The organism is Paramicrobacterium fandaimingii (assembly GCF_011751745.2).
In the GTDB taxonomy this organism is placed as follows: Bacteria; Actinomycetota; Actinomycetes; order Actinomycetales; family Microbacteriaceae; genus Paramicrobacterium; species Paramicrobacterium fandaimingii.
This window is the reverse complement of the sequence record NZ_CP061170.1, coordinates 1195610-1253280: the sequence shown is the minus strand read 5'-3', so window position 1 is coordinate 1253280 and position 57671 is coordinate 1195610. Positions and strand designations below refer to the sequence as shown.

The window sequence follows — 57671 nt, the reverse complement described above, 5'->3', positions numbered from 1 at the left end:
GATGCCTGCGACGAGCGTTCCGCCCGTGACGACAAGCACGACGCCGAGGGGATGCACCTTCACAGCAGTGCCCATGAGCAGGGGCTGCAGAACATGCCCCTCGACCTGCTGCACGAGAAGCACGACGCCGAGCATGATGAGCGCGATGATCGGCCCGTTGTACACAAGCGCGATCAACACGGCGACGGCACCGGTCAGAATAGCTCCCACGATCGGCACGAAGGCACCGAGAAATACGAGCACACCGATGGGGATGGCGAGCGGCAGACCGAGAATGAACGCGCCAACCCCGATGCCGACCGCATCGATCGAGGCGACGAGAATCTGCGTGCGCGTGTAGTTCTCCAAAGTCGTCCAGCCGGCTTGCCCGGCACCGTCGACGGCCGCGCGTGCCCGCCTCGGCACAAACAGAATCAGCCATTTCCAGATGTTCTTGCCGTCAATCAGAATGAACAAAAGTGAGAACAGTGCGAGAAGAATGCCGGCGGCAAGATGGCCGAACGTGGTTCCGATCGAGAGCGCGCCCGAGAGGATCGCACTCGTGTCTTCTTGGATGCTTGCCCAGACGTCGTCGAAGATCACGCTGAGCTTGTTGTCTGTCAGGTGAAGCGGCGAGTGCAGCAGAAAGTCTCTGAAAGCCTCGACGGACTCCATGGTTCGCGTGCGCACTTCGCTGGCCTGCGACCCGATCTGCCACACAACGAGCCACACGAGGGCACCCACAGCGCCGATCGCTGTGATCATTGCGACCGCGACGGCGAGCCCCCGGTTCCACCGGTGTGAGACAAGAAAGGTCACGAGCGGAAGCACAAGTGCCGAGAGCAGCACGGCAACGAGCACCGGAATGACGATCAGCCGCAACTGAACGATGATGAAGACGAGAACGGCAGTCGCAATGGCAATGACGATCAGACGCCAGCTCCAGGCAGCGGCGATGCGAATTCCGGGCGGAACGGTGTCGACGATCTCTTCAGACGGCACGTGTCGTTCCGGCTCGGGCTGTGAGGGAACGCGTTGGGGCGCGGGGCGGGCGAAAAGGCGTTTCCACCACCGGGGACTGCGTGATTCCGACACGCGTCACAGTCTACGATGCCGCGGTTCGGCGACACGGAATATGAGCGGTGTCTGGCACCGTCGGTGCCCGTTGGTACCGTGACCTCATGTCACAGAAGATTACGGCGGATGCTGCTCGACGAATCGCGCTTTCCGCGCACGGTTTCGCTCGCCGACGCACTGCCACGCCAGGGCCGCGCCAATTCGCCTCAGTGATCGATTCCCTCGGAGCGCTCCAGATCGATTCGGTTAACGTCTTCGAGCGCAGCCATTACCTTCCCGTTTTCGCTCGGCTCGGCGCCTACGACAAATCGGCACTCGATGCTCTGACGCATCGCAGCCCCGCTCGCGTCACCGAATGGTGGGCACACGAAGCGACGTTTCTGCGCACGGGTGATCTGCCGCTCTGGGGCTGGAAGATGCGGATGCTGCGTGAGCGCGACCTGGCAGATGACTCGTCGTGGGCGAATGCGCACGCGGCGGAGCTCGACTGGGTGCGTCGTGAGCTCGCCGCTCGCGGGCCGTCGCTGGCACGCGAGATCGAGACAGACGTCGACCGCGCGCGGGGTTCGTGGTGGGACTGGTCTACCGTGAAGCACGCGCTCGAAATGCTGTTCCGGTGGGGTGAAGTGGCGATCGCCGGGCGCACCTCGACGTTTGAGCGGCGCTATGCGCTGGCCGAACAGGTGCTGCCCGACCACGTTCGCGCGACAGAGATCAGTCGTGACGATGCCGTTCGCGAGCTTGTCCGACGTGCCGCGCGTGCAACGGGAATCGCGACAGCATCCGATCTGTCTGATTACTATCGTCTCCCCGTTGAATTCACGACGCAGGCCATCAGGGAGCTGCACGATGAAGGCGAACTCACCCACGTGCATGTTGATGGCTGGACGCGAGGATCTCGGGCGCTGGACGTCTGGATGCCGACAGGCCAGGTACGGCCACGTGCCGTCAGCGCCGACGCTCTGCTTTCGCCGTTCGATCCTGTTGTGTGGTCACGGCCGCGCGCTGAGCGTCTCTTCGATTTTCGCTACAGAATCGAGATTTACACTCCGCGCCACAAGCGTGTGTACGGGTACTACGTTCTGCCCGTGCTGATCGGCGACCGCCTTGCGGCCCGTGTCGATTTGAAGAGCGATAGAAAGGCTGGCGTGCTGCGAGTGCAGTCGGCGTGGGCGGAGCCGCACGCTCCTGCTGATACGGTTGAACGACTCTCACAGGTAGTGCGCGCTGCGGCGCAGTGGCAAGAACACGATTCGATCAGTGTCGGCTCACGAGGAGACCTGTCGAATGCGGTGGCGCACACCTTAGGAGCGTCACGTCACGAGACGCCGTGACGGCGACGCGGCGCTATGGGCAGTTCTCCCCAGTGCTGCGCGCTGCCTGCGCTGGTAACTTTTACTGATATCACATTCGTTTTGAAGGGGAAGTGACACATCATGGCTACGGACGAAAACGCACCGGGCGCTCAGGGGGGCAACCCGGCAGACAACTCGGGGGGCGCCCAGCCGCCTCAGGGCGACCAGGGTGCATCGTACGCGCCGCAGGGTGGACAGTATTCGCCGCAGGGTGGACAGTACACACCTCAGGGACAGCCCGACGCAAACGCGCAGCAGCCCCAGGGACAGTACTCACCGCAGGGCGGTCAGTATTCACCGCAAGGGCAGCCAGAAGCTGGCGCGCAGCAGCCGCAGGGCCAGTACACACCGCAGGGTCAGTACACGCCGCAGGGCGGCCAGTACGGCCCGCAGGGTCAGTACGCGCAGCAGCCGCAGGGACAGTACCCGCAGCAAGGCGCGTACCCCGCTGGCGGCTATGCGGCTCCTGCACCCACGAAGATGGACCCGAACAAGAAGAAGAAGATCATTCTTCTCTCGTCGATCGCGGGAGCGGTCGTCGTCATTCTGATCATCGCGACAGTCGTGATCAACGTGATCAACGGCTCGCAGTACGGCCCCCAGGCTGTCGTCGAGAAGTACCTCACGACGATCTCGGCTGGCAAGGCAAGCGAGGCGAACAAGCTCGTCAAGCCGGGCCTCAAGAAAGAGCAGGCCGTTCTGCTGAGCGACAAGGTGCTCAAAGAGAAGAACACGCGCATCTCAGACACGAAGGTCTCAAAGACGCAGAAGGAAGGCGACAGCGCTCGGGTCGCTTTCAGCTACAAGCTCGACGGAACGACGTACGACGGCACTCTCACGCTCAGCAACCAGGGCAAGCAGGCTGTCTTCTTCGATGACTGGAAGATCGACAAGCCTCTGCTCGTCGACGTTGCTGTCTACGTCTCGCAGGGAACCGAGGCTACGGTCAACGGCGTGAACGTCGACTTCGGCGAAGAGGGTGTGCTTCAGGCATACCCCGGCGTCTACACGGTCAGCGCCCCAGACAGCAAGTGGTTCGCCGCTGACGACCAGCAGTTCGTCGCCGGAACCGGCTCCAAGGCGAGCTACAGCGCGGTTGAGTTGAACCTGAAGCCGACTGATGCCCTGACCGAAGAGGTGCAGAGCCAGCTCGATGGAATGATCGACGAATGTGCAAAGGAGACCTCGAAAGAGGTCGACGAGAACTGCGACATGGACGTCGACTACGTGTCGGGCCTCTCCGAAGTGTCGAAGGTCGTTCGCAAGGTCGTTGAGTACCCGACGGTTACCGTCGACGACACGGGCCGCAGCTTCGAGACCGAGGGCGGCGAAATCAAGTACACCGTCACCGGTAAGGACTACTCAGGCAAGTCAGTGACAGGCGACCTCGAGGCTCGCTCGTACTGGACCTTCTACGGTGACATCACCGTCGACGGCGACAAGGTCGTCCTCGAGTTCTGGTAAACCGAGAACAGTCTGAACACACACGAAAGCGGGAGTCGATCCTCTGGATCGGCTCCCGCTTTCGTGTGTAATGCGTAGGTCTGGGCTCATCTGTGGCGACGTCCCGAGGTTCCGCAACGCGGACGTAGCGTTGGTTCATCCGCCCTGGAGTATCGCCCGGCCGACGTCGATCCCGCGATCGCGACCTCTCGGAATTTCGGATCAATGGTAGAACGTGCCACAAATAGGCAGAAACTCAGAGCCCGAAATACTCACTTTCCCAGCTTCTCACGGGACGTACTGTGAGCTCAGGTGAGCTCAGAAGCTGCCCCCCATGTCTCGCAGGCGCTGCACGCGGTCGGCAATGGGCGGGTGCGAGCTCATGAGCCGCTTGGCAACACCGGGCTTCTTCTGTGGATCATTGATCCACAGGTGCGCCGTCGAGGTGTTCTGCCGCTTCATGGGGCGGGCATGCTCGTCAAGCTTGAGCAATGCACTCGCGAGTGCATCGGGATGCCGTGTCGTGAGTGCCCCGGTTGCGTCAGCGAGGTACTCGCGCTGCCGCGAGATGGCGAGCTGAACAAGCATGGCGACAAGGGGCGCGATCAGCATGGCCACGATGCCGAAGATCATGATGATGGGGTTTCCCCCACCGCCACGATTGCCGCCGCGCCCACCGCCGAACCACATCATGCGAAGGAAGATATCGGCGATGAACCCGATCGCAACCACAAGGCCGAAGACGATCATCGATACGCGAATGTCATAGTTGCGAACGTGGCCGAGCTCGTGTGCCATGACGCCCTCAAGCTCGGAGTCGGTCATGATGTCGAGCAACCCCGTCGTAGCGGCGACAGAGGCGTGCTCGGGATCCCTGCCTGTCGCGAAAGCGTTCGGGGCCGGGTCGTTGATGATGTATACCTTTGGCATCGGCGTTCCCGTTGCAATGCTCAGGTTTTCGACAACCCGATAAAGACGCGGGTTGTCTGCCTTGCGAATCTGCTTGCCACCGCTGATCGCGAGCGCCTGCGACGACGCCATGAAGTACTGCAGAAGGGCGTAGCCGATCGCAACGGCGAGCACGACGATCGTGATCGTCCAGCTGTTATACGCGTATCCGGCAAGGGCACCGAGCGCACCGATCAGCAGGAGAAACCCGATGATGATCACGACGGTGTTGATCTTGTTCTTGCGGATTGCGCGATACATCAGTGTCCCTTCACAGGCGACGTGTGCAGCAGGCGAAGCCGCCGACAGCTGCGCAAACAAGCTGCCGGCAGGGAATTAAAACTGAATGCGAGGAGGCTCCGCAATCGCTGCGCTGTCGGTGACTTCGAAGAACTCACGAAGCTCGAATCCGAGCTTCTTCGCGAAAAGGTTGTTCGGGAACACCCGGATCTTCGTGTTCAGCTCGCGCACGCCACCGTTGTAGAAACGACGTGATGCCTGAATCTTGTCTTCCGTGTCAACAAGCTCGCTCTGCAGCTGGAGGAAGTTGTTGCTCGCCTGAAGCTGCGGGTAAGCCTCGGCTACCGCGAAGATTGACTTGAGCGCCTGCTGCATGTGGTTTTCTGCAGTAGATGCGTCGGCGGGGCCTTGCGCATTCAAGGTTTCTGCGCGCGCTTCGGTGACGTTCTCAAATACGGACTTCTCGTGTGCGGCGTAGCCCTTGACCGCCTCGATGAGGTTCGGAATGAGGTCAGCACGGCGTTTGAGCTGAACCGTGATGTCGCTCCATGCCTCGTTAACGCGAACACCGAGCGTGACGAGCGAGTTGTATGTCACCCACAGGTAAATGCCGATGATGACGACGAGCGCCACAACGATGAGAACTGGAATAAGCCATTCCATGCTTTGCATACTCCCTCTGTGCTGTGTGCGACCCGGTCGAAGCCGCGTTCCCTCAGTCTACGGGCAGCTTTCTGAGCTTCACCGGCGAATTCAGTGTGCTCAGGGCGATGCACGCGGCATTCTCAGGGTCCAAGTACGCGGTCAAGGTACGGGTTGCGAAACAGCCGTGACGGGTCGAGGCGGTCACGCACGGCGACGAAATCATCGAACCGCGCATAACTGTCGCGCAGGGTCGAGGCGTCACGCCAGTGCATCTTTCCCCAGTGCGGACGCCCGCCCCTCTCGCGCATGATCTCTTCGACGGCACGGAAGTACTCGACCGGATTCTCGCGGGCATAGCGGTGCACAGCGATGTATCCGGTCTCGCGACCGGTCGCCGTCGACAGCCACAGATCATCGGATGCCGCGAAGCGAACTTCGACGGGAAAGGAGATCGACCAGCCCGACCTTTCGATGAGCTTCTTCACCTCGCGCAGCGCATCGGCAACGTTCTCTGCCGGAAGCGCGTACTCCATCTCGGCGAAGCGCACCGTGCGCTTCGTCGTGAAGACACGGTGGGAGGCATCAGTGAACGCGCGGTTGCCCGTGAGCTTGTCCGCGAGGCGGTTCACGGTTGGCGTGATCGCAGGAACGGCAGAGCCAAGCCGGCACGTCACCTCGTAGAGGCCATTCGAGACGAGGGTGTCGTCGAGCCAGCGCCTCGCAGGCGAGAGCGGCCGCCGCGCGGTGCCCGAGGGCATCCTCGTATTTGTCTTGGTCAGGGCCGTTTCGGTGTGGGGAAACCAGTAGAACTCGAAGTGGTCGCTCTCGGCCACACGCTGCGACAGCGCCTCGAGCACGTCGTCGAGCGGCTCCGGCTTCTCCACCGCGGCGAGGTCGAATGCCGGCACGCAGCGCACCGTGACATCGACGAGAATGCCGAGAGAACCAAGCCCGAGCGCAACGGCAGGAAGAAGCTCAGAGTTGGTGTCGGTGTCAACGTGCAGCAGCTCGCCCGTCCCCGTAACCAGGGTCACTCCGGCGACCTGCGCGGCAAGACCGCGGAACGATGCGCCCGTCCCGTGCGTGCCCGTCGAGATGGCTCCGGCAAGCGACTGGCTGTCGATGTCTCCGAGATTCTCCATAGCCAAACCGTGACGCGCAAGCAGTCGCGGAACGTCACGCAGCCGTGTTCCGGCAGAGAACGTGGCGAGCCCGTGACGCTCATCAACGTCGATGAGCCCCGTCAGATCGTCGAGTTCGAGAAGCACACCGACAGGGGCTGCAATGCCGCTGAAGCTGTGGCTGGCTCCGACTGCCTTGATCGGAATTCCGCTGCCCGCGGCAGCAACGACAGCCCGCTGAACGGCGCTTGCCGTTCGGGGACGCTCCACTCTGATGGGCTTTGCTTTCTCTGTGCGGCCCCAATTTCGCCAGGCTCCGCCCGTTGCTGTCACAGAAATGCCTTTCCTTCGCCGCGATACGTCGGCACACGGTCCACGATGCTGTCGTCGTCGACAACGAGAAACTCGGTGAGGCGCTCACTCAGCTCGCCCGACTTGTTGTGCCGCAGCCACACGCGGTCACCAATCGACAGTCGAGCCGCCGACGCACCCTCCACGGGAGTCTGCACTTCGCCGGCCATCTCGCGAGGCATCATGCGTAGGCCCTCGGGCCAGACCGGTTTGGGCAGCCGCTCGATTCCGGGTGGGCCCGATGCGATCCAGCCGCCGCCGAGAATTGTGGCCATGTCGCCGCGAGGCTTGCGCACGACAGATAGGGCGAAGGATGCCGCTGGGGCTGGGCTGAACGCACGGAAGCCGTCGAACAGATGCCCGGCGAAGAGTCCGCTGCCCGCGGCGATCTCGGTCACGGAGTCATCCTGCGATGTGCTCTCAAGCGAGCCCGTGCCTCCCCCGTTCACGAAACGAAGATCAGCGACGTCTTTGACAAGCGCGACGGCTTCACCTCTCCGCTCGGCAAGCTCGGCGCGCGACTGAGTCTTGACCCAGCCGACGAGGGCATTCATCGCGGCCTTGCGCGGCTCGTGATCGGGCACTCCAGCGATCTGCCCTTCGTACGCCATCATGCCGACAAGCTCGAAGCCGGGGCGGCTGACAATGTACTCCGCGAGCGACCGCGCCGCCTGTGGCGAGTGAATCGGAGACCGCCATGTGCCGAGACGTCCGAGAGGCGGCGGCGCGTTCCACGACGCGTCGAGTTCGAGGCACACGCGGATCACCGCGCGTTTGCGAGCGGGAACGACGGCATCGATCACGTCAAGATGCTCCGCGCTGTCGACCATGAGGGTCACGCGCGAGGCGAGGGTCTCTGAGGCTGCGAGTTGGGCGATGGCTGCGCGATCTGCCGTCGGGTAGCCGACAACGACGTCGTCGATGCTCTCAGCGAGCCACAGTGCTTCGGGAAGGGTGTAGGCGAGAACGCCCTCGAATCCGGGCAGCGCGAGCGCAGCATCCAGAACCGACCTGACGCGAACTGACTTGCTCGCGATGCGAATGGGCGTTCCCGCGGCCCGTCGGATCATGTCGTGGGCGTTGAACCGCAAGGCGTCAAGGTGGAGTACTCCGAACGGCGGATCTTCACCTGCCGTCGCATTGTCGATTGACGGCCAGTATCTCTCGGGTGAGCGCCAGGGGGCGGGGTGCGCACTCGCCTGCTCGTGCGCGGTCAGGGAAATCGCCATTGAGTTCCTTTCGTCTTACTGACACGATAACGACCTTCCACGAGGGCACAAAGAGAGCTATGCTCACGTTATTCGTCCTCCACCCTGGGGTAGCGCTGAGAAGCGCGCCTTAAAGCGCCGTGCCGCCTTGACTTCACGCCTGTTATCGCCGTGAATGGATGGTGAAGTGGGGCGGACTTTCTCTGACACAGCACAGCAAATCTCTCCGGACGTGCCGGTGAGATCGCGTGGCCGATGGCACTTTTTCGCCCTCGCGGTTGTCGCCGCGGCCGCCCTGTCGCTTCCGCTCCTGTTTGTGAGCCCGGCAGCCGCCTCCTCCGCTGGCTCCCTGGTCTCGACAGAGACCGATGATGGCACGGAAACACCGTCTCCGCCCAACACCGGCGACAACGCAACGACGCCGCCTCCCACGTCGGAACAGCCAAAGATCGATCTCGTCGAACCGGGCGATTTCTGGGGCACGCCGAAGATGCCGGTTACGGGAACAGTCAGCGACATTCCGGAAAATTCGGTAATCCAAATCACGTCGCCACGAGGCGACACCAGCACAAAGGTAGGTGCCGACGGCTCGTTCTCGACGTCAGTTCCGGTAGGCCAAGGCGCGGACCAAGAAATAACCGCGACATGGTCAGGTTCAAGCGGCGAAGTCAGCGCCGAAGCGACAGTAGACGTGTTCTTCACACTGTCGATAGACGCCCCCTCGAAGCCGATCGGGAAGAACGGCTCCCTCAGCGGCGGAAACGCCGCAGACGGCGCAACAGTGACGGTGAGGATCGACGGACATAGATACACAACCTCCGCCGATGCCAAAGGCAGATGGGCAGTCTCCATCACCGACGAGTTCTCAAAGGCTTCGGCGACGGCAACGCAGACAATGAAAGGGGCGGGACGCGCGTCAAACCCGAGCGCCGCCGTTCCCGTCACCGTCGATCTGAGCGCGCCATCGAAGCCCAGGATCACCGCGCCGGCAGCCGGCGCGACGGTTCCGACATCGGGCGCGACGATCTCCGGAACAGGTGAACCCGGCTCCACGGTGACCGTGTTCGTCGGTGCGCAGTCCGTCTGCAAGGTCGACGTTTCGTCGTCGGGAACCTGGTCGTGCACGGCAGCTGAGGTCGCGACTTCAGGTGCACAGAAGATCGTCGCCAAAGCTGACGACACGGCTGGCAACTCCAGCGGTGATGGCCCAGCCGTGACGGTCTTGTTCGGAAGCTCGTCTTCGCCGTCGGACCCTCCGGCGACCTCGCCATCAGACAAGCCGACCGATGAGAAAACGACGCCGGGCGACAGCGACAAGACTCCGGGTGAAAAAGAGCCAGAGCCCTCGAAGAGCGACGACAACGATTCGAGAAACGAAGCCGCTCCCCCGGCCGCGCCGCCGAACGGCCCGGGCCCCTGGAACCACGCAACCCCGTTTACCGAGTCGCTTCCGCCCGCAATCGGGCTCGACGCGGTCGCGGGCTGGGCAAGGGCGCTTCTGCTCGCTGTCTTGACGATCGCGCTCATTCTGATTCCCGCGAGGATGCTGGCCGGTACGCTCGCACGGCGGCGGGTCGCGGCATCCGGAGTCGTCTTCACCGGGCGCAATCGATCGGAGTCGGAGTTCGAGAGGGCGCCGATGCTTGCCGTTCCGGGGCGCATAGCCATGATCGTGCTCGGCATCGCCGCGACCGGGGCCCTCACGATCTTCGCGAACCCGGTCGATGGCAGGCCCGCGTACCTGAGGCTTCTCTTGGCCGCGATCGTGGCTGCCGCCATCATCAACGCGGCAGCGGCATGGCTGCCGCGCATCCTCTCGCACGTGTGGCAATGCGGTTTCACCGAGGTTCGGTTCAACCCGCGTTGGCTGCTCGTCGTTGCGGCCGCGGTGCTCGCGTCACGCGTCTTCGATCTGCACCCCGCGCTGCTCTTCGCACTCGTCACGACCGTGCGCGTGCCGACTGTGTTGAATAGCGCTGTGCTCGCACGCCTGGCGCTCTCGCGCATCAGCGGCGTCTTCGTCGTGGGCGTGATTGCGTGGCTGCTTGCCTCGTTCGTGCCGCAGGGCGGGGGCTTCTTCACTCAGCTGGTGATCGAGACGGCGAACATCACAGCGCTCGTCGGCATCGGCTCCGCGGCGATCATGATGGTGCCGCTTGGCCGGTTGAGCGGACGAGCGATCTTCGCTTGGTCGCGACCGCTGTGGCTTGCGGCCGTGCTGGCGATTCTGACGGCACTGTTTGTGATGCTCGGGCCGAGCATCGAAAACTGGCGTGCGACAGGAAATGTGCTTGCGGCGCTCGCTCTCGTGCTCGCCTTCGCAGCGCTCGGCATTTCGGTGTGGCTGTGGAAGCGCTACGTTCAGCCGATGCTCGCGAGCTCGTAGCCTCAGCCGCTGACGACGGGGAGCCCCGCGCCTGTCCATGCGACGATGCCGCCGTCGACGTTTGCGGCGTTGAAGCCCTTCTGCTCAAGGTACTGCGCGACGCGCGAGCTGCGGGCGCCCGAATGGCACATGATGTGCAGCTCGTCTGAGTCGGGAAGCTCACCCTCGCGTTCCATGAACTGCGACATAGGAATGTGCACGGCACCCTCGACGTGAGCGTTCGCCCACTCGTCTGGCTCACGAACGTCGACAATGGCGGCGGTTCCCTGCTGTTCGCGGGCGGCGAGCTCGGTCACGGTGATCTCTTTCATCTTTCCATCCTCACACGCTCCGCTGTTGTCGGAGGCAGCCGCGAGAATAGAGTCGTGTACGTCGTCATCGAACCTTCCTCACACCCGCCAGGTCTTCGGCTGATCGACGCCGATGAGAACGGTGCCGCCACAGGTGAGTCCGTCGTGAGCTGGGACGACGCCGCCGAGGTCATCTCTCAACGTGATCTCGCGGGCGTTCGGTGGGTGTTCGCCCGCACCGCCGAGCTGTACCCGCAGCTCGTCGAGCGGGGCATCCGACTCGGGCGAAGCCACGATCTTGCGTTGTGTCGCGCCATACTTCGCCGGTCAACGAGAACGGCCGCAGACGGGCTCTCGCAACGCCCACAAGATTCGTGGGATGCCCCGTGGACGCCCTCGGCCGACGAAGGCTCGCTTGCCGGGTTCGCGGAGCTCACGGGTGCTGAGGCACGCCCTGACGCCGTTGCCGAACTCCAGCGTCAGTGCGAGGCCGTCACCGGTTCGTCGGCTCCGTGGGGGCTGAAGCGCCTGTTGGCGGCGGAGTCATGCGGCGCTCTGATCGCGTGCGAGATTCGCCACGACGGTCTGCCCTGGAGGCGAGATATTCACGAGAGAATTCTCACCGACGCGCTCGGGCCCCGCCCGATCTTCGGCGGCAGACCCGCCGTTCTCGAGCAGCTTGCTGCCAAAATTCGCACCGAGCTCGGCTCGTCGTCACTCAATCCTGACTCCCACATCGAGTTGCTGCGAGCTTTGAGGTTGGCAGGCGTCACCGTGGATTCGACGAGCAAGTGGGAACTGCAACGACACGAACACGCCGTGATCGAGCCGCTGCTGCAGTACAAGTCGCTCTCTCGGCTGATGACGGCGAACGGCTGGGCCTGGCTCGACGAGTGGGTGCATGGCGATCGTTTTCGCCCCGAATACGTCGTCGCCGGGGTCGTGACCGGCAGGTGGGCGACAGATGGAGGCGGCGCACTGCAGCTGCCCGCGCAGGTGCGCCCAGCGGTCGTCGCCGATGACGGCTGGACGTTTGTGGTTGCCGATGCGGCTCAGCTTGAACCACGGATCGTCGCGGCGATGGCGGGCGACGTCGCCATGGCGGCGGCCGGCCACGGAACAGATCTCTACCAGGGCCTCGTCGACGCGGGCACCGTCGACACACGCGCGCACGCGAAGCTCGCAATGCTCGGTGCGCTCTATGGAGCAACGACGGGCGAAAGTGCACGTCTCATGCCCAAGCTGCTCCGCACGTATCCACGAGCAACCGGTCTCGTCGAGAACGCGGCACGGTCGGGTGAGAAAGGCGACCAGGTGACGACGTGGCTCGGACGAAGCTCTCCGTTGCCCTCAGATGCGTGGGCGGCGGTCACACGCGCGGGAGCCCAGGTGACCGCGACGCCGGCCCAGGAGCGCGCGGGGCGCAGCGCAGCGCGAGATTGGGGCCGCTTCACGCGCAACTTCGTCGCCCAGGGGACCGCCGCCGAATGGGCGCTCTGCTGGATGGCCGAGCTGCGGCACCGCCTCTTCGCGCTCGACAGCGGCGAGCAGCATCCGCATATCGTCTATTTTCTGCACGACGAACTCGTCATCCATGCACCGGAACAGTCAGCAGAGCTCGTCGCAGACGCCGTTCGCGAGGCAGCGGATGCCGCAGGGCGCGGGCTCTTCGGGGACTTTCCCATCGATTTTCCGCTCGATGTGGCGATCGCTCGCTGCTACGCCGACGCATGACCGCCGTCGGGTAGAGTGGCCGTCACAAGTGACACGGGGTGCCCGCGAGGGCTGAGAGAACACCCGTTGAACCTGATCTAGCTCGTACTAGCGAAGGGATGTCGCGCATGACGCGTACGCCAGAAACACCTGCCTCCACGTCCGTTCCGCCGCGCGCAGCGGCCACACACGCCTCCGCGGGTGGCACTGGGCTTGCAGCGCAGATTCCGCGGGTACTCAGTATCGCGGGCACTGACCCGACAGGCGGCGCGGGCATTCAGGCCGATCTGAAGTCCATTGCAGCAAACGGCGGATACGGCATGGCCGTCGTCACCGCACTCGTCGCGCAGAACACTCGAGGGGTGCGATCGGTGCACACTCCCCCGGCCGACTTTCTCGCCGAACAGCTCGACGCGGTGAGCGACGATGTGGTCATTGACGCCGTGAAGATCGGCATGCTTGCAAACGCCGAATACATCGACGTTGTCGACCGCTGGCTCGAGCGCACGCGGGTGCCGGCTGTTGTCGTCGATCCGGTCATGGTGGCAACGAGCGGTGACAGGCTTATCGATTCGTCGGCCGAAGAAGCGCTCGGCCGGATGCTGCGTCACGCCGACCTCGTGACGCCCAACGTTCCGGAGCTTGCCGTTCTCGCCAAAGAGGCTCCCGTTCGCGCCTGGCCCGAAGTCATTGCGCAGGCCCGCCGCGTCGCCGAGCGCTACGACGTTCTCGTGCTCGCCAAGGGCGGTCATTCCGCAGGCGACGTCGTGCGCGACGCACTCGTCTCTGCGTCGGGGGTCGTCGCGGAGTTCACATCGGCCCGCATCCATACGGCAAACACCCACGGAACCGGATGCTCGCTCTCGTCGTCGATCGCCACGCTGCACGCGCAGACGGGCGAGTGGGCGAGCGCCCTCGAGCGGGCGAAGCACTGGCTCGCTGACAGCATCCGCCTCGGCTCCCGCCTGAACGTGGGCACAGGCAACGGTCCCGTCGATCACTTCGCCTCGCTGCGGCGGCGCGCCGCAACGCCGCCGGCGCCAGCCGAGATCGCCGAGCAATGGTGGACCGGCATCGCCGACGTGCGCACCGACATCGACGATCTGGCGTTCATCACCGGGCTCGTCGACGGCAGTCTCGAAATGGACGCCTTCCGCCATTATCTGGTGCAAGACACTCTGTATCTGCGTGACTACTCCCGCATGCTCGCAACGGCAAGCGCGCTCGCACCGACCACGAGCGAGCAGGAGTTCTGGGCGTCGGGAGCACAGGGCGCACTTGCGGGCGAATCGGCGGTTCACGCGCACTTCCTCGGCGACCTGTCGATTGTGGATGCCGCATCAAAGGCTCCCGCGACGGTCGGCTACACAGATCATCTCGCCGCCACGGCCGCCCGCGATTCCTACGCCGTGCTCATCGCCGCACTGCTTCCCTGCTACTGGATTTACATTGATGTGGGAACCCGGATGCTGCCGAGCGCCGTTGCCGATACGCCGTACATGCCGTGGCTGAGCACCTACGAGGATCCGACGTTTTCTGACGCGAGCACGCGGGCAATCGAGATCGTCACGCGCTGCGCCGCAGAAACGGATGCCGCAACCCGCGAGCGGATGTGGCGGGCGTTCCGGCTCTCGGCCGAGCACGAACTGCGGTTCTTCGCCGAGCCTCTTGAGGTGACCGCCTCGCTATCTCGGTAACGTCCCGTCAACTCGCACCGGCACCACCGTCGACGGGGAGAATCGCACCGGTGACAATGGAGGCGCGGTCGCTGAGCAACCACGCGGCAGCTTCAGCAATCTCGCGGGGTTCAGCCATACGCCCCATCGGAGTAGCAGCGTTGTTCGCGTCGATCACGCCCGGGGTAGCTTTGTCCCACTCGAGCATCATGTCGGTTGCCGTACCGCCTGGGGCGATGCCGTTGATGCGGATGCCCTCCGGTGCCCAGGTAACTGCGGCGGTCTCAGTAATGCTGTTCAACGCTCGCTTCATGGCCCCGTAGGCAGGGAGAGCCGGGTTGGCACGCCATGAGCCAATGCTCGACGTATTCACGATCGACCCGCCGCCACTGTGGCGCATGAGTGCAACTTCGGCGTTCATCGCTGTCCAGTGGGCCAGAAAGTTCACCCTGAATTGAGCCTGGATGTCATCAACGGTGGTGGTATCCAGCGGCCCCGGCTCCTGGACCATGGCACCGTTATTGAAGGCGCCGTCCAGACGACCGTGCAGCTGCTGCACGTGGTTCACGGCAGCAATGATGCTGTCGGACTCAGCGAGGTCCACCGTCACTGCATCAGCGGTGCCACCGAAAGCACGGATGTCAGCGACAATTCGAGCCAGAGCGTCGGTGTCGCGCGCTGCGAGCACGACCTTGGCACGCTCAGCAGCAAAGAGTCGGGCCGCGGCCGCCCCGATTCCACGGCTTGCGCCGGTGACGAAGATGATTTTGTCGGTCAGCAGGCCGACCCCTGTGTGGTTGCCATTAGTGGTTGTCATGATTTCAGCATCCGCCGGACACGTGTGCGGAGCCAGGCACAAGTTGTACCAGGCTTAGCGGCACCCGACCGCGCATACTGAAGAGTATGGACAAGCATGAGTTGGCCGCATTTCTCCGCAACAGACGCGACCGATTGCAGCCGGAAGATGTCGGGTTGACCTCGGGGCCTCGGCGCCGCACAGCGGGATTGCGTCGCGAAGAGGTCGCGGTCCTTGCTCATATCTCCACTGAATATTACGTACGTCTGGAGCAGGGTCGCGCTCCGCGTCCATCAGCCGAGGTTCTTGCCGGGATCGTGGGCGCCCTCCGGCTCACCGATGCCGAAGCCGATCACGTGCATCTGCTCGCCGGGACACCGCTCAACCACACCGGGTGGCACCGCCGCGATGTGCGCCCCAGCGTCCTGGCGCTGCTGGAGAGGTTGCCGCAGACCGCCGGCTTCGTTATGTCCGCCGCGTTCGAAGTGCTCGCCTGGAACGACCTGGCTGTTGCACTCATGGAAGACTTCGCCGCGCGCGACCCGGAAGCCCGCAATCTCGCCCGTCGGGCTTTCCTCACCGACTCGCCAGAGGAGGGGCCACTGTACGGGATCTCCGACGTCACCGAGTTCCGGCAGAACGTCGTCAGGGAATTGCGCTCCGCTGTCGCCCGCTATCCCTCCGATCCCGCTATGACCAACCTTATAGACGACTTACGTGACGGCAGCGCCGAATTCGCCCGGTTGTGGGAACGCAACGACGTGCAACCGGCCCGAATGCTTACCAAGACCTTCCGACATCCAATCGTCCGGGAGATCACGCTGAACTGCGACGAACTTCATATCGATGACGGCGATCAACATCTGGTGTTGTACAGTGCTGCCAAAGGGTCACCTGCCGCAGAGTCGCTCGCGTTCCTCGACGCCCTCGGTACCGAAAGCCTCAACTCGAGACGCCGCTGAACAGACATCGTCCCCGCACCGACAATCTCGCATCAGGTTGTGGCGAGTACGTCCAACCACGGATGCCGAGTGTCCTCGCGCGTGAGAGCGTCAGCCAGCCAGGCTCGCCGCTCCCTGTCCAGTCGCGGAAGCACGTTCTCGAGGTCTGCGCGGTCCTTGGCCCTGTCGCCCTTCGCCTTGTAAAGCAACTGGATCTCTGGGCGCAGATACGGAATCCCATCGAGCTGCCACAGCGCATCGCCCAGCGGCATGCTCACGCTCGGATCCCGCTTGTACACCCAGGTGCGTTCGTCTCCGGGAGAGAGCAGAATGTCGAATTCCCAGACGGATGCCGCGTCAGCGCGGGTCCACAACTGGGTGCACCCCTCGGGCAGCACATCGCCGGCTGCGGAGTCGGGTCGATCACCGGGCAGGAGCGGGGCGAGCACGCCAGATGTCGGGATCCACGCGTCGAGACGGCCGTCAAGAAACCGTCTGAGCAGGGGCAGCTCGTTCGCCAGAACCGAGACATCGATGTCATCGTGCGGGCGCGAGACGCCGGTGAATGCCTCGATCGCCCAGCCTCCGGCCACCCACCAGGTGCCGTCATACGCGGCAAACGCCTCGGCGGCGTCTCTCGGTGTGTGCTCAGCCCACGCGCCGTACAGCCTCGTGAATTCTTCGTCGCTGAGTTCGTTCATTCGCCCAGCGTACTGCAGCGGATGCCGGTGCCCCCACTGGGATTCGAACCCAGACTGTAGCGATTTTAAGTCGCCTGCCTCTGCCGGTTGGGCTATAGGGGCCACTCCCATACATTACGGGAATCACAGGCCTCACATGCACGAGAACCCACCCCGACGCGGGGTGGGTTCTCGTGTCTGACGATGATTACGCGACAGTGTCGGCAGAATCCTTCTCACGCGCTTTCGACGCAGCGGGCTTCTTCGCCGTCGCCTTCTTTGCTGGAGCCTTCTTGGCATCCTTCGTCGCAGGCTTGTCTGCCTTCTTCGTCTCAGCCTTTTCTGGCGCCGAGGTATCTGCAGGCTTCTCTTCGGCCGGAGCCGGCGGCTTCGGCCGAGCTGCGAATTCCTCAAAGGCAGCGCGCGGCTGCTGAACGGCCGACAGCGAAACGATGTCGCGACCGAGGAAGAAGTTGTTCCACCAGCCCCAGAAGACGCGGAACTTGCGCTCCCATGTCGGCATGGCGAGACCGTGGTAGCCGCGGTGCATCACCCACGCGGGGAAGCCCTTGATCGCGAGCTTGCCCGACTGAAATACACCGGTTCCAATCCCGAGGCCAGCAACAGCGCCAAGGTTCTTGTGGATGTAGTCCTTCGGCTGCTCACCGCGCAACACGGCAATGAGGTTCGTCGCAAGGAGCTTGCCCTGACGCACTGCGTGCTGTGCGTTCGGAACGCAGTAGCCACCGACGCCTCCGCCCGTGAGGTCAGGAACGCGCGAGACGTCTCCGGCAGCCCAGGCGCCCTCGATGGGCTCCTCATCGGTTCCGACGCGAAGATCGGCGCGTGTCATGACACGTCCGCGCTCTTCGATCGGGAGGTCGGTGTGCCGAACGATCTGCGGGGTCGCCATGACACCAGCGGTCCACACGATGAGGTCAGACTCGAACTTCTCGCCAGTGGAGAGCTCGATGTTGCCGTCGATGCACGAAGAGAACTGCGTGTCGAGGTGCACAAGAGCACCGCGCTTTGCGAGATCTTTGAGCACCCAGTAGCTCGTCTTGAGCGAGACCTCGGGCATGATGCGCCCCATGGCCTCGACGAGGTGGAAGCTGATGTCGTCGAACTCGATCTGCGGGTAGAACGTGAGAAGGGCGCTGGCGAACGAACGCAGCTCGGCGAAGATCTCGATGCCGGCAAAGCCTCCGCCGACGACGACGAACGTCAGAAGGCGGTCGCGCTCCGGGCCAGCCGGAAGGTGGGCAGCCTTGGCAAAATTGTCGAGAACCTTGTCACGAATGGCGACGGCTTCTTCAACGGTCTTGAGCCCGATGCCCTCGTCTGCCAATCCCGGAATCGGGAATGTGCGCGATACCGCGCCGCCCGTGACGACAACTTGGTCGTACTCGAAGTCGTACGCGTCGCCCACGTCAGGGGTGATCGTCGCCTTCTTCTCTGCGTGGTTGATGTACGTCACCTTCGCTGTGATGACCTCGGTTCGCTTGAGGTGACGGCGAAGCGAGACGACAGCGTGACGGGGCTCGATGGAGCCTGCCGCTATCTCTGGAAGGAAGGGCTGGTACGTCATGTAGGGACGGGGGTCAACGACGGTGACCTCTGCCTCTCCTGCACGCAGGTGCTTTTCGAGCTTCCATGCGGTGTAAAAGCCGGCGTAACCTCCGCCGACGACGAGAATCTTGGGCACGGTGAAATAATCTCCTACTGGATCGCAGATACAGCAAACGAGCGTACTACTTCTTGCGTGCCACCCGTTTGGCATGCCGGGTGGCGCCGATGGCACCAAGCGCTATTAGTGTACCAGCGCCCAGAAGCAGCGCTGCAGGCACGCTCACGTAGCGCACGGTGTCTGCCGTGGGAAAAAGCGGATTCACGCTCGAGCTCGCCTCGTCAAGAGGCGGCAGCGCCTTCACTTTCGATGTGTCCTGAGGCGGCTTGACGTTCTCGGCGTCTGCGCGCCTATTTACCTTGATCCATTCTTCAAGGCTGCCCATCGGGTTCGACTTCACTGTCTCGATGTCCTTATCGATGGCATCGCCGATGTTGGCGAGCCCGTAGCCGTAGTCAGATGACGGAATTTCGTTACCTTGATCATCTGTCGGGTGCGCCGTCTTGATGAGTCGATTGATGATGTTGTTCGCGTCCATGTCGGGGTATGCGGAGCGCAGCAGCGCCACCATTCCCGCGACGATTGGCGACGCACCACTCGTTCCAGCCCATTGCACGCGCGAACCGTCGGCCGAGACGCCGGAGAGCTCTTCACTCGGCGCCGAGACGCCGATCGTGATGCCCTCTGTCGACGCGCCCTCGCTGACCTTCGTCGCCTTATCGACACCGGCGACAGTGAGCACACCCGGAATTGTGGCGGGAGCCCCGACCATCTCGGTACCGCTTCCGCGGTTTCCTGCCGCTGCGACGATGATCACGCCATTATCGTGGGCGTACTTGAATGCCTCGTCCCACGATGGATCCCAGTCTTTCGTGTTTGTCGAAAACGACATGTTGATGACGTCTGCGCCATTGTCGACGGCCCAGTGGATGCCTGTGGCAACCTGATCGATAAACGGAACTGTTGCGCCACTCGACGGAAACCCGATGGAGATCGCGAGCAACGACGCTTCTGGAGCGATGCCGATAAGTTCCTTGTCGGTGCCATCTCCCCGACCCGCTGCGAGCGAGGCGACCCAGCTTCCGTGGTTCTTCTCTTCTTCGCTGCCCAACGGCGTTCGCCCATCAGCAGAGCCGACACCGGAAACGTCGGTGCCGCCGGTCACTCCAGAGAAGTCGGCGGGACCCTTTCCGATACCCGTGTCCATCACCGCGATGACGGCGCCTTTCCCCTTTGTGGTCTTCCACGCCTGCTGAACGCCGTAGCCGCTGTCGAGCCAGTATTGGGTGCTGCGGTCAACCGTGACGGCAGCGGCGGGCGAGGCGACAAGCAACGTCAGAGCACCGGTCGTTGCGATGACGGCAGCAGCGCGCGCCAGATTTCTGGCACGAGTGCGCAGACGACCACGACTTGATGGGCGCTGGGTCATTCTCAGCTCTCTTCCGTCACTTCTTCGAACGTACACGTGCACACGGTCGGTGACCACGACGCGCGTTCCAACGCCAGGTCGCCAATCGGGTTCACGCCGGGGCCCGCTGCGAGGGAATGAGCGACGAGAGCGTGAAGGCACTTCACTCGCGTCGGCATTCCGCCTGCGGAAACCCCGTCGATCTCCGGCACGACCCCCATGCTCTCACGGTCGGCAAGGTAGGCGACATGGGCACTTCTATACGTTTTGCTCACCTCGTTGTCGTCGGCGAGCAGCTGTGTGTATTCCGCCATCACGTGATTCGCTTCGAGTTCACTCACCGCAGCGGTCGCCCCGGGGTGGCACAGGTAGTAGAACGTGGGAAATGGCGTGCCGTCTGCGAGTCGAGGGCTCGTCGACACGACGGTGGGGCGGCCGCATACACAGCGCGCCGAAATTCCCACGACGTCGCGCGCCGGGCGCCCCAGCTGTGCTGAGACGATGGCGATGTCGTCGTCGGATACGGGCTCGAAGGGTGGGGTCGTCACGCGGCTATTTCTTCTCTGTGGATGTCTCGGTTGGCGTCGGCGTGGGCGTCTTCGAGGTGTCTTTCTCCTCAACGGGAGTGAACGCCGCCGTCATAATCGACGTCAGCATCGATGATGCCCAGTCGACGTTCGTCGTTGTGAGCTCATCGCTGATGGGGTCTGTTGTGTCGGGCAGGAACGTCTCGTCAAGGTCGTTGATCACGATGAAGCTGATCTCGCCCGGGCTCACGTAGAAGAAGCGTTCACGCGCCTGGGTCTGCACGAAAGTGGGGTCGTCCCACCGCTCGCGCTCACGACGCATGTCTTCAACGTCGTCTTTCTGCTGCGCAACCTGCTGACGCAGATCGGCGATCTGCTGCCTTTGCTCGACAAGCGCCTTGAGATTCGGGGCGAGCACGACGACGCCGAGCACAAGCAGCGCCATCATCATGAGCGAGAATCCCGAGAAATGGATGCCGCCAACCCAGCGGCCCTGTTCGGACTGCTCGACGACGACATTGTCGTCGTCGTGGCGACGGCGCGACGACGTTCGGCGCGGGGTCACGGGCCGTCGTGCCATGGCATCCTCCTGGTGAAATGCAAAACGCTCCCGGCGCTGCGCCCTCGCGCGGCACCGGGAGCGTTCGCAGGTCTTACGCGCTGAAGCGCGGAAAAGCGGAACGGCCCGCGTAGACAGCGGCCTCGCCCAGCTCCTCCTCGATTCTCAGCAACTGATTGTACTTGGCGACACGCTCGGAACGCGCAGGCGCTCCGGTCTTGATCTGACCGGCGTTTGTGGCAACGGCAAGGTCGGCGATCGTTGTGTCTTCGGTCTCACCCGAGCGGTGCGACAGAATCGCGGTGTAGCCCGAGGTCTGAGCGAGGGACACGGCGTCGAACGTCTCTGTCAGGGTTCCGATCTGGTTCACCTTGACCAGCAGCGAGTTCGCCGCGCCCTTGGCGATGCCATCTGCCAGACGTGTCGGGTTGGTGACGAACAGGTCGTCTCCGACAATCTGGACTGTGCCGCCGAGGCTCGGGGTGAGGTGGGCGTAGCCTGCCCAGTCGTCCTCGTCGAGGGGATCCTCAATGGTGACGAGCGGGTAGTTCGCGACGAGGTTCTCGTAGTACGCGGTCATTTCCTCGCTCGAGCGGTCTTTGCCCTCGAAGCGGTAGACGCCGTTCTCGAAGAACTCGCTCGATGCGACGTCGAGGCCCAGAGCGATGTCGCTGCCCGGCGCGAAGCCGGCCTTCTGAATTGCCTCGACGATGAGGTCGAGCGCGGCGCTGTTGTTGGCGAGGTCCGGCGCGAAGCCGCCCTCGTCACCCAGGCCCGTTGCATAGCCCTTTGACTTCAGCAGGCCCTTGAGCGTGTGGTACGTCTCGGCACCCCAGCGCAGTGCCTCAGAGAAGCTCGGAGCTCCGACAGGCAGGATCATGAACTCCTGAATGTCGACGCCGGTGTCGGCGTGAGCACCTCCGTTGATGATGTTCATGAGAGGAACGGGCAGAACATGCGCGTTCGGCCCACCGAGGTAGCGGAAGAGCGGAAGGTCGGCAGACGAAGCGGCCGCGTGAGCCGCAGCGAGGCTGACGCCGAGAATGGCGTTGGCGCCGACGCGCTTCTTGTTCTCGGTTCCGTCAACCTCGCGCAGTGTGCTGTCGATGAGGCGCTGCTCTGAGGCGTCGAGGCCCTCGATTGCGGGTCCGAGCTCATCGAGAACCGCGGTCACGGCGGTGCGCACACCTTTGCCGAGGTAGCGGTCCTTGTCACCGTCGCGCAGTTCGTATGCTTCGAACGCACCGGTGGATGCGCCGGAGGGAACCGCGGCACGGCCCACTTCTCCGTCGTCGAGCATGACCTCGACCTCAACGGTGGGGTTGCCACGGGAATCCAGAATCTCTCGGGCGATTGTCGCCTCGATGAATGCCACGGGATGTCTCCTCTATGCCGGAATTGTCAGTGAGTGGAACGTCGTTGGCCCGCGGTCAAGTGTAGCGACACTGCGAGCAAAGCTCACGGCCGGGTCAGCCGAGCGGCTTGATCTCGAGGTCGTCGGCGTTCTCGTGCCCGGCTCGAACGAACGCGAATCCCGTGAAGCCGGATGCCGTCACACGGTCGAGCAGCGCTGTCAGATTCTTCACGCGCTTCTCGAGTCGCACGCGAGCGCCACGCCCGACAAGCTCCGTTTTGAGCGCGACGAGAGTCGCCGGATCGACATCGCGATCGTGAACGAGCACGACCGCTTCGTCGTGCCGAGCGGCATCCATCTCGATCAGATCGACAATGCGGTCGAAGCCGAGGGATGCGCCCGATGCGGGCACGTCTTGGCCGAGAAAGCGCCCGACGACGCCATCGTATCGGCCACCGCCACCCAGCGAATAACCGAGCTCCGGGTGGTGAATCTCGAAGATCGGTCCGGTGTAATAGCCCATGCCGCGAACGAGAAACGGATCGAACTGCACGAGAGGCGCATCGCCGTGTGCCGCTCCCGCCGTCTGTGATGCGCGTTCAACGGCCCCACCGATGCCGGCGAGCTCTCGGATGACCTCGTCGTCGACGCCGTCTGGAAGCAGCGATCGAATCTGATCGGCATCGAAGTCGCCCCGCTGTGTGCCCTCGAGTGACTCGAGGTACCGCTCGAGAGCATCGATGGCGGATGCCGTGGCCTCACGCTCGCGCAGCTCGGCGACCACTCCGGCGATGCCGATCTTGTCGAGCTTGTCGATCGTGATCAGCACGCCGGGGTGCTCGGCGTCGTCAAACCCGAACGCGGTGAGCATGCTCGTGAGAATGCGCCGGTCGTTCAGCCGGAATGTGAAACCAGAGAGCCCTAGCTCGCGCAGCGCGGCGGCCGTCGCCGAAATGAGCTCGATCTCGGCAAGCGGGCCCGGCTCTCCGAAGATGTCGATGTCGCACTGCACAAACTGCCGGTAGCGCCCCTTCTGCGGGCGCTCGGCACGCCACACGGGCGCAATCTGGATGGCGCGGAAGACGGGAGGAAGCTCACCGCGGTGAGTTGTGTAAAAGCGAGCGAGAGGAACCGTGAGGTCGAACCGCAGGCCGAGGTCAGCGATTGCCGACGTGTCACCCGAGTCTGCGGCAGCACGCAGGTCGTCGGCGCTGAGGCGGCGCTTCAGAACAGAGAACGTAAGTTTCTCGTTGTCTCCGCCGAGCCCGCCGTGCAGGCGACTGTAGTCCTCGACGACAGGAGTCTCGATCTCGTCGAAGCCGTAGCGCGTGTAGACGTCGCGAATGCGTCCGAGCGCGTACTCGCGCTTCGCCTTGTCTGCCGGAAGATAATCGCGCATGCCGCGCGGCGGTGATACCGAGGAAGCCATGCCCACAATTCTGGCATGACGCGCACCCTACCCCTGTTCGCGCTCGTGCACGTCGTCGCTCAAACGTCGCACGGCGCCTCGCAGCGCCCGTTCGGCGTCAAGCCCGCGGGCTCGCGCGTCGCGCACGATGTCTAACAGCTGGTCGCCGAGTTCGCTCTCGTCAGCGACAGCATCCGCGTGCTCGTTCTCTGCGCTTTCTGGCGCAAGAACTCCGGCTTTCTGAGCTCGTCCAATCACCTTGTCGGCGAGCGCGAGGGCGGGCAGCTGCGGCGGGATGCCGTCAAGCGCGCTCGTACGGGCGTGCTTCTCATGAGCCTTCGCAGCGCTCCACACGCGAAACACGTCGTCCAACGTCGGCGCCGACTCGTCGCCGAACACATGGGGATGCCGACGCACAACCTTCTCGTGAGCGACCCGTGCCACATCGTCGAAGTCGAAGTCTTCTCCCGCCGTTCGCGCCGCAATCTCCGCGTGGAAGACAATCTGCCACAGCACGTCGCCCAGTTCTTCGAGCATCGCTTTCGGGTCGCCGCTCTCGATCGCCTCGACAAGCTCGTAGCTCTCTTCGATGAGATAGGTGACCAGCGACCCATGCGTCATCGACTGACTCCACACGCAGCGATCGAGCACCTCGGTCATGTCGGTGAGAAGCAGATCCGTGTGCGGTGATGCAGACGCGTCGCGGTCAGGCATCGTCACCACCGACGAGGCGTGACGTGCGCACGATGACGCGGCGCACGACGGCGCTCTTGCCGCTTGTGAACGGCGGGTACACGACGCTCATGGTGTCTGGGGAGAGCCGCTTCGACAGCACGGCCTTTGCGTGGCTGAACGTTGTGAACGACAGTTCGCCGTGGTACGCGCCCGTTCCGCTCGCGCCCACTCCCCCAAACGGCAGATCGGGAACGCTGAGGTGCGCGGCAGGCAGCCCGAACGCGAGAGCGCCAGACGACGTGTCGCGCAGAAACCGACGCCTCACATCGGGATTGTCTGAGAACACATACAGCGAGAGCGGCTTGTCGCGGTCGGCGATGAAGCGAATCGCCTCGCCCGCGTCTGCGACGTGCACAATCGGCAGAATCGGCCCGAAGATCTCCTCCGCCATGAGCGCCGAAGTGGGGTCAACATCGTCGATCACCGTCGGCTCGACGTAGCGCTCGTCAACATCGATGCGTCCGCCGATCACCGGCTCATGCCCGTCGAGCAGGTCGCTCAGGCGTTGCGCGTGCCGAGTACTGACGATGCGCCCGTAGTCTCCGCTCAACGACGGGTCATCGCCATAGAACTCGGTGATCGCGGCACGAAGATGCGGAATCAGCGCGTCGGCGGTGCGCGGCGTCGCAAGCACATAGTCCGGAGCGACACACGTCTGCCCTGCGTTGAGCAGCTTGCCCCAGATGAGACGACGCGCGGCGGCCTCCAGGTCAACAGAATTGTCGATGTACGCCGGTGACTTCCCGCCCAGTTCAAGCGTCACGGGAGTGAGATTCTCGGATGCCGCTTTCGCGACGATCTTCCCAACTGCCGTGCTTCCCGTGAAGAAGATGTGGTCAAAGCGCTGGGCAAGCAGATCACTCGCCGTGTCGGCGTCGCCTTCGACAACGGCAACGGCGCGCTCGTCGAGGTACGTCGACACGAGAGCCGCGAGAACCTCGCTCGTCGCGGGCGCGAGTTCGCTGGGTTTGAGCACAACGGCGTTTCCCGCGGCGAGCGCTCCGATCAGCGGCGCGAGAATCAGCTGCACCGGGTAGTTCCACGGGCCGATGATCAGCACGGTCCCCAGCGGCTCATACACGGTTCGAGCGGATGCCGGCGCGAGAACCAGAGGAATCCCGACGCGGCGCGGCCGCAGCCACCGCTTCAGATGGCGCAGCGTGTGGTCGAGCTCGGTGAGCACGATGCCGATCTCTGTCGCTTGAGACTCTGTCGGGTGCTTCCCGAGGTCGCGGGTGAGCGCCCTCTCGAGAAGCTCCTGATTGTCGAGAAGCAGATCCCGAAGAGCGTGAAGCTGATCACGGCGCCATTCGTACGGCTTCGTGACGCCACGTGAAAACGCTGCGCGCACGTGTTCGACGGCTGTCTCGGCATCCGTGCGAGTTGTCGACATCGACTCCCCTTTCACTGTTCGAGGCACTGGGCTACAACACTACGCCGGTGCTGCTTCATCTATACTGGCCGCGGTGCGCCGGGAAGTCTGGTCGGCAATTCCTATCCGCGACCCTGGAGACCGTGCATGTCCAAGAACCGCAGCACCCGAACATTTCTCGGCCGCGGCAACTTCGCCGAGGTCACCCGCGTCGGCGAGATCCTGCGCATGGAGACGGTCGGCGGAATGCTTCTCGTCGGTGCCGCGATCATCGCGATTATCTGGGCGAATTCGCCGTGGGCTGATGGCTATTTCACCGTGCGCGACATCACGATCGGGCTCCCCTCGCTGCATCTCGACTTGACGATCGGGCAGTGGGCGTCCGATGGCCTGCTTGCCATCTTCTTCTTTCTCACCGGTCTCGAGCTCAAGAAGGAGTTCGTGATCGGTGACCTGCGCACGCCGGCAACAGCGCTTGTTCCGGTAGCTGCCGCGTTCGGCGGCGTCGCCGTTCCCGCGATCATCTACGTGATCATCAACCTCGGAACGCCGAGTGGGCTGCAGGGCTGGGCCATACCGACGGCGACGGATATCGCTTTTGCCGTCGCCGTGCTCGCCATCCTCGGATCGCACCTGCCCAGTGCTCTCCGCATCTTCCTGCTCACGCTCGCCGTCGTCGACGACCTCATCGCGATCGTGATCATCGCGATTTTCTACGCCGACGGGTTTTCGTTGGTCCCGCTGCTGCTCACGCTCATTCCACTCGCGGCATACGCTGTGCTCACCCACGTGTTTCCGCGCTTCTTCGGGCGGAGCGCGTGGGCTCCGTGGGTGATCCTGCTTCCCATCGGTATTGTCGCATGGGCCCTGCTGCATTCGTCGGGGGTTCACGCGACGATTGCTGGCGTCGCGCTCGGCTTCGCCGTTCCCGTTCGCCGGATGGCGAAGCACGGCGGTCCCGATTCGGGCCCAGGGCTCGCCGAGGTGCTCGAACATCGTTTGCGCCCGCTGTCGAGCGGGTTCGCCGTGCCCGTGTTCGCGTTCTTCGCCGCCGGCGTCGCGATCGGCGGAGTGGACGGATTCATCTCGGCCGTCACCGACCCCGTCATGATCGGCATTCTTGCCGGACTGGTGCTCGGCAAACCCATCGGCATCACGCTCACCACCTGGCTGCTCACTCGCTTCACGAAAGCGCGGCTCGATGGCTCTCTCGCGTGGATCGACGTCATCGGAGTCGGCCTGCTGGCCGGAATCGGGTTTACAGTGTCACTGCTCGTCGCTGAGCTGAGCTTCGGGCCTGACAGCCCGCACGGCGATCATGCCAAGATCGCGATCTTCACGGCATCCGTTCTGGCTGCTCTTCTTGCCGCTATCGTGCTGCGCGCACGCAACAAGCACTATCGGAAAAATACGGAGGAAGAGAGCGTCGATCTCGACGACGATGGCATTCCCGACGTGTACCAAGGCCGCGACGGCGAATCAGCTCGCGACTGAGACGAGCTCAGTGTTTCGCTTGATGATCAGGCGACGGAGGTAGGGCACAAGCACGATGCGTTCCGCCAGACTCCCGAAGATCGGCGACGCGAGAGTGATCGTGTCGGTCATCCGCGTACCGGTGATGAGCCGTTCGAAGGTGTGCTCGTGCCGAAACAGTCTGAATGGCCCTCGTGCCTGCTGATCCACGAACCGTTCGGGGTGTTCCAACTCGACGATCTCTGAGGTCATCGTGAACCAGATTCCGAAATGACGGGCCCTCCAGGTGACGGTTTCGCCGAGCCCGATCCGTCCCGACCTGACCCCGGCGATTGCTCGTTCCCCCGACTGGGCCATCGAGCTGGCGTGAGCGTCGATGTCCAATGAGATCTCGAACAGTGCATCGATGTCCACGGGAGCATCCGTGACGAGAGTGAAGGTCGAGCTCATGGCCCCATTCTTCCGTGAAACCTTCCGCTGTCGCCACCGAGGCACCCTCCTCCTGTCGCAATTGTCTCCAGGCACCCCGATCGAGTTCCTCTCTGGGAACTGCCTTCCCGAGTGAGATGCCACAAAATGCCCCTTTTCATCGGTGAAAGCGGGGCATTTTGTGGCATCTCACTTTTTGAGCACGGCCGCTCCCAGCTGTGTACGCAGATACCGAGACCCCGCCCGTGTTCGGTCTCGAAAGACCAACTGACGTTGTGAAAAGAGTCGCGTTCGATACACGCAGTAGGGTGTCGCCATGGATTGGCGTAATGACCGCATCGGATCAGCAGCTCGGGGCGAGAACCCGACAGTCATCGCAGAACTGACGAGCGGTTTCGCCGTTATCGGCGACGTACAGTTTCTCCCCGGGTATTGCGTTTTGCTCGGGCGCGACCCCCGAGCACGGTCCCTGGCCGACATGCCGAGGCGGGAGCGTGTGCAGTTTCTCGCCGATGCCGATCTTCTCGCAACAACCGTTGAGCAGTCCTGCCGCGAAATCGACGCGGACTTTCGTCGGATCAACCTCGAGATCCTGGGCAATACCGATGCTTTCGTTCACGCCCACGTGTGGCCGCGCTACCAATGGGAGCCCGAACACCTTGTCCCGAAACCCGTCTGGCACTACGACCCATCAAACTGGAGCAACCCGGCGACCGCACTCGGTCCGGAACACGCCCAACTGCGTTCACGCATCACCGAGACCGTGAGGACGCTTGCGGCACACGACGACGTGCACATCGGCTGACCCGATCTATGTCGTCGCTGTGGCCTCCGGCTCCTTCGGCTTCACCGGCAAAATAGCATCGAGAAGCTGCTGCACCCACGTGATGAGGTCGGCATCGGCCATCACCTGTCCGTTCGGCTGCGGGATCGGCACGATGAGGGCGTTTGCCTGTGTAAGCATCCTCGCCTTTGGGTACATGCGCTTCAGCCGCACCTGAATTGAATCGGGCAGATCCACCGGGGCAAGCCGGAGGTTGGTGCCCATCGTGATCACCTCCGAGAGGTTCGAGCGCTGCGCCCGCTGCCGCAGTCGAGTGACGGCGACGAGGTTCTGCACGCGTTCGGGCAGCGGACCGTAGCGGTCGACGAGCTCGTCGATCACGAGGTCGATCTGATCATCGGCAGCGGCAGGCGCCGCGGCCGCGGAGAGCTTCTGGTACGCCTCAAGACGCAGGCGCTCGCTGTCGATGAAGTCCTCGGGAATGTTCGCGTCGACGGGAATCTCAAGCCGCAGCTCGGTCTGCCCCTCAGCAACGTCTCCGCGGAATGTCGACACCGCTTCGCCGATCATGCGCAGGTAGAGGTCGAACCCCACTCCCGCGATGTGCCCCGCCTGCTCGCCGCCGAGTAGGTTGCCAGCCCCGCGGATCTCCAGGTCTTTAAGGGCGACCTGCATTCCGCTGCCCAGCTCGTTGTTGGCGGCAATCGTCTCAAGGCGATCCTGGGCAGTCTCGGAGAGAGGCTTCTCGCCGTCATAGAGAAAGTAGGCATAGGCGCGTTCTCGTCCGCGGCCGACTCGACCGCGCAGCTGATGCAGCTGGCTCAGACCGTACTTGTCTGCCTTGTCGATGATGATGGTGTTCGCGTTCTGAATGTCAAGGCCGGTCTCGATGATCGTTGTGCAGACGAGTACATCGAATTTGCGCTCCCAGAAGTCGACGACAACCTGCTCGAGAATCGACTCCGACAGTCTTCCGTGTGCGACGGCAATGCGCGCCTCCGGCACGAGCTCTGCCAGCTCGGTGGCGACACGGTTGATGCTCGCGACCCGGTTGTGCACGAAGAAAACCTGGCCTTCGCGCAGCAGTTCTCGGCGAATCGCAGCGCTCATCTGCTTGTCGTTGCGCGGCCCGACGAAGCTCAGAATCGGGTGTCGCTCCTCGGGAGGAGTCGCGAGCGTCGACATTTCACGGATGCCGGTGACGGCCATCTCGAGCGTTCGGGGAATTGGCGTCGCGCTCATTGCGAGCACGTCGACGTTCGTCTTCAGCTTCTTGAGGGTGTCTTTGTGCTCGACGCCGAATCTCTGCTCCTCGTCGACGATCACCAGCCCGAGGTTCTTAAATGCCACTTTCTCGGTGAGCAGTCGATGGGTTCCGATCACAACGTCGACGCTGCCCTGCGCCAACCCCTCGAGCGTCTCACGCGCTTCTTTGTCTGACTGGAACCGGCTGAGCGAACGCAGGTGCACGGGGAAGCCAGCGAAACGCTCCTGGAATGTCTCGCCGTGCTGCTTGACAAGCAATGTTGTCGGCACGAGGATCGCCACCTGCTTGCCCTCCTGCACCGCCTTGAACGCGGCCCGCACCGCCACTTCGGTCTTGCCGAATCCCACGTCGCCCGAGAGCAGGCGATCCATCGGGATCGGCCGCTCCATGTCGCGCTTCACCTCGTCAATTGTGGTGAGCTGGTCTGGCGTCTCGGCAAAGGGGAATGCGTCTTCAAGCTCACGCTGCCACGGGGTGTCCGGCCCGAAGGCGTGCCCCTTCGCCGCCATGCGTGAGGCGTAGAGCTTCACAAGCTCAACGGCGATGTCACGTACGGCCTTGCGCGCCTTGCTTTTCGCCTGCGACCAGTCGCTCCCGCCCATCTTCGACAGGGCAGGCGACTCACCGCCGACGTAGCGGGTGAGCAGGTCGAGCTGATCTGTGGGGACGAGAAGCTTGTCTCCGGGAAAACCGCGCTTCGAGGGCGCGTATTCAAGCACGAGGTACTCGCGCATCGTCTTCACCGCGTTGCGGCCTCCGGTTGACACCTCACGCCGCGTCATCTCGACGAAGCGGCCGATGCCGTGCGTCTGGTGCACAACGTGATCGCCCGCCGTCAGCTGCAGCGGGTCAACGACGTTCTTTCGCCGTGTGGCGAGCTTCTTCACGGCTCGCGAGTCGTATCCGACGGAACGTCCATAGAACTCGGCCTCGCCCACAAGCGCGAACGAGATGCCGGGGAGTTCGAAACCGTGCTCGATGACGGCTTGCACGAGGTACACGACGCCGGTTTCGACAGCATCCGGGAGCTCTTCGACGATGCGCGCCGCGATGCCGCGCTCGGCGAGCACGTCGAGTGCTCGTTCGAGGAGGCCCTGACCCTGCGCCGCCACGGCGATGGTCCACCCCGCCAGGCGGCGCGCGTCGACGTGCCCGATCGCGCCATCGACATTGCCCTGGAAGCTCGGAACGGGGTCGGCGGCGACCCGCACCTCTGTGAGGTCGTCCAGTTCGAGCTCTTCAGGCAGCAGGTCGTCTGGGCGCTGCTGGAACGGGCTGAACGTCCACCACGGGCTCTCAGTCTTCTGCTCTCCCGGGCGCGTGAACGTCACGTCGTCGCGCAGCGCGTTCAACGAGATGAACTCGCCCGCACCGAGGTCAATGGGGGCCTCTGCTCCTGCTGTCGCGGCGCTCCAGGCGGCTTCGAGAAACTCCCGGTTGGTCTCAGAGAGGCTGATCGACCGGGCGACGACCCGTTCGGGCGAGAGCACGGCGACTCCCGTACCCTTGGGCAGGTAGTGCGCAATCGACACGAGCCGATCAAGAAGAGCTGGCGCGAGAGACTCCATGCCTTCGACGGGAATTCCGGCGGCAACCTTCTCGAGCATCGTCGAGAGGCTGGGAAACTCGGGGAGCATCTCTGCTGCACGCTGCCTGACGCCTGCCGTGAGCAGCAACTCCCTGCTCGGCAAGAGGGAGACCTCGCTGTACTCCTCGGTGCTCGAGCGTTGGTCCGACACCGAGAACGGCTTGATCTGATCGACCTCGTCGCCAAAGAACTCGACGCGAACGGGGTGGTCGGCTGTCGTGGGAAAGACATCGAGGATGCCTCCGCGCACGGCGAACTCGCCACGACGTGACACGAGGTCGACGCGTGAGTAGGCCAGCTCGATAAGGCGGGTGACGACCGCACCCATCTCGTGCCCACGGCTTCCCGTCTGCAAGTGGATCGGCTCGATGTCGGTGAGGTCGTGGGCAATAGGCTGCAGGGCGGCGCGCACAGACGCGACGATCACGAGGGGCTTCTCCCCCGACCATTCCGCCATGCGCCAGAGCGCGTCGATGCGGCGGCCGACAATCTCGGAGCTGGGGCTCAAACGTTCGTGCGGCAGGGTCTCCCATGCCGGAAACGCCACGATTTCTGCGTCGGGGGCAAAGCTGGGCAGCGCCTGCTGCACGCTCTCCGATTCACGGCCCGTCGCAGTTACCACGAGCACGGCGGGCGGCTTGCCCGCGGCGCGGCGTCGTTCGATCAGCCCGCCGAGCAGCGCAAGGCGCATGCCCTCGGCTACCGAGAAGTCGGCACTCTGCTCGGCATAGGTGAGTGCGGTCGAATAGCTGGGATCGTGGGCGAGAATTCGGCTGAGGCCCTGGAGTTTCACCCGAGCATTCTACGCGGCACGTACGACAACGCGGGTCAGATCCGCGGAGCGTGAACTTTCTGCTGTGCGGCGACGAGACCATCGTCGACAATCAGCATGACGGCATCCGCGGCATCCGCGATCACAGACGGCAGCACCTGGCGCTCGTCAGCGCCAAACGGACGCAGCACGTAATCAGCGGCGTCTTGCCTTCCAGGAGGGCGACCGATTCCGACGCGAACACGGGTGAAGTCGGCGGATGCCGCTTTGCCGATGTCGCGCAGACCGTTGTGCCCGCCGTGTCCGCCTCCTGTCTTGAGCTTGAGCGACTCGAAGGGAATGTCGAGTTCGTCGTGCACGACGATCAGCCTGTCGACGCCGAGAGAGTAGTAGGCAAGAAGCGCCGCGACGGGGCCACCCGAGGTGTTCATGTACGACATGCTCTTCGCCACGACGATCTTTGGCCCGCCCGGCACCATCCGACCCTCGGCGACGAGGGCGTGGGCCTTGTGGCGTGAGAATTTCGCGCCACACCGGCGGGCAAGTTCGTCGGCGACCATCTGGCCCACGTTATGCCGTGTGTTCGCGTAGCCGGTTCCCGGGTTGCCCAGGCCAACGACGAGCCAGGTGTCGGCTGCCATCTGATTCCTCTCTCACGGACAGGTCGGGCCCGCAGCCGCGCTTCTTTCGAAGGCGTGCAACGGGCCCGGCGCTGTGTGAATTACTCTTCGGGCTCGCTCTCGGCAGCCTCAGCCTCGGCCTCTTCGGCGGCCGCTTCTTCTTCTTCAGACGGAGCAGCAGGCACGGTGACGTGCGCGAGGAACAGGTCTGCTTCCTCGGCGAGCTCTGCACCCTCGGGCAGCTCGATGTCACCAGCGAGAACCTGCGTGCCCTCGACGGCGCCTTCGACGGAGAAGACGAGTCGCTCCGGGATGTTCGTCGCAGCGACGTTGAGGCGAACAGTGTTGACCTCCACCATCAGGATCGTGCCGCTGAAGGATTCGCCTTCGAAGTGCACGGGAACCTCGACGTCGACGCGCTCGCCCTTCTTGATGACGATGAGGTCGACGTGCTCGATGATCTGTGTCACCGGGTCACGCTGAACATCCTTGACGAGCGAGAGGTGCTTCTTGCCCTCAACCTCGAGCTCGATGAGCGCGTTGCTGCGGCGAAGCAGCAGCATCGTCTCGTGCCCGGGGAGCGTGAGGTGCAGCGGCGCCTCGCCGTGCCCATAGACCACTGCGGGAATCTTGCCTGCGGCGCGGAGCTTGCGCGCCGCACCCTTGCCAAACGACTCGCGCGTTTCCGCGCCGAGCTTGAGCTGATCAGCCATGGTGATATCTCCTCGCCGGACTGGCCGGCTGGTTGGTTGGGCACGCGGCCCGATAAACGATTGTGTTGTCGACTCGAACGCGTGTCAGCGTGAGGACAAGCCTGTGCCCATCCACCGCGTCGATCACGGACACCAGTGGAGTCCCTCGCCGAAGTTCAATCCTTGAGTCTACAGCATCACAAATGCGTCACTGCGCAGCCTGCTCGGCAGTGGGCGACGTCTCTCGCAGAGACAACGCCACGACGCGCATCACAACGCCGGAGGTCAGCAAGAAGACGGCGAGCACGGCACTGAACCCGCACAGGCACCAGACAACGGCCGTCGTCGTCGCCCAGACCGGAATGATCGGCACGGTCTCGGGAGTCGCTGCAGACAAGAAGACCCCGAACGCCACCCACATCGTCACCCAGAACAGCCCGAATGCATAGAGAGCGGCGGCAGACAGCCTGCTGACTGCAGCGACAGCGGCGCAGAGAAGGGCTCCGGCGAACACCATGATCACCGAGCCGACCGAGAGGTCTGGCGACGCGAACACCCGGTATTCGACGCCGAGCTGATGCCCGCCTGCCCAGACCAAAGCCGCGCCGGGAATGCTCAGAACTACTGCCGCTCCCATAGCGATGATGCGCCCGAGCGGCGAGACGCGCGAACCCGCTCGGCGACGCTCTCGATGCCCGAGCGCTGCGGCAAGGCAGACGCAGCCCAGCACAAGCACGAATCCGGACGCTGTCGCGAGGCCCGCCACCTCGGCACCGTCGGGGAACACCACCACGTAGACGCCCCGAAGCCAGTTGACCGGGTGCACATCACGACTGCCGATGGAGAACGGAATCACGAGAGCCAGAATCGAGATGAGAATCTCAGCGGATGCCGCAATGATCACGCCGCACGTCGAGACGACCATCGTCGCCGCCGAGATCGCGATCAGCACAAGACCGGCACTGATGCGCAACCAGTCGGCTGAGCCGAACGCCCCATCCCCCGCACCGCCCGCCAGCACAGACGCGCCGCCGGTGAACACAAGACCAAGCCCGAGAAACTGAGAGACAACGGCGACGATCGCGCTCGCAACGCGGCGCTGCCACGGCGGCGCCGTCGCTGCAGACCGCGTGCTCGCCGCAGCATCCGAAATCTCGCTCATGCCCCGAGTGTAGAGGGGTGCACACGTTCAGCACCGACCGACGCTCGATTCAGCGGGCGCGGGCGTCCAATGCGCGCGTGATCTGCCGCCGCGCGTTCTCGACAATGCCCGCGACGGACTGGTCGATGTCAACCTGCACGGCTGGTTCGTCTGCTGCTAACGGCTCGAGCGTGTCGATCTGAGAATCCAGAAGCGTTGTCGGCATGAAGTGGTCGCTTCGCCCCGACATGCGCTGCGCGAGCACATCGCGGTCACCCGTGAGATGCACGAAGATCGCATCGGGCGCCACAGCGAGAATTGCGTCGCGATACGAACGGCGCAGCGCCGAGCAGGCGACAACGGCACCGGTCCCCGACTGTCCCGAGTCGTGCAGCACGCGTCCAACTTCCGCGAGCCACGGCCAACGATCCTCGTCTGTCAGGGGAATTCCCGCCGCCATCGTGGCGATGTTCGACGGCGAATGCAGCGAATCACCGTCGATGAACGGAACACCCATCGCGGCGGCGAGCGCCGACCCGACGGTGCTCTTGCCCGAACCAGAGACGCCCATCACCACGATCTGCGGGGTGCGGGTCTGCGCCGTGGAGGAACTCATCACTACCGAGCTTAACGGCTCACCAGTCATGAACCGTGCCGTCGGCGAGACGGTTGTAGGGCAGGTAGGCCGTTTCGTAGGGGTACTTTCCCGCCTCATCGACGTCGAGCTCGACGCCAAGGCCTGGTTTGTTGCCCGGATGCAGGTAGCCATCGTCGAAGGTCATCGACTGATCGAAGACGGCGTTTGTCTTGTCGCCGTGCTGCATGTACTCCTGGATGCCGTAGTTGTGGATCGCGAGGCCGACGTGCAGCTGCGCGGCGAACCCGACGGGTGAAATGTCTGTTGGCCCGTGGAAGCCGGACTTCACTTGGTACATGGCGGCGTAGTCCATCACCTTCTTGAGCGGGCTGATGCCGCCGAAGTGCGTTGACGCTGCACGCACATAGTCGATGAGCTGCTCCGAGATGAGGTTCTGGAAGTCCCACACCGTGTTGAAGATCTCGCCGATCGCGAGCGGAGTTGTCGTGTGCTGGCGCACGAGGCGCAGCGCCTCTTGGTTTTCGGCGGGCGTGCAGTCTTCCAGCCAGAACAGGTCGTACGGCTCGAGGTCCTTGCCGAGCTTTGCCGCCTGCAGCGGGGTCATGCGGTGATGCCCGTCGTGAAGCAGCGGAAGCTCGGGCCCGAACTCGCCTCGAACCGCTTCGAAGACGGTCGGCACGTGTCGCAGGTAGGAGCGAGTGTCCCAGTCCTCCTGCGAGGGAAGTGCTCCGCGCTGGGCCGGTTCGTGGTCGTAGCGCACGCCCTCGTTGCCAGGCAGCCCCTTGTTCGACGCGATGCCGTAGATGGATTCAAGGCCGGGCACACCGGTCTGAACGCGAATCGATCGATACCCAAGCGACTGGTGCTCGCGGATCGAATCGAACAGTTCAGGAAGTTCCTTACCCGACGCGTGACCGTATGCCATCATGCCGTTTCGGCTCGCGCCCCCGAGCAGCTGGTAGACGGGCATCCCCGCGGCCTTGCCCTTGACGTCCCAGAGCGCCATGTCGACGGCGGCGATCGAAGCCATCGTCACCGGTCCTCGGCGCCAGTAGCCGCTGCGGTACAGAAACTGCCAGGTGTCTTCGATGTTCGATGCGTCGCGCCCGATGAGCAGCGGAACGATGTGCTCGCTGAGATACGCGGCGGCGGCACGTTCGCGGCCGTTGAGCGTTGCATCGCCCAAGCCCGTCACACCATCGTCTGTCGTCAGCTTCAGCGTGACAAAGTTGCGGTCAGGGCTGGTGACAATCACTTCGGCTTTGTCGATCTTCACGTCAGTTGCTCCTTGTGCTTGTTCAGAATGAAAGGTACACCTCAGTCGACCGGTGGAGCAGAACTCACGGGACGCTGGGATTGAAATGCTGCCGTCGACAGCGCAGGATCAATGGATGCCGTCTCGCCACGCTCGCGGCGTGCATCGATCTCGGCAACAATCTCGCGGTGACGGCTGTCAGTCAGAGGGTAGAAGATCATGATCGCAATTGCCACGATCGAGCAGACGAGAGGGATGAGCCCTGCGCCGGCGCGAATGCCCAGCTCCGCATGAGCGGTCTGCTCTGCCGCCCCGGCCGCGTAGCCACCCCACGAGAGCGCAAATGCCGCCAGCGCTCCCCCGATGGCCTGACCCGTCTTGCGTGTGAACGAGAAGAGCGCGTAGATGATGCCTTCAGACCGCACCCCTGTCTTCCACTCGCCGTACTCGACGGTGTCGGCTTCAAGCGTCCAGACGAGCATGTTCACCAGCACGATTCCCAGCTGCGCGATGAGGAGGCCGCCGAATCCGAGCCAGACGAGGTTCGACGGCGTGAAGAACATGATTGCACCGCCCGCAGCCATGATGATTCCCCCGGCGACGTATCCGGCGCGCTTACCCCATGTGCGAACGAGCGTGGGCATGACGGCGGCGAGGCCGAAGGTCATCACGATCTGAGCGACGGAGACAACCGCGTAAAGCGGAAGAGCGTGGAGCACGTCGCGCAAATAATAGAGTTGAACGGTCATGAGCGCCAACATGCCGGTCAGAAACACGAAGGAGCTCAGGCACAGCATGAGCAGCGGACGGTTGTGCTTGAGGGTCGCGAAGCTCTGCTTCATCGAGACGTTCTGCACGTCGCGAACCACCCGCTCTTTCGCGGTGAAGGCTGTGAACAGATAAAGCACCGTGCCCACGCCGACGAAGCCGAGAGTCAGGAACGTGAACGTCGTCTGCAGATCGGCTCCGGGAACGATCAGCGGTGCGACAAACACACCGAGACCGGCACCCACGATCATTGCCCCGATGGAGCGGGCACTTGCGAGCTTGGCGCGCTCACCGGCATCCTGTGTCATTGCGCCCGCAAGCGAGCCGTAGGGAATGTTGACGAGGCTGTACGCAAGACCGAGCGCTGCGTAGGTGAGGTAAGCGTAGAGAAGCATTCCGCTCTCGCCAATCTGCGGCACAGAGAACGTCAGGCATGAGAGCACGAGTAGCGGTACCGAACCGAACATGATGAAGGGGCGAAACTTACCCAGTCGCTTGCTGAAGACGCGGTCGACGATGCGCCCGGCAAAGATGTCGGAGAAGGCGTCGAAGACCCGAACGACGAGCAGGAGCGTTCCGGCCGCGGCGGCTGAGATTCCCGCGACATCCGTGTAGTACACCAGAAGGAACATCGTCGCTGTGGTGAAGGCCAGGTTGTTCGCCGCATCACCCGCACCGTAGCCCACGATGCTCAGCTTTGAGAGCTTCCCTTTCGCGGACTGCGTTTCTGAAACGGCGCTCAACGGACAAGCCCGTCGGTGGCGGTGGCTGCTATGTACATAAAACGGTATGGCTGGAGCATGAGACCTTCCTTCGCGTCATCGCGGGGCTGCACCCTTGCGACATCTCAATTGCCGATTCTCAAGTGAAACACGATCATCGACTTTTGGCAAACGGTTGCCGTTACCCTTTCCTGCATCCAGAAAGTGTTGAGCTCGCTTCGCCAAATTGAGCGACAACCGGTTGCCACGCTCAGAGAATCCTGCCACACTGAAGGAATCCGCATGAACGACGGCCAATCACGGTCGGCATCCAACGAAGGAGACCCAGGTGGCGAAAATCGGCGTACAGGCAATGATGCTGAAAGATAGCTTTGCGGAGGTCGGCCCCTATGAGACCCTTCGAAAGATCACCGATATCGGATATCACGCCGTCGAGATCTCTCAGATCCCGATGACCACAGACAATGTCGATGAGCTCGTGCGCGCCCGGGATGAGTTGGGCATGGACATCGCGTCCCTGTCGACGGGACTGCGCGGCAAGCCGGGGATGCCCCTCGACACGCTCTCAGAGAACTACGACAAGCTCGTCGCTGATTGCCGTCGGGTGAACACGTCGATGGTGCGCATCGGCATGCTCCCCTTCGATGCGATGGGTTCGCTCGACAAGGTTCTCGAGTTCTGCGATGACACGAATGAGTATGCGAAGCGCCTCGCCGACGATGGCATCCGCTTGTATTACCACAACCATCACGTTGAGTTTGCGAAGTACGACGGGAAGCTGCTGCTCGACATCATTGCCGACAGGGCTCCTGACGTCGGTCTGGAACTTGATGCTCATTGGATTCAGCGTGGCGGCAAGGATCCAGCGACGACGATCAAGCGCTACAGCGACCGCGTAGCGATGATCCATCTCAAGGATTACCGCATTGGGCAGGTGCCGGATGAGGCCTTCACGGCGCTTGACTCGGGTGATTTTGCCACTTTCATGCAGGCGTTCATCGGCGTTGTGCAGTTTGCCGAAGTCGGCGAAGGAAATCTCGATTTTCCCGGAATCATCCAAGCTGCGCTCGACAGTGATGCTGAGTATCTGCTTGTCGAGCAGGATCAGCTTTACGGCCGTGGCGTCTTTGACTGCCTGCAAACGTCCTACGACAATCTCGTCGATCTCGGGTTCAGCAAACTGTTCTGAGTATTCTCGTCACCTTCTTAACGCGCGCCGGGCACACCTCAGAGCGCTTCGAGCTGTTTGACTCGTGCGTTGGGTGTGTCGGGGCCGCCGCGTACGTCAGGTGCGCGGCCCGGTATCTCGCCCGGCGTCGGGCGGGTCACTGTCGTCGTCTCCGGGAGCGCGTCGCTGCCCCAGATACCGTCGGTTCACGTACCAGTCTGGTGGGGTCAGTCTGGGGTGGCCGTTTTTGTCGCGGGTGAGGGACCATTCGCCGCGTTCCAGCAATCTGTGGTGAAACCAGCAGACGATCAGGCCATTTGCAACATCTGTTCGGTCGCCGTTTTCCCATCTTTGCACGTGATGCGCTTCACACAACCAGGCGGGAATGTCACAGTCGGCAGCCGCGCAGGTGTTCCCATCGCGGGCGATCAACGCCAAACGCTGCTTCGCCGTGAAGAACCGTCTGGCGTGCCCGAGGTTGAGCACGTCACCATGTTCATCAATGGTGACGTTCATCGTGTCGCCATCGCACTGCATCTGTGTCACAAAGCTCATCGGCAACGGTGCTGGTGTTCCTGGAGACCAGGCAGCACCGGTACTGTTCTCCAGATCGTCGTCTTTCACCGTGACCATCACTGTTGGGCCACGGCCGTGGAGTTTCGGTGTGGAGTGTTGTTTCCCGACACCGCCGATGATTGACGTGAACACGTCGGCGCGTTCCTGCTGCCTTGTCCGTTCTTCGGGTGCTTGCTTGGTCGCGGCGAGCTCTTCAGCATGCATAAACGTCGGCGAGGTTCTCTTCGACATGCACGCGTCAAACACGGGTGTCACCTGCGCTGCCTGCTCGGGAGAGAGCACCCCGGTGATTTTCATCGATCCGTCGTCTTGGTGTTTGAAGACCAGCTTGCGTGCCTCATGGAGTTCTTCTGCTGTGGGTTCGACACCGTCAGGGTCCAGAGCAACACGAAACAAGCGGGCCTGCTGCCGCACAGCATCCGCCGTGAACGGCACTTCACCGTACGCACCCGTCGCATTACCGATCAGCGTTTTCTCGGCCCAGTCGATCTGCTCTGGGGAAACCCGGGGCAGAATCGGTGCCAACGTGCTGGTGATCGACTCGGCCACATCCAGACCAATCGTGCCTTCCGACAACGCCTGCGCGGTCTGAGCGAACACCGGGTCGAGAGGCAGACCGGTGTCGGACACTCGCGGTGTGGTGTGTTTCGCGACTGTCGCGAACCGATACGCTGTGGAGTTCTTCGCCCCCGTGATCACCTCAAACAATGCCGTGGGGCTCTTCGCACCGTGACGAGCAGCGAGACCATCAAACCCGGCATCCGTGTCCGACCGCCGGGCAATGTCTCCGACGTTTGAGATTTGGCGGCCTTCGATGATGCGGCTGCTGTTTCCCAAAAGGCCCGTGTAGGTCAACAGTGTGTTGGCGGAGAGACCGGCCGGGTCGATCGACGCGAGTCGTGACGCGGCAGAAAGCAAATCTTCCGCAGCCTCCACAGCAACAGCATCCGGACCCCCATTGGGTTCAAAACCAGGTGCCGTGACTGCTTCGTGCATGACCAGAGTATCGCAGGACCCACCGACACTCCCACCGACAGAACACCCGGTCAACCACCCATTGTGGATAACTCGTGAAAGTTCTCACCTGTGGACGAAGAAACAGCGAAGCTACTCGCGACGGTCAGGGCCGAGAGCTCTCCCGCACAGCTCCGCTGGAGCCGCGAATAATCAACTCAGTATCGAGACCCTGAGTAGCAAGCCGCGCTGCGGCACCGTCTGGGCCTTCCTCAATCAGCTGAAGCGTCTGCCTCACAGCGAGTCTTCCGGCATCCAGAAGCGGCGATCGCACCGTGGTAAGCGGAGGAGACGTGAAGTCAGATCCGAAGATGTCGTCGAAGCCAAGAATGCTGAACGTCCCGGGCACCGAAATGCCCTGCTCGGCCGCCGTGCGCATGAGTCCGATCGCCATGAGGTCGTTATACGCAATCACAGCCGTTGCCCCCGAAGCGATGACGCGTGAGAGCAGAGAACGCCCACCATCGATCGTCGGCTCTTGCGGTGCCGTTGACGTGATTGTCATTCCGCGCGCTTGAGCGCCCTCCTGAAGAGTCTCCCAGCGGTGGCGACTCATCCATGACCCTGACGGGCCAGAGAGAAACACGAGATCAGTGTGCCCCAGAAGCTCGAGGTGCGCGAGTGCCTGGTCGATGCCCGGCCCAATATTCGGCGTCACACTTGACACACCGTCGATCTGCCTGTTGATCACGACGAGCGGCTTCTCCTCGGCGAGCGCTTTGATCGCTTCGTCAGTCAAGCGGGAGGTTCCGAGGACAAGCCCATCGACGGCCGGTTGGATGCGTTGCGCCGACGCGGCTTCGCGCTCGCCCGACTCTTGAGACTCCGAGATGACCAGCGTGTAGCCTCTCTCGGCTGCGGCTTTCTCAGCCCCACGGACGATGCCGAAGATCACCGGGTTCGTAATGTCAGCGATCAGCAGGCCGAGGGTGTTCGTCCGCCCCGTCGGCAACGCTCGCGCCATGGGATTGAGCCGATAGTTCAGCTGCTTTGCGGCGTCGTGAATCTTCGCTTCGGTCTTGACGTTGATGCGGCCGGGCTGGCTCAGCGCACGTGACACTGTGGAGGGATTCACTCCCGCAAGTTTCGCCACATCGTAGATTGTGGGCGCAGAGCGGGCCTTCTTGCGTGCAGACGCGGGGTTACTCGCCACCGGTCATCTCCATTCCCCGTTCGGCCGAGGCTGCAGACAGCAACCCGACTCTACGGTAATACACCACCGCCGCGGGAGGCTCACACCGCGGCGGTGGCGTCAGCATCCTGTGACTTCAGTGCAGCGAGTCGCTTGCGTTCGTCTCGGCGCTGCTGCTGGCGATCGGGGTCAGGAACCGGCGAAGCAAGCAGAAGCTTTTGCGTGTACGGATGCTGTGGATCCTGGGTCACTTGACCGGCATCGCCCTGCTCGACGATCTCTCCGCGATACATCACAGCAACTCGGTGACTGATGTGGCGCACGACATCGAGGTCGTGCGACACGAACAGGTACGACACACCGGTGTCCCGCTGAATCTGCAGAAACAGATCGAGCACTGTCGCCTGCGTCGTGAGATCGAGCGCCGAAACCGGCTCATCGCACACGATGAGCTTGGGTGACAGAGCAAGCGCACGCGCGATCGCCACGCGCTGACGTTGACCTCCAGAGAACTCGCGTGGCTGCCTGTGCAGCGCATCGCTGGGAAGGCTGACTTGATCGAGCAGCTCTTTCACCCGCGCCTGAGATTCTTTCGGCCCGATGCCCTGGATTCCCAGGGGCTCGGCGAGAATGTCGCCGATCTCCATCGCCGGATTGAGCGATGTGTATGGGTCTTGAAAAACAACCTGCAGGTGGCGACTGAGCTTCTGTCGCTGCGCACGCGATGCGTGGCTGATGTCTGAACCGTTGAAGGCAATCGTTCCAGCCGACACCGGCGCGAGTCCCAGCACCGCACGACCGAGGGTCGTCTTGCCCGAGCCGGACTCCCCCACAAGGCCGAGAGTCTCGCCTTCGCCAATGCTGATGGATATATCGGTGAGTGCGCGAAATGGCTTCGCTCTGAAACCCTTTCCCCGGTAGTCAACGTTGAGCGAGTCCACCTCAAGGAGCGGCTTCTTCGTGTCTGCAGCATCCATCATGATTGCAACCCTCCTTCGGCGGTGACGAGCATGGTCATGGGCCTTTTCCCCTCGAGCATCGAAGACAGCAGCGTCTTCGTGTACGGGTCCTGCGGGTTGCGCAGAACCTCGCGCACCTCACCGGTTTCGACGAGCCGACCCTGCTGCATGACAACGACGCGGTCGCAGAGGTCGGCCACGACACCGAAGTTGTGCGTGACGAGGATCACGCCGACGCCGAGGCGCTTCTGCAGATCGCGAATGAGATCGAGCACGTCGGCCTGCACTGTCACATCGAGAGCCGTCGTCGGTTCGTCGGCAATGATCAGGTCTGGTTCGCAGCTGATCGCACCCGCGATGAGCACACGTTGGGCCATGCCACCAGATACTTCGTGCGGATACGCATCGAATGTACGCTGCGGATTGACGATTCCAACGTCGGTCAGCAGCTGCAGCGCACGCTTCTTCGCCTCGCGCTTGCTGATGCCGAGAATGCGCACCATTGGAGCGACGAGCTGCGACCCGCAGGTGTACGCCGGATCGAGGTTCGACATCGGCTCCTGCGGAATGTAGGAGATGCGCTTGCCTCGCAGCTTCGACAGCCGCGACTGGCTCACGGTCTCTTCGCCGGGGGCCACCGTGTAGTTACCGTCGAATTGGATGCTGCCCGAGACGATGCGTGCCTCATCGGGAAGCAGGCCGAGCATCGAGAATGCCGTCTGTGACTTCCCCGACCCCGATTCACCGACGATGCCGAGGACTTCACCGCGATCCACGGTGAACGACACATCGCTCACGACCTCCTTGACGGTGCCCGCTGCCTGGGGGTAGCCCACCGCGAGGTGCGAGACCTCGACAAGATGGTCGCTGGATGCGGGCGCAGGAACTGTGACGCGCTTCGTCGACGTCAGCGTGTTCTTGCGCGTTTTCGGCGTCGCAACCTTTTCGCGGTCTTCAAGGGCATCGCGCACGGCATTGCCGAGAAGCACGAGAGCACCGATCGCGAGTCCGATCACGACGGCGGGCCATACGAGGAGCGTCGGAGCGAGGTATACGTTGGCGAACCCCTCGGCGAGCATGACACCCCATGTCGCGACGGCCGGGTCGCCAAGACCGAGAAACTCCAGTCCCGACTGAATGGCGATCGCGACACCGCAGACGACGGCCGTCTGAATGATGATGGGGGCGCGAACGACAGAGAAGATGTGCCGGGCGATGATGCGTCCGTCGCCCAGTCCCGAGACGCGTGCGGCATCCACATACAGTTCATTGCGCACGGACTGCACGGCCGTGCGCGTCAGCCTGAAGTAACCGGGGCTGATCACGACGCCGAAGGCGATCATGGAGATCCAGACCGACGGGCCGAAAGCGGCACGGATGGTCAGCAGCAAGATAATCGCAGGGATCGCCATCAGCACATTGACTACCCAGTTCGAAACGGAATCGAAGAATCCGCCGTAGTACCCAGCGATGAGGCCAGAGGGGAGCCCAAGCCCAATCGCGACGACGGCGCAGAGCGCCGCCGAGATCAGCGTCGTCTGGGCACCGAGCACAATTCTGCTGAACGTGTCGCGGCCCGCACTGTCTGTTCCGAGAAGATTCGTCGCGTCGGGGCTGGCCAGTGTCTTGGAGATGTTCGCAAAGTTCGCGTCGAAAGGTGCGATCCACTGCGCGAAGATCGCGACGATGATCAAGACACCGAGCACCGCGATCGCGATCGCGCCCATCGGGTTCTTCAGCAGCTTGACGAAAATGTGCGTGCGGGCGATCGTCGCCTGCGACGCTTTTACCTCGATTGGTTCGCTCATGAGACACGCACCTTGGGGTTGAGCCACCCATTCGCCAGATCGACGAGCAGGTTGACGATGATGACAATGATGACTGTGTAGATGACCACGCCCATGACCAGCGGGGTATCGCCAAGAACCGTTGACTGCACGGCGAGGGCGCCCATGCCGGGGAGAGCGAAGATCTGCTCGATGATCACGACGCCGCCGAGCATGCCGATGAAGTGCAGGCTCAGCACGGTGAGGCCGGCAGGAGCAGCGCTCCGGAGCACATGCTTAAAGAGCACCACGGTTTCGGGAATGCCCCGACTGCGCAAGGTGCGCACATAGTCTTTTTCGAGTTGCGCGATGACCGCACTTCGGATCTGCTGAGCGGTGCTGGTCATGCCATTGAGCGCAAGGGCGATTGCGGGCAGCGTGAGCGAGAGCACCCAGGCACTTCCCGGGGCTCCCGGTTGAATGCTGCTTGTCGCGGGAAACCAGGCGAGGTTGATTGCGAAGATCGTCACGAAGATGACCCCGAGCACGAAGCTGGGAATGGCTTCGCCGACTACCGCTCCCACCTGAACGACACGGTCGATCCAGCCTCGCTTCACAGCCGCTGCGATGCCGATGAGCGTGGCGAAAATGGCGATCGCGATGATGGCGACGATCAGCAGCGTCAGCGTGACGGGCAGTCGTGTGAGAAGCGACTCGGCGACACCCTGGCTCGTGAACCATGAGACCCCGAGGTTGCCGGTAATCGCCTGCGAGGCCCACTCGCCGAACTGCACGATGATGGGGCGGTCGAGGCCCAGCTCATGTTCCTTGGCCGCGACCTGGTCCGGTGTCGCATACTCACCGAGGATGTTTCGGGCGATGTTTGATCCCGAGTAGTACAAAAGGAAGAACGTTGCTACGGAGATCGCGACGAGAACGGTTATTCCCGAGACGATGCGCTTGATGATGAACGTCAGCATGATGTTGATCCATTACTGGTCGCCGATGAGCGGTGGGGGAAGCTGCGCTTCCCCCACCAGACATCAGGAGACCGGGGAATAGTTGTACAGGTTCGGAACGGCCTGCTGCACCTGCGGTTCCACGGTGACCTTTGAGTCGTCGCTGTAGTACAGCTGGTTCACGCGGTACCACGGGGCGAACCACGCGTTGTCTGTGACGTACTGGTTCACATCCTTTGCGAGCTCGCCGCTCTTCTCGCCGCCGAAGTGCACGGCATCGATGTAGCCAGCGATCTCATCGTCCGTGGTCTTGAACGGGTTGTATGCGGCATCCGTTGAAATCATCTGACGGATGGCCACCCACGGCTCACCCTGGAAGATGCTGAACCATGCAACTGCGTACTTGCCCTGAATGATGTTGGGTACGTAGTCGGCGATCGTCGCGGACGTGAGCTTGACTGTGATGCCGACGTCAGCGAGCTGCTGCTTGGCCATTGCCATGAACGTCTCGGTGTCGGGAAGCATCGGGATCTCGAGAGTGAAGCCGTCGGCATAACCTGCCTCGGCAAGAAGTTCCTTTGCCTTCTTCGGGTCATATGCGTAGGCGTCGTCAAGCTCGGGAATGTACGCTTCCGTCGTCTTGCCGAAGACCTGTGAGGTGACTTCACCCTCGCCGAGCAAGGCTTCGTCGAGCATGGTCTGCCGGTCAAATGCATAGTTGATCGCCTGGCGAACCCGCACGTCCTCAAGCTCCGGTGCGATTGCACCGTCGCGGTCGAAGAGAAGAAGGCCCTGCCAGTCAACGGGGTAGCTCGTCTTCTTGAGCCCCTTCTTGTCTGCCTGCTTGCTGGTCTTCGGGTCGAGGAGCGTGGCATCCACCTGTCCCGAGACGATGGCATTCACACGTGAGGTGACTTCGGTCAGCACCTTGAAGACGACCTTGTCGTACTTCTGGAGGTCGGGGTTCCAGTAGTCCTCGTTCTTCGTGAACGTGAACTGTGATCCGTTGACGGACGCCTTCTTGTCAAGAATGTACGGGCCGCTGCCGACGGGAACTGTCTTGACGCCGTCGGTACCCAGCACGTCGGGGCTTCCCATGAATCCGGCTGCCTGGCTGAGGTAATAGAGCATCGCGGGGTCGGGCTCGGTCAAGGTGATGTCGATCGTGTCATCGTCGACGACATCTACTGATTTGATCGATTTCCCCTGGTTGGCGTCGGGACCGTTCGCCTCAGTGAAGTGATCGAGGTTTGCCTTTGCCGCCTCAGCGTCGAAGGTCGCACCATCGGTGAAGGTCACGTCATCGCGCAGATCCACGGTGAGCACCGTGTTGTCGTCGTTGTACTGCCACTCCGTGGCGAGCATCGGCGAGAGGGTGCCATCTGGCTCGCGCAGAATGAGCGTGTCGTACGCAGCCTGGTAAATCTGCATCTGGTGACCCAGGTGAGCCTGTGCCGGGTCGAATGAGTTGATGTTCTGCAGTACGCCGAGAGTCAGCGTTGTGGGGGCCGAGCCCGAGCCGCTGCTCGCGGCTGAGCCGGAGCATCCGGTGAGGGCGAGGGAAGCTGCAGCGACGACTGCCGCCGAAACCACCAGGGGTCGAAACTTCATTGTTTTCTCCTTGAGAGGATTCTCTGCTGTGAGGGCAAGCGGTTGCCAAATTACGCGAGACTTCCGCTGTGTTGTGCCAACGTTAGAGCACAATTCGCGCTGTGGCAACCGCTTGTCAAAAAATGTGACTTTGCCGATACATGGATGCCGAAGCACGGCCTGTAGCCCCCGCATTCATGCGGAGGCTACAGCGTGGCTGGGTTATGAACGCGTGACGAACGCACCCTCGGCCTCAATGCGCGCATTGAGCCCTGAAAGATAGCGTTCTTCATCGAAGTCGACCATGTCGACTTCCTCGCCTGTCCATGCCGAAAGGTGCATGGCGTTGGCCAGGCGAACACCGTTGATGCCGTCGGGACCAGGGGCGATCAGCGGCGTGCCGTCGAGAATGTTTGCAGCGAAGTTCTGCATCACGGTGGCGTGCTGCTGGCCCCACACCGACTCGTACTCGGTGACTTCCGTCTCATACAGCGCGTCGGCGTCGAGTTGGCCGGTGAAGAGCTTGCGCACGTCGTCCATGGACATGTCCTTCGAAAGCTCCTGCTCCGGTGCTTTGAGGCGCGTGATCGTCACCTTCTTCGAGCCTTCGACAACAATCTTTCCCGCGTCGAAGAGCATCTCGAGACGGTCGGTTCCGACAAGATCGTGCGTCGCCGTCATGAAGTGGCCCGTCGCGCCGTCACCGAAGTCGACGAGGGCATTCACCTCGTCTTCCACAGCGATGTCACGACGGAAGCCGAAAGCGAGCTTCGCGAAGCACTTCTTCGGAACGCCGCACATCCACTGCCACAAGTCGAGCTGGTGCGGCGCCTGGTTCACGAGAACGCCTCCGCCCTCGCCGCCCCAGGTGGCACGCCAATCCGACTGGTCATAGTAGCCCTGCGGTCGCCACCAATTCGTAATGATCCACGACGAGTGGCGCAGCGCACCAAGTTCGCCCGAGGCGATGAGCTTCTTCAGGTCGACGTACAGCGGGTTCGTGCGCTGGTTGAAGAAGACGCCGAACGTGAGCTCTGGCTTCGTCGCCGCATAGTCAATCACCTCGCGGGCCTGCTTCGTGTAGACGCCGACGGGCTTTTCGAGCAGAGCGTGAACTCCGCGTTCAAGGGCCGCAATGCCCATCTCGGGGTGCAGGTAGTGCGGAACGCACGTGACGACAGCGTCCACGTTCCCAGATTCGATCATGGCGATGTAGTCCTCGTAGAACGGAACGCCGAGTTCATCTGCCCGGTCTTTCTTATCGGGCAGAATGTCGCAGATGGCGCCGATCTCCATGTTCGGCACCATTCCGTCGCGGATGAAGGTGGCGTACATGCCGCCCTCCATTCCGAGGCCGATGATGCCGAGGCGAATCTTCGTGTCTGTCATGCGTTGATACTCCGTTTCGATGAGGACAGTGTGGACGTCACGTGCTCGGGGTACGACGAGGCGTAGACGTCGGAGATGATCTCGACGGTTCGCGCGGCCTCAGCTGGCGTGATCCAGAAGGCGTGCGGTTCGTCGAGGCGCGTGTAGAAGTCAGTGATGAGCCGCTCGTGCGAGACCCCCCAGTAAGATCGCTCCCCCGTCGCGGTCAGCTCTAGGTCAACCGTCTCGAGCGTTCCGTCATTCCAGCGCACCGTGAGATTCTCTCGGATGCTGAGATGACCGTGCTCGGCGACGATGTCAATGGTGACGGGCTCGTTCGCCGTATGCGCGAGCGTGGCGTAGAACACGGACTGCGCGCCGTTCTCATGGCGAAGGGTCATTTCAGCGGTGTCTTCGACCTCGATCGGCAGTGCACGTGTCGCGGCACTGCCGCTGACGGAGTCGACCGGTCCGACAAGCCACTGCAGCAGATCAAGGGTGTGGATCGCCTGATTCATCAGCAGGCCTCCTCCCCCGTGCTCCCACGTTCCGCGCCACGGCGCTGCTGCGTAGTACTCGGGGGTGCGGTGCCAGATCACTGTGCCCGACGCGCCCGTCACCTCGCCGAGCCGCCCAGAGTCCAGAATCTCTTTCGCCGCACGAACGGGGGTGTTGTAGCGGTTCTGAAAGCACACAGCGATCTTCGCGGTGCTGCGCTCGGCAGCGGCGACGACGGCAGCCGCCTGCTCGGGGTCGCGCGCGACGGGCTTCTCGACAATGACGTTGATGCCGAGATCGAGCGCGTCGATCACCGCGGCGGCGTGCTGTGAATGCGGAGTGCAGATGTGAACAACGTCGGGCTTCGCCGCCTCGAAGAGGTCACCGTGGGTCGCGAAGCCGGGAACGCCGAGGCGCGTCGACGCGGCGTCGAGGCGGCGTGCGTCGACGTCGCAGATCGCGACGAGCTCGGCATCCGGCATCTTTGCAATCGCATCGAGGTGCAGCGCCGAGATGTCGCCGCAGCCGATAACGGCAGACCGCGTCATCGTGTACTCACCCCCGCCTCAGCGAGAAGCCCGGCAAATGCTCGGGCAGCCTGCCCGAAAGCCGCGGGACCCGAGAATCCGCCGAGTGCATGCGCTTCATCCAGATGCGGCTCGAGGGAGGCGAACCCGGTGTACCCATCGTCTTTCAAAGCGGTGATCGTCTTGAGCACCTGGCCGTCGCCTTCCCCGGCAGGGACGACGCCGCCGGTTGCCGCGACAGCATCCTTCACCTGCAGGTAATCGAGGTACGGGCGCAATAGTGCATAACCGTCATCGTGCGGGTGCGTCACGCCGACCTGCACGAAGTTTGCGCTGTCCCAGGCAAGCCGAAGGGCCGGCGAACCGACGGACTCGACGAGGTCGAGCACACGCTCCGGTGTATCGCCGTAGATGTCCTTCTCGTTCTCGTGCAGCAGCGTGACCTTTTCACGCTCAGCCTCGGTCGCGAGCATCCGCATGCGCACCATGACGGCGTCGCGCGTACTGTCGACCGATACCCCTTCCCCACGGAAGAATGAGAATACCCGGATGCTGTCGGTGCCCAGCGCGTGCGCGACGCGGATGATCCGCTTCAGTCGCTCGACCTCGAGATCAGGATCAAGCGAAACGTCGACTTTGCCGATCGGCGAGGCGATCGCCGAGACACCCATGCCCGCGTCCGTCAGCATTGTGGCAAGCTGTGCGAGCTGATCGTCGTCGAGATCGACGACGTTCGTACCCCACGCGCTGCGCACTTCGATGTGCTGGGCGTCGAGGGCCTTGAGCACGGCGATCTGAATGGCCGGATCCGGGTCGATCTCGTCACCGAACCCCGAGAGGGTCCACGTCACTGCGCTGTCTGTCATGGTCTCGAACCGCCTTCGCTCGTTCACATCTGCGGGAACCTTGCGCGTGCAAGGCAATCATGCACACTCTAAACATCAGTCGTCGCTTTAGCAACCGCTTGCCATAATTGAGAATAGCTTATTCGATGTGTCCGAGATGAAATACGCGAACTTCGTATTGAGCAAGTGGCAACCGATTGACAAAACGGGGTGAGCGGGCGAGAATATGTGGCGTAGCCCTCTCTATCGAATGAACGAGGAAAAAGTCATGGTCGACCTGTCCCGCGCGCCGTTCTCTCTCTCACCCGACGCCATCGCGTGGGTGGAGAGCACCCTGGAGTCGATGACGCTCGATGAGAAGCTCGGCCAGCTGTTCATCAACCTCAACACCTCGTTCGACGAGGGCTACCTCGACGCGGTCATCGCCGAGCGCAAGGTTGGCGGCATCCGTTTCATGGGCGCCCCTTCTGCCACGGTGCAGGCGCACGTTCGCTACGCGCAGTCGCAAGCGAAGGTTCCGCTGCTCGTGGCATCGAACCCCGAGATGGGCGGCGCGGGAAGCATCGACGACGGCACACTCGTCACATCGCACCTCGGCGCCGGCTCAAGCCCCGACCCAGACGACGCTTATCGGCTCGGGTACGTCGGAGGTCGCGAGACCGCGGCGCTCGGCTGCAACTGGGCGTTTGCCCCCATCGTCGATATTCATCGCAACTGGCGCAACACGGTGATTGGCACACGCTCATTCGGCGACAACGCCGACATCGTGATCGAGCGCGCCAAGCGGTACTTTGACGGTCTGAGCGAGTCTGGTTCCGCAGCGGCGATGAAGCACTTCCCCGGTGACGGCATCGACGAGCGCGACCAGCACGTTGTCACCACGTACAACACGCTGGGCTACGACGAGTGGAACGACAGTTACGGCCGCGTGTACCGCGAGCTCATCGAGCACGGCGTGCAGTCGATCATGATCGGTCACATCGGCGCCCCTGACCTGTCTCGGCACTTCAGACCCGAGATGACGGATGCCGAGATCAAGCCGGCGACTCTCGCCCCCGAGCTTCTGCAGGATCTTCTGCGCGGCGAGCTCGGGTTCAACGGTCTGATTCTGACCGATGCGTCGATGATGGTCGGCATGACACAGGCGATGCCGCGCCGAGACGCCGTTCCCGCCGCCATCGCAGCCGGCTGCGACATGTTCCTGTTCTTCCGTGACCCGGCAGAAGACCTCGCCTACCTGCGTGCGGGCATTGAGAACGGCGTCGTCACGGAAGAACGCCTGAACGAGGCGCTGCTCCGCGTGCTGGGGCTCAAGGCATCGCTCGGCCTGCACGAGACGCCACGCGACGAGCTCGTTCCCCCGGTCGACGCCCTCGAGGTGATCGGAAGCGACGAGCATCGCGGCATCGCGGCATCCGTCTCAGAACGTGCCGTGACGCTGGTGAAAGACACGGCGGGCACGCTGCCGCTGACCCCGCAGACCCACCGCCGCATCCGGCTGTATGGAATTACGGGGCAGTCAGACTTCACGGGAACTGACCCGAGCGGCTATCTCGACATCGCGAAAGAAGAGCTCGAGCGCGTTGGCTTCGACGTGCACGTGTTCAAGAACGCGCTGCAGCGGCAGGCCGAAGGCGAAGAGGGCGTGTATTTTCACACGGTCATGGCCGACGAGGCCTCCGGTGACTATGCCGAGAAATACGACGCCGCTCTCGTGTTCGCGAACGTCGCCGGTTTTGCCCAGGAGGCAACGGTGCGCATTCACTGGTCGACGCCGATGGCAGCCGAGATCCCCTGGTACGTCACCGAGGTTCCCACGGTTCTCGTGTCGCTCAACCAGCCGAACCACCTGATCGACGTGCCGATGGTGAAAACGCTCGTGCACGCGTACACACCGAGTCGCGAGTCGATCAGAGCCTCGATCGAGAAGATCACGGGCGCGTCCGAGTTCACCGGCACGTTCAACGAGAACGTCTGGTGCGGCGATACCTGGGGAACCCGACTCTGACACACACAACACACAGACGTGTGCCAACCACAGCATTCAACGTAATGAGGATCACCATATGGAGCTGAACTCCGACCCCGATCGCCTGTTTCCTGTCGACCCGCGAACCCGCGAAATCGCCAGAGGGCTCTACGCGAGCGTCGCCGAGCTGCCGATCATCTCGCCCCACGGCCATGTCGACCCGCGAATGCTTCTCGATGACGAGCCGTTTCAGAACCCGACCGAGCTGCTGCTGCGGTACGACCACTATGTGACGCGGCTTCTGCACGCTTCCGGCCTCGGTCTGAATGAACTGGGGGTTCCCGATCGCTCGGGCACTGCGCCGACGGCGGAGCCGCGAGAGGCATGGAGAAACTTCTGTGCCAACTGGCACCTGTTCGCGGGAACAGCATCCGGTTATTGGTTCCGACACGAGTTCACAGAGCTGTTTGGAATCGCTGAACAGCCGGATGCCGCGAACGCCGACCGCCTCTACGACACGATCTCCGACGTACTGTCGCGCCCGAGCTTTCGCCCCCGTGCGCTGTTCGCCGACTTCGGCATCGAAGTGCTCGCGACGACGGACGACCCAATGGACGACCTCGCCGCTCACGCCGCACTCGCCGCCGATCCCACGTTCACCGGCCGGGTCACACCGACGTTTCGCCCCGATGCATATGTGAACCCGGCAAACCCGGCGTTCATCGGCAATGTCGAGCGCCTCGCCGCGTGGAACGGGACTGCCGTCGATGACTACGCCGGCTACATCGCTGCCCTCGAGGCACGCCGCCGACACTTTGTGGAGCATGGAGCGTTCTCTGCGGACCACGGAGTTCTGCAGCCACTGACGCTCGACCTTGACGCCGACACGGCAGCCGCTCTGTACGCCCGAGCCGTCCGCGGCCAGCTCAGCGCCGATGAGGCAGCCGTGTTCCAGGGGCACATGCTGCTCGAGTCCGCCCGCATGTCCGTTGATGACGGCCTGGTGATGACCATTCACCCCGGTGTCTTCCGCAATCACAGCGAGCCGACGTTTGATGCGTTCGGCGCTGACACGGGCCACGATGTGCCCGTTCGCACCGAGTACGTCGAGAACCTGCGCCCGCTGCTGCGGCGCTACGGAAATGTCCCCGACTTTCACCTCGTGCTCTTCAGCGTCGACGAGACCTCATACTCTCGCGAGATTGCGCCGCTCGCCGGCTTCTACCAGAGCCTGTACATCGGGGCGCCCTGGTGGTTCCTCGACGCGCCAGACGCCGTGCAGCGCTTTCGCTCAGCCGTCACCGAGACCGCTGGCTTTTATCGCAGTTCAGGCTTCATCGACGACACGCGGGCGTTCCTGTCCATTCCAGCACGCCACGACATGGCCCGCCGGCTCGACTCCGCGTTTCTCGCTCGCCTTGTTGCCGAAGGCCGACTTGATGAGCCGATGGCACAGAAGATCGCCGTTGACCTTGTCGACGCACTCCCCCGAAAGGTATTCAAACTATGACGACGTCTTCCCCGTTGACCCGCGAGGCAGCGTTCGGCACGACGATCGCGGCACCACCGCGCATCGTGCACATCGGTCTCGGCGCGTTTCACCGTGCGCATCAAGCCTGGTACACGGCACACGCTGTCGATGCGGCGGAGTGGGGCATCGCCGCGTTCACGGGGCGAAGCCCCACGGCCGCAGACGAACTCGCCGGGCAGGGCGGCGTCTACACGCTCATCGAGCGCGCAGCCGCCGACGACACCGCCGAGATCATCCCCAGCATCGTTGAGACGCACGACGGAGCAAACCTCGCGCGGCTCCGCGAACTGTTCGCGGCGCCCGAGACAGCTGTCGTCACGTTGACGGTCACCGAGACCGCCTACCGGGTCGCCGCGGACGGCTCGCCGAACATCACCGACCCGGCGGTCAACCGCGATATCGACGCTCTGCGCTCCGGCACAGACCCGGAGACCGTTCTCGGACGCCTCATCGCGGGCCTTGCCGCCCGCAAGGCAGCGGATGCCGGGGGCATCGCCGTCGTGTCGTGCGACAACATTCCTGACAATGGTGCGCTTGTGCGCTCAGGAACTCTCGGTTTGGCCGAGCGCATCGACGCCGACTTGCGCGAGTGGATCGCCGCTCACGTCTCGTTTGTGTCGACGTCTGTCGATCGCATCACCCCACGAACGACGGATGCTGACAGGAACACCGCCGAGCAGCTGACGGGCTTTGCCGATGCGTCCCCCGTCGTCACCGAGCCGTTCTCCGACTGGGTGTTGAGCGGCGGCTTTCCCGCAGGACGACCAGCGTGGGAGACCGCAGGGGTACGTTTCGTCGACGACATCGAACCGTTCGAACGTCGAAAGCTCTGGCTCCTCAACGGTGCCCACAGCCTCCTCGCCTACGCGGGCCTCCTCCGGGGGCACCACACCGTCGCCGAGGCCATGGCCGACACCGAGTGCCGCGCCTGGGTGCGCGAGCTCTGGGATGAAGATGTGCGCCATCTGCCGGCATCCCTCGATCTCGACGCGTATCGGGCACAGCTCGAGGAGCGGTTCGACAATGCGCGCATCGCGCACCACCTCGCACAGATCGGCATGGAGGGGTCAACAAAGCTCGCCGTGCGCATCGCGCCGGTCGTTGCGGCAGAACGTGCGGAAGGCCGTTCAGGCGCAGCATCCATTCGGGCTCTTGCTGCGTGGATCGCGCTGCAGCTTGACGGTCTCGATATTCACGATGCGAATGCGAGGGGAATCGCCGAGGCACGTCGCTCGCCGAACCCCGTGAGGGCGCTGCTGGCCGTTGTCGACGGTGACCTCGCACGCGACGCTGACGTTGTCGCGGCTGTGACCCTGGCGAAGGATCGGCTGCGCCCGGCCGATGCGCACGCTGTGGTCTGACGATTTCCCGCGTCATGTGAACGCAGCGGCTCAGGCCGTTTGCTAGCGTTGACCGAGGGAATCTCCAGCGTCGCACGACTCCTGCACGTCAGCCACGCTCGCGTGCGTTCACGACTTTCCCTTTCGCCCCCAGAAAAACGAGGAGATCTCATGGCGGACACCGCACAAGCCAACATCGGCGTCATCGGAATGGCGGTGATGGGCTCCAACCTGGCCCGCAACCTCGCGAGCCGCGAAGGCAATTCCGTTGCGATTTACAACCGCTCACCCGAGAAGACCCGCGCGGTCACCTCGGAGTTTCCCGACGCCGGCTTCATCGCGTCGGAGTCGATCGAAGACTTCGTTGCGTCGCTGTCGACTCCCCGCACCGCAATCATCATGGTCAAGGCAGGCGCGGGCACGGATGCTGTCATCGACCAGCTCACCGAGCACTTCGAGCCGGGCGACATCATCGTCGATGGCGGCAACGCCCTGTTCACCGACACGATTCGCCGCGAGAAGGCAGTGCGCGAGACCGGCATCAACTTTGTCGGCGCCGGCATCTCCGGTGGCGAAGAGGGCGCGCTGCTCGGGCCGAGCATCATGCCTGGCGGCTCCGCCGAGGCGTGGGAGACTCTGGGGCCGATCCTGAAGTCGATCGCCGCTGTCGCCGAGGGCGAGCCGTGCGTCACCCACGTGGGAACCGACGGCGCGGGCCACTTCGTCAAGATGGTGCACAACGGCATCGAGTACGCCGACATGCAGCTGATCGCCGAGGCCTACGACCTCATCCGACGCGGCACGGGCAAGTCACCAGCCGAGATCGCCGACATCTTCGCCGAGTGGAACACCGGCGAGCTCGAGAGCTACCTCATCGAGATCACCGCCGAGGTGCTTCGTCAGGTTGACGCCGACACCGACAAGCCGCTCGTCGACGTCATTCTCGACCAGGCGGGAGCCAAGGGAACAGGCGCGTGGACCGTGCAGACCGCCCTCGACCTCGGCATCCCCGTCTCGGGAATCGCCGAAGCCGTCTTCGCCCGCTCGCTGTCGTCGAAGCCGGCGCAGCGAGCCGCGTCATCCGACCTTCCTGGCCCGTCATCGGCGTGGCAGGTTCAGGACGCCGATGCATTCATTGAAGATGTGCGCCAGGCGCTCTATGCATCGAAGATCATCGCCTACTCGCAGGGCTTCGACGAGATCGTCGCTGGAGCCGAGCAGTACGGCTGGGACATCAAGAAGGGCGAGATCGCGAAGATCTGGCGCGGCGGCTGCATCATCCGCGCACGCTTCCTGAACCGCATCACGGAAGCCTACGACGAGAACCCCGACCTCGTCGCCCTCGTGACGGCGCCGTTCTTCACGAACATCGTCGCTGAGGCGCAGGACTCATGGCGTCGCATTGTTGCCGGCGCGGCTCAGTCGGGAATCCCAGCTCCGGCATTCTCGTCATCGCTCTCGTACTACGACGGCCTGCGTGCCGACCGCCTACCCGCTGCGCTCGTGCAGGGCCAGCGCGACTTCTTCGGTGCGCATACCTACAAGCGCGTCGACAAAGACGGCACGTTCCACACGCTCTGGTCGGGCGACCGCACCGAGGTGAATGCCGAAGACACGCACTAGATGCACAAACGAGTGGCCCCGTAGAGCAGTAGTGCGGGGCCACTCGTCGTTCGACGGCGACGCTACGGCACGGCGACGTGCAGAATGCCTTGCAGAGCCAGCACACCGAGGGGAAGCGCGAGTCCCACCCGAGCGAGAAGGTCCGACTTCCCGTTGCGGTCACGTGATCGGACGAACCCGATTCCCGAGAAGACAAGCGCGCAGACGAGAGGAAGTGCAAGCGCGAGCACCGATGCCCCGAATGCGCTGCCCGCGGTCGTTATGGCGAAGACGAGACCGGCTATGGAAAACCCATTCGCACGCACGCCAGGGAACACCGTCCGCTCAGCAGACGGATGCGTTGACTCCCATTCTGGCGTGTTCACGGGTGACCCTGTCAGGCAGCGCCGTCAAAGAGGCTCGTCACCGAACCGTCTTCAAACACCTCGCGGATGGCGCGTGCAAGCAGCGGGGCGATGGAGAGCACCTCGAGCTTCTCGAACTTCTGGTCGGCCGTCAGCGGAAGCGTGTCGGTGACGACAACCTTGTCAATCGACGACGACTGCAGAATTTCGGCGGCAGGGTCGCTGAACACGGCATGTGTCGAGGCGACGACGACTCCGGTAGCGCCGTTCTCTTTGAGAGCCTCCGCTGCCTTCACGATCGTGCGGCCCGTGTCGATGAGGTCGTCAACGAGGAGGCACACGCGGCCCTTCACATCACCGACGATCTCGTGCACCGATACCTGGTTCGGAACGAGCGGATCGCGGCGCTTGTGGATGATCGCAAGCGGGGCGCCGAGCTTGTCACTCCAGTTGTCTGCGACGCGGACGCGGCCCATATCTGGCGACACGACAGTGAGTTCTGAAGGGTCGAGAC

At 63.1% G+C, this 57671-nt stretch carries 48 protein-coding genes, 1 tRNA gene and 1 riboswitch (2 of these 50 running past the window's edge); of the genes, 13 read left to right on the top strand and 36 right to left on the bottom strand.

Annotation, left to right across the window (positions count from 1 at the left end; all coding sequences use genetic code 11):
* Window positions 1-1074 carry the 5' portion of an AI-2E family transporter gene (locus HCR84_RS06010; protein WP_166984250.1) on the bottom strand. The gene continues 174 nt to the left of window position 1, outside the view, so 1074 of the gene's 1248 nt are visible here — the first part of the coding sequence; its start codon is at window positions 1072-1074; the stop codon falls past the left edge of the window.
* An 86-nt stretch (window positions 1075-1160) separates the two neighbouring features.
* Between HCR84_RS06010 and HCR84_RS06005 the strand changes: the two genes are divergently transcribed.
* Window positions 1161-2390, top strand: a complete 1230-nt coding sequence (locus tag HCR84_RS06005; RefSeq protein ID WP_166984251.1) for a winged helix-turn-helix domain-containing protein — start codon at window positions 1161-1163, stop codon at window positions 2388-2390.
* Window positions 2391-2492: 102 nt separating this feature from the next.
* Window positions 2493-3875 (top strand): zinc ribbon domain-containing protein, encoded by a 1383-nt coding sequence (locus HCR84_RS06000; protein ID WP_166984252.1) that lies wholly within the window; start codon window positions 2493-2495, stop codon window positions 3873-3875.
* 297 nt (window positions 3876-4172) lie between these two features.
* Here HCR84_RS06000 and HCR84_RS05995 read toward each other — a convergent pair whose 3' ends face one another.
* The 4 genes from HCR84_RS05995 to HCR84_RS05980 all read right to left on the bottom strand — a co-directional run bounded on the left by HCR84_RS05995 (window position 4173) and on the right by HCR84_RS05980 (window position 8388).
* Window positions 4173-5063, bottom strand: coding sequence for a M48 family metalloprotease (locus HCR84_RS05995; RefSeq protein ID WP_166984253.1), 891 nt, complete (start codon window positions 5061-5063; stop codon window positions 4173-4175).
* A gap of 75 nt (window positions 5064-5138) precedes the next feature.
* Window positions 5139-5705 (bottom strand): LemA family protein, encoded by a 567-nt coding sequence (locus HCR84_RS05990; RefSeq protein WP_166984254.1) that lies wholly within the window; start codon window positions 5703-5705, stop codon window positions 5139-5141.
* A 122-nt stretch (window positions 5706-5827) separates the two neighbouring features.
* Window positions 5828-7141, bottom strand: a complete 1314-nt coding sequence (locus tag HCR84_RS05985; protein ID WP_166984255.1) for a D-arabinono-1,4-lactone oxidase — start codon at window positions 7139-7141, stop codon at window positions 5828-5830.
* Window positions 7138-8388: an amino acid deaminase/aldolase gene (locus HCR84_RS05980; RefSeq protein ID WP_166984256.1), complete on the bottom strand. Its 1251-nt coding sequence runs from the start codon at window positions 8386-8388 to the stop codon at window positions 7138-7140. The genes HCR84_RS05985 and HCR84_RS05980 overlap by 4 nt, the downstream gene beginning before the upstream one ends.
* 211 nt (window positions 8389-8599) lie before the next feature.
* Here HCR84_RS05980 and HCR84_RS05975 point away from each other — a divergent pair, with 211 nt between their 5' ends.
* Window positions 8600-10753: an Ig-like domain-containing protein gene (locus tag HCR84_RS05975; protein WP_166984257.1), complete on the top strand. Its 2154-nt coding sequence runs from the start codon at window positions 8600-8602 to the stop codon at window positions 10751-10753.
* 2 nt (window positions 10754-10755) lie between these two features.
* Here HCR84_RS05975 and HCR84_RS05970 read toward each other — a convergent pair whose 3' ends face one another.
* Complete coding sequence (locus HCR84_RS05970) at window positions 10756-11064, bottom strand: rhodanese-like domain-containing protein (protein ID WP_166984258.1); 309 nt, start codon at window positions 11062-11064, stop codon at window positions 10756-10758.
* Window positions 11065-11118: 54 nt separating this feature from the next.
* On the opposite strand from HCR84_RS05970, the gene HCR84_RS05965 reads away from it, so the two are divergent.
* Both HCR84_RS05965 and HCR84_RS05960 read left to right on the top strand, forming a co-directional pair.
* Window positions 11119-12777 carry a bifunctional 3'-5' exonuclease/DNA polymerase gene (locus HCR84_RS05965; RefSeq protein ID WP_166984259.1) on the top strand — a complete coding sequence of 553 codons (1659 nt, stop codon included), beginning with the start codon at window positions 11119-11121 and terminating at the stop codon, window positions 12775-12777.
* 24 nt (window positions 12778-12801) lie between these two features.
* Window positions 12802-12893: riboswitch (TPP riboswitch) on the top strand.
* On the top strand, window positions 12885-14453 hold the full coding sequence (locus tag HCR84_RS05960; protein WP_244972577.1) for a bifunctional hydroxymethylpyrimidine kinase/phosphomethylpyrimidine kinase: 1569 nt from the start codon (window positions 12885-12887) through the stop codon (window positions 14451-14453). Its footprint overlaps the riboswitch before it by 9 nt.
* 7 nt (window positions 14454-14460) lie before the next feature.
* Here HCR84_RS05960 and HCR84_RS05955 read toward each other — a convergent pair whose 3' ends face one another.
* On the bottom strand, window positions 14461-15249 hold the full coding sequence (locus HCR84_RS05955) for an SDR family NAD(P)-dependent oxidoreductase (protein WP_166984261.1): 789 nt from the start codon (window positions 15247-15249) through the stop codon (window positions 14461-14463).
* Between the two features lie 86 nt (window positions 15250-15335).
* Between HCR84_RS05955 and HCR84_RS05950 the strand changes: the two genes are divergently transcribed.
* Window positions 15336-16190 (top strand): helix-turn-helix transcriptional regulator, encoded by an 855-nt coding sequence (locus HCR84_RS05950; protein WP_166984262.1) that lies wholly within the window; start codon window positions 15336-15338, stop codon window positions 16188-16190.
* 32 nt (window positions 16191-16222) lie between these two features.
* Here HCR84_RS05950 and HCR84_RS05945 read toward each other — a convergent pair whose 3' ends face one another.
* The 10 genes from HCR84_RS05945 to HCR84_RS05900 all read right to left on the bottom strand — a co-directional run bounded on the left by HCR84_RS05945 (window position 16223) and on the right by HCR84_RS05900 (window position 25887).
* Window positions 16223-16870 (bottom strand): nucleotidyltransferase domain-containing protein, encoded by a 648-nt coding sequence (locus tag HCR84_RS05945; protein ID WP_166984263.1) that lies wholly within the window; start codon window positions 16868-16870, stop codon window positions 16223-16225.
* Between the two features lie 28 nt (window positions 16871-16898).
* Window positions 16899-16972, bottom strand: a tRNA-Leu gene (locus HCR84_RS05940).
* Window positions 16973-17057: 85 nt separating this feature from the next.
* Window positions 17058-18554 carry an NAD(P)/FAD-dependent oxidoreductase gene (locus HCR84_RS05935; RefSeq protein ID WP_166984264.1) on the bottom strand — a complete coding sequence of 499 codons (1497 nt, stop codon included), beginning with the start codon at window positions 18552-18554 and terminating at the stop codon, window positions 17058-17060.
* Window positions 18555-18600: 46 nt separating this feature from the next.
* Window positions 18601-19905 carry a S8 family peptidase gene (locus tag HCR84_RS05930; RefSeq protein ID WP_166984265.1) on the bottom strand — a complete coding sequence of 435 codons (1305 nt, stop codon included), beginning with the start codon at window positions 19903-19905 and terminating at the stop codon, window positions 18601-18603.
* A 2-nt stretch (window positions 19906-19907) separates the two neighbouring features.
* Window positions 19908-20432 carry a DUF501 domain-containing protein gene (locus HCR84_RS05925; protein ID WP_166984266.1) on the bottom strand — a complete coding sequence of 175 codons (525 nt, stop codon included), beginning with the start codon at window positions 20430-20432 and terminating at the stop codon, window positions 19908-19910.
* Between the two features lie 4 nt (window positions 20433-20436).
* On the bottom strand, window positions 20437-20991 hold the full coding sequence (locus HCR84_RS05920) for an FtsB family cell division protein (RefSeq protein ID WP_166984267.1): 555 nt from the start codon (window positions 20989-20991) through the stop codon (window positions 20437-20439).
* 73 nt (window positions 20992-21064) lie between these two features.
* Window positions 21065-22345: a phosphopyruvate hydratase gene (eno, locus tag HCR84_RS05915; RefSeq protein ID WP_166984268.1), complete on the bottom strand. Its 1281-nt coding sequence runs from the start codon at window positions 22343-22345 to the stop codon at window positions 21065-21067.
* Window positions 22346-22439: 94 nt separating this feature from the next.
* Window positions 22440-23753 (bottom strand): histidine--tRNA ligase, encoded by a 1314-nt coding sequence (hisS, locus tag HCR84_RS05910; RefSeq protein ID WP_166984269.1) that lies wholly within the window; start codon window positions 23751-23753, stop codon window positions 22440-22442.
* Between the two features lie 27 nt (window positions 23754-23780).
* Entirely contained in the window at window positions 23781-24446 is a 666-nt protein-coding gene (locus HCR84_RS05905) for a nucleoside triphosphate pyrophosphohydrolase (protein WP_166984270.1), read from the bottom strand.
* Window positions 24439-25887, bottom strand: coding sequence for an aldehyde dehydrogenase family protein (locus tag HCR84_RS05900; RefSeq protein WP_268921446.1), 1449 nt, complete (start codon window positions 25885-25887; stop codon window positions 24439-24441). The genes HCR84_RS05905 and HCR84_RS05900 overlap by 8 nt, the downstream gene beginning before the upstream one ends.
* Window positions 25888-25986: 99 nt before the next feature.
* Here HCR84_RS05900 and nhaA point away from each other — a divergent pair, with 99 nt between their 5' ends.
* Window positions 25987-27333: a Na+/H+ antiporter NhaA gene (gene nhaA, locus HCR84_RS05895; protein WP_166984272.1), complete on the top strand. Its 1347-nt coding sequence runs from the start codon at window positions 25987-25989 to the stop codon at window positions 27331-27333.
* On the opposite strand, the gene HCR84_RS05890 is transcribed toward nhaA, so the two are convergent.
* Window positions 27319-27762: an SRPBCC family protein gene (locus HCR84_RS05890; RefSeq protein ID WP_166984273.1), complete on the bottom strand. Its 444-nt coding sequence runs from the start codon at window positions 27760-27762 to the stop codon at window positions 27319-27321. The genes nhaA and HCR84_RS05890 overlap by 15 nt on opposite strands.
* A gap of 295 nt (window positions 27763-28057) precedes the next feature.
* Between HCR84_RS05890 and HCR84_RS05885 the strand changes: the two genes are divergently transcribed.
* On the top strand, window positions 28058-28546 hold the full coding sequence (locus tag HCR84_RS05885; RefSeq protein ID WP_166984274.1) for an HIT family protein: 489 nt from the start codon (window positions 28058-28060) through the stop codon (window positions 28544-28546).
* Between the two features lie 6 nt (window positions 28547-28552).
* On the opposite strand, the gene mfd is transcribed toward HCR84_RS05885, so the two are convergent.
* The 7 genes from mfd to uidB form a co-directional block, all read right to left on the bottom strand.
* Window positions 28553-32173 carry a transcription-repair coupling factor gene (mfd, locus tag HCR84_RS05880; RefSeq protein ID WP_166984275.1) on the bottom strand — a complete coding sequence of 1207 codons (3621 nt, stop codon included), beginning with the start codon at window positions 32171-32173 and terminating at the stop codon, window positions 28553-28555.
* A 35-nt stretch (window positions 32174-32208) separates the two neighbouring features.
* Complete coding sequence (gene pth / locus HCR84_RS05875; RefSeq protein WP_166984276.1) at window positions 32209-32793, bottom strand: aminoacyl-tRNA hydrolase; 585 nt, start codon at window positions 32791-32793, stop codon at window positions 32209-32211.
* A gap of 80 nt (window positions 32794-32873) precedes the next feature.
* Window positions 32874-33485: a 50S ribosomal protein L25/general stress protein Ctc gene (locus HCR84_RS05870; protein ID WP_166984277.1), complete on the bottom strand. Its 612-nt coding sequence runs from the start codon at window positions 33483-33485 to the stop codon at window positions 32874-32876.
* 187 nt (window positions 33486-33672) lie between these two features.
* Complete coding sequence (locus HCR84_RS05865) at window positions 33673-34626, bottom strand: hypothetical protein (protein WP_166984278.1); 954 nt, start codon at window positions 34624-34626, stop codon at window positions 33673-33675.
* 49 nt (window positions 34627-34675) lie between these two features.
* Window positions 34676-35221 (bottom strand): gluconokinase, encoded by a 546-nt coding sequence (locus HCR84_RS05860; protein ID WP_166984279.1) that lies wholly within the window; start codon window positions 35219-35221, stop codon window positions 34676-34678.
* 19 nt (window positions 35222-35240) lie between these two features.
* Window positions 35241-36479 carry a D-mannonate dehydratase ManD gene (gene manD, locus HCR84_RS05855; protein ID WP_166984280.1) on the bottom strand — a complete coding sequence of 413 codons (1239 nt, stop codon included), beginning with the start codon at window positions 36477-36479 and terminating at the stop codon, window positions 35241-35243.
* A gap of 41 nt (window positions 36480-36520) precedes the next feature.
* Entirely contained in the window at window positions 36521-37969 is a 1449-nt protein-coding gene (uidB, locus tag HCR84_RS05850; protein ID WP_166984281.1) for a glucuronide transporter, read from the bottom strand.
* 307 nt (window positions 37970-38276) lie between these two features.
* On the opposite strand from uidB, the gene HCR84_RS05845 reads away from it, so the two are divergent.
* Window positions 38277-39137: a sugar phosphate isomerase/epimerase family protein gene (locus HCR84_RS05845; RefSeq protein WP_244972576.1), complete on the top strand. Its 861-nt coding sequence runs from the start codon at window positions 38277-38279 to the stop codon at window positions 39135-39137.
* 96 nt (window positions 39138-39233) lie between these two features.
* On the opposite strand, the gene HCR84_RS05840 is transcribed toward HCR84_RS05845, so the two are convergent.
* The 9 genes from HCR84_RS05840 to HCR84_RS05800 all read right to left on the bottom strand — a co-directional run bounded on the left by HCR84_RS05840 (window position 39234) and on the right by HCR84_RS05800 (window position 50371).
* Entirely contained in the window at window positions 39234-40688 is a 1455-nt protein-coding gene (locus HCR84_RS05840; protein WP_166984282.1) for an HNH endonuclease signature motif containing protein, read from the bottom strand.
* A gap of 124 nt (window positions 40689-40812) precedes the next feature.
* Entirely contained in the window at window positions 40813-41859 is a 1047-nt protein-coding gene (locus tag HCR84_RS05835) for a LacI family DNA-binding transcriptional regulator (protein ID WP_166984283.1), read from the bottom strand.
* 80 nt (window positions 41860-41939) lie between these two features.
* Entirely contained in the window at window positions 41940-42818 is an 879-nt protein-coding gene (locus HCR84_RS05830; protein WP_434063554.1) for an ATP-binding cassette domain-containing protein, read from the bottom strand.
* Window positions 42815-44605 (bottom strand): dipeptide/oligopeptide/nickel ABC transporter permease/ATP-binding protein, encoded by a 1791-nt coding sequence (locus HCR84_RS05825; protein WP_166984284.1) that lies wholly within the window; start codon window positions 44603-44605, stop codon window positions 42815-42817. Before HCR84_RS05825 ends, HCR84_RS05830 begins: the two co-directional genes overlap by 4 nt.
* Complete coding sequence (locus HCR84_RS05820; protein WP_166984285.1) at window positions 44602-45543, bottom strand: ABC transporter permease; 942 nt, start codon at window positions 45541-45543, stop codon at window positions 44602-44604. Before HCR84_RS05820 ends, HCR84_RS05825 begins: the two co-directional genes overlap by 4 nt.
* 63 nt (window positions 45544-45606) lie before the next feature.
* On the bottom strand, window positions 45607-47133 hold the full coding sequence (locus HCR84_RS05815) for an ABC transporter substrate-binding protein (protein ID WP_166984286.1): 1527 nt from the start codon (window positions 47131-47133) through the stop codon (window positions 45607-45609).
* Window positions 47134-47334: 201 nt separating this feature from the next.
* A complete protein-coding gene (locus HCR84_RS05810) occupies window positions 47335-48501 on the bottom strand; it encodes a Gfo/Idh/MocA family protein (protein WP_166984287.1) in 1167 nt (388 codons plus the stop codon).
* Window positions 48498-49526, bottom strand: a complete 1029-nt coding sequence (locus HCR84_RS05805) for a Gfo/Idh/MocA family protein (RefSeq protein WP_166984288.1) — start codon at window positions 49524-49526, stop codon at window positions 48498-48500. Before HCR84_RS05805 ends, HCR84_RS05810 begins: the two co-directional genes overlap by 4 nt.
* A complete protein-coding gene (locus HCR84_RS05800) occupies window positions 49523-50371 on the bottom strand; it encodes a sugar phosphate isomerase/epimerase family protein (RefSeq protein WP_166984289.1) in 849 nt (282 codons plus the stop codon). Before HCR84_RS05800 ends, HCR84_RS05805 begins: the two co-directional genes overlap by 4 nt.
* 247 nt (window positions 50372-50618) lie before the next feature.
* Here HCR84_RS05800 and HCR84_RS05795 point away from each other — a divergent pair, with 247 nt between their 5' ends.
* The 4 genes from HCR84_RS05795 to gnd all read left to right on the top strand — a co-directional run bounded on the left by HCR84_RS05795 (window position 50619) and on the right by gnd (window position 56813).
* Window positions 50619-52358 (top strand): glycoside hydrolase family 3 protein, encoded by a 1740-nt coding sequence (locus HCR84_RS05795; protein ID WP_166984290.1) that lies wholly within the window; start codon window positions 50619-50621, stop codon window positions 52356-52358.
* 58 nt (window positions 52359-52416) lie between these two features.
* Window positions 52417-53829: a glucuronate isomerase gene (gene uxaC, locus HCR84_RS05790; RefSeq protein WP_166984291.1), complete on the top strand. Its 1413-nt coding sequence runs from the start codon at window positions 52417-52419 to the stop codon at window positions 53827-53829.
* Entirely contained in the window at window positions 53826-55211 is a 1386-nt protein-coding gene (locus HCR84_RS05785) for a mannitol dehydrogenase family protein (protein ID WP_166984292.1), read from the top strand. Before uxaC ends, HCR84_RS05785 begins: the two co-directional genes overlap by 4 nt.
* A 150-nt stretch (window positions 55212-55361) precedes the next feature.
* Complete coding sequence (gene gnd, locus HCR84_RS05780) at window positions 55362-56813, top strand: NADP-dependent phosphogluconate dehydrogenase (protein WP_166984293.1); 1452 nt, start codon at window positions 55362-55364, stop codon at window positions 56811-56813.
* A 62-nt stretch (window positions 56814-56875) separates the two neighbouring features.
* Here the strand turns inward: gnd and HCR84_RS05775 are convergent, their stop codons facing one another.
* Both HCR84_RS05775 and HCR84_RS05770 read right to left on the bottom strand, forming a co-directional pair.
* Complete coding sequence (locus HCR84_RS05775; protein ID WP_166984294.1) at window positions 56876-57178, bottom strand: hypothetical protein; 303 nt, start codon at window positions 57176-57178, stop codon at window positions 56876-56878.
* A gap of 11 nt (window positions 57179-57189) precedes the next feature.
* A protein-coding gene (locus HCR84_RS05770; RefSeq protein WP_166984295.1) for a ribose-phosphate diphosphokinase crosses the window boundary here: on the bottom strand, window positions 57190-57671 show its 3' end. It continues 496 nt past the right edge of the window; only the last 482 of its 978 coding nucleotides appear in the window; its start codon lies off the right edge, out of view; the stop codon is at window positions 57190-57192.

Bases quoted from the DNA above. Each gene is read 5' to 3' on its own strand.
- HCR84_RS06005 (WP_166984251.1), top strand. From the start codon at position 1,161: ATGTCACAGAAGATTACGGCGGATGCTGCTCGACGAATCGCGCTTTCC.
- HCR84_RS06000 (WP_166984252.1), top strand. From the start codon at position 2,493: ATGGCTACGGACGAAAACGCACCGGGCGCTCAGGGGGGCAACCCGGCA.
- HCR84_RS05995 (WP_166984253.1), bottom strand. From the start codon at position 5,063: ATGTATCGCGCAATCCGCAAGAACAAGATCAACACCGTCGTGATCATC.
- HCR84_RS05990 (WP_166984254.1), bottom strand. From the start codon at position 5,705: ATGGAATGGCTTATTCCAGTTCTCATCGTTGTGGCGCTCGTCGTCATC.
- HCR84_RS05980 (WP_166984256.1), bottom strand. From the start codon at position 8,388: ATGGCGATTTCCCTGACCGCGCACGAGCAGGCGAGTGCGCACCCCGCC.
- HCR84_RS05970 (WP_166984258.1), bottom strand. From the start codon at position 11,064: ATGAAAGAGATCACCGTGACCGAGCTCGCCGCCCGCGAACAGCAGGGA.
- HCR84_RS05960 (WP_244972577.1), top strand. From the start codon at position 12,885: ATGACGCGTACGCCAGAAACACCTGCCTCCACGTCCGTTCCGCCGCGC.
- HCR84_RS05955 (WP_166984261.1), bottom strand. From the start codon at position 15,249: ATGACAACCACTAATGGCAACCACACAGGGGTCGGCCTGCTGACCGAC.
- HCR84_RS05950 (WP_166984262.1), top strand. From the start codon at position 15,336: ATGGACAAGCATGAGTTGGCCGCATTTCTCCGCAACAGACGCGACCGA.
- HCR84_RS05945 (WP_166984263.1), bottom strand. From the start codon at position 16,870: ATGAACGAACTCAGCGACGAAGAATTCACGAGGCTGTACGGCGCGTGG.
- HCR84_RS05930 (WP_166984265.1), bottom strand. From the start codon at position 19,905: ATGACCCAGCGCCCATCAAGTCGTGGTCGTCTGCGCACTCGTGCCAGA.
- HCR84_RS05920 (WP_166984267.1), bottom strand. From the start codon at position 20,991: ATGGCACGACGGCCCGTGACCCCGCGCCGAACGTCGTCGCGCCGTCGC.
- hisS (WP_166984269.1), bottom strand. From the start codon at position 23,753: ATGGCTTCCTCGGTATCACCGCCGCGCGGCATGCGCGATTATCTTCCG.
- HCR84_RS05905 (WP_166984270.1), bottom strand. From the start codon at position 24,446: ATGCCTGACCGCGACGCGTCTGCATCACCGCACACGGATCTGCTTCTC.
- nhaA (WP_166984272.1), top strand. From the start codon at position 25,987: ATGTCCAAGAACCGCAGCACCCGAACATTTCTCGGCCGCGGCAACTTC.
- HCR84_RS05890 (WP_166984273.1), bottom strand. From the start codon at position 27,762: ATGAGCTCGACCTTCACTCTCGTCACGGATGCTCCCGTGGACATCGAT.
- HCR84_RS05885 (WP_166984274.1), top strand. From the start codon at position 28,058: ATGGATTGGCGTAATGACCGCATCGGATCAGCAGCTCGGGGCGAGAAC.
- pth (WP_166984276.1), bottom strand. From the start codon at position 32,793: ATGGCAGCCGACACCTGGCTCGTCGTTGGCCTGGGCAACCCGGGAACC.
- HCR84_RS05870 (WP_166984277.1), bottom strand. From the start codon at position 33,485: ATGGCTGATCAGCTCAAGCTCGGCGCGGAAACGCGCGAGTCGTTTGGC.
- HCR84_RS05865 (WP_166984278.1), bottom strand. From the start codon at position 34,626: ATGAGCGAGATTTCGGATGCTGCGGCGAGCACGCGGTCTGCAGCGACG.
- HCR84_RS05860 (WP_166984279.1), bottom strand. From the start codon at position 35,221: ATGAGTTCCTCCACGGCGCAGACCCGCACCCCGCAGATCGTGGTGATG.
- HCR84_RS05840 (WP_166984282.1), bottom strand. From the start codon at position 40,688: ATGCACGAAGCAGTCACGGCACCTGGTTTTGAACCCAATGGGGGTCCG.
- HCR84_RS05830 (WP_434063554.1), bottom strand. From the start codon at position 42,818: ATGATGGATGCTGCAGACACGAAGAAGCCGCTCCTTGAGGTGGACTCG.
- HCR84_RS05825 (WP_166984284.1), bottom strand. From the start codon at position 44,605: ATGAGCGAACCAATCGAGGTAAAAGCGTCGCAGGCGACGATCGCCCGC.
- HCR84_RS05820 (WP_166984285.1), bottom strand. From the start codon at position 45,543: ATGCTGACGTTCATCATCAAGCGCATCGTCTCGGGAATAACCGTTCTC.
- HCR84_RS05815 (WP_166984286.1), bottom strand. From the start codon at position 47,133: ATGAAGTTTCGACCCCTGGTGGTTTCGGCGGCAGTCGTCGCTGCAGCT.
- HCR84_RS05810 (WP_166984287.1), bottom strand. From the start codon at position 48,501: ATGACAGACACGAAGATTCGCCTCGGCATCATCGGCCTCGGAATGGAG.
- HCR84_RS05805 (WP_166984288.1), bottom strand. From the start codon at position 49,526: ATGACGCGGTCTGCCGTTATCGGCTGCGGCGACATCTCGGCGCTGCAC.
- HCR84_RS05800 (WP_166984289.1), bottom strand. From the start codon at position 50,371: ATGACAGACAGCGCAGTGACGTGGACCCTCTCGGGGTTCGGTGACGAG.
- HCR84_RS05795 (WP_166984290.1), top strand. From the start codon at position 50,619: ATGGTCGACCTGTCCCGCGCGCCGTTCTCTCTCTCACCCGACGCCATC.
- uxaC (WP_166984291.1), top strand. From the start codon at position 52,417: ATGGAGCTGAACTCCGACCCCGATCGCCTGTTTCCTGTCGACCCGCGA.
- HCR84_RS05785 (WP_166984292.1), top strand. From the start codon at position 53,826: ATGACGACGTCTTCCCCGTTGACCCGCGAGGCAGCGTTCGGCACGACG.
- gnd (WP_166984293.1), top strand. From the start codon at position 55,362: ATGGCGGACACCGCACAAGCCAACATCGGCGTCATCGGAATGGCGGTG.